Here is a 56,563-nt window from a genome sequence, read left to right on the forward strand (position 1 = left end):
AACAGCGCCGCGCATCACCTGGGTGCCACGGTTCAGACCCTGTCCCAGGCGCTGCATCGGCTGGGCACCGGGCAGAGCATGAACCTGATTCTGGGGCTGGCGCTCAAGCGCAGTGCACGGCTTAGCGATCCGTTGTTGGCGGACTATGCCGAGCGTTATTGGGAGCTGTCGCTGCACACCGCCGAATATGCCCGGACACTGGCGCGCTTGCTCGATCTGGATCAGGAGCGGTGCTATTGCGCAGGGATGTTGCATCGCCTGGGTGATCTGGCGTTGCTGCGCTGTTTGCAGGAATGGAAACAGGCCGGTGGTGAGCTGGATGAATGGGAAGAGGTGGGTGATGCCCTCGCCGAATTCGGCGCGGCGTACGGTTCCGCGCTGCGCACACGCTGGCGCTTGCCCCTGGAGCTGCGAGAGCTGATCGCGGCGGTGTACCAGCTCGGTGGTGGAGTTTACTCCCGCGAGGCGCTGGTGATGAACATGGCGGCGCAGATGGCTCGTCTGACCGAGCATGAGGGCATTGAGGTGCTGGCCAAGAGCCGGACGGCGCGGTTGCTCAAGATCGGGTTGCCGGAATTGATGCGACTGCGCAAAAAATAAGCCTATCCCTTGTAGGAGCGGGCTTGTGTGGCGAGGGAGCTTGCTCCCGCTGGATTGCGCAGCAGTCCTGTTTTTTAGGGCCGCTTCGCGACCCAGCGGGAGCAAGCTCCCTCGCCACACAAGCCCGCTTCCACAGGGAATTGGTGTTGGGGCTATCAGCCGGAGATGATCCGGTTCTTGCCCTGACGCTTCGCTTCATACATCGCCGCGTCCGCCCGGGCAAACAGGCTCTCGACGCTTTCATCCTCGACGGTCAGGCTGGTCAAGCCCTGGCTGACGGTGATGCCGAACGTCTGGCGGTCATGGGTGAAGCTCAATCGCTGAATCTCCAGTTGCAGACGCTCGGCCACTTGCATGGCCATATCTGGCGCACAGCCGGGAAACACCGCGGCGAATTCCTCGCCACCGATCCGTCCGAACACATCGCCGCGACGCAACGCCCCGCGACCGGTCTCGGCGATGTGTTGCAGTACGTTGTCGCCTTCCGGATGACCGTAGGTGTCGTTGATCACCTTGAAGTCATCGATGTCCAGCAGCAGAAACGCCAGCGGCGCGCCTTGTTGGCGAGCCAGTTCGAATTCACGATGGGCGCAGTCGAAGAAATGCCGGCGATTGCTGCTCTGGGTCAGGACGTCGGTGGTGGCCAGGCGATGCAGCTCGCTTTCCATCTGCTTCTTTTCGGTGATGTCTTCGGCAATGCCGACAATGATCACCGGCTGGCCCGGTTCGGCCTGACGGTTGATGAAGCACTTGTCACTGAGCCAACGCACTTGGCCGTCGGCGGCGATGATGCGGTACTCGCGGTCTTCGACGGCGCCTTTTTCCAGCACTTCGGCGAGGCTGCGCTCGGCGTACTCCAGATCGTCTGGGTAAATGCTGTCGCGCCACTGGTTGGAGTCGGACAGCAACAGACCTGCGGAACGGCCGAAGATTCGTTCATAGGCGGGGCTCACGTAGAGCACCTGACGGGTTTCCCAGTTGAATGCCCAAAGCACCGCGTTAACGCTTACCAGCAGGGAGCTGAACAACTGTTCGCGTTCGCTCAGGCGCGCGACTTCGCCTTGGGCATGCATCAATGCCATCAGGGTTTGCGCGGCCTCGGGCCGCTGGAGTAGGGATGAGTCTTGGAGGTTCTTGGTGACCATCGACACAAATCTCAAAGGGCGTGCCGCGTATTCGACAGCGGTCGCAACAAAGCCCGCCGTAGTGGCGAAGTGTCTTTGAGATAGGGGATTTGGAGCTAAGTTCCCGTCCTTTGTGGCGAGGAGGCTTGCTCCCGCCGGGCGGTACTGGCGACGCGTTTTTTCAGTTGAAACGCGTCGTCAGGTTTTGCGTCTGCTGCGCAGCCGAGCGGGGCGATGCGGCGTTCCGATAAATCCCCTCGCCACAATAAATCCCCTGGTCACAGTCAGGCGGTGGCGGCAGGGCGCAGGGAGTAGGTCTTCAACTGATCGGCGAAGTCGCGCAGGGATTGAATCCCGCTGGCTTCGGCTTCGTGTACCCAATCCTTGATGGCGGCCAGCATGTCGTGACCATTTGAGCTGGTCTTGACCCAGATCTGCTGCAAGGCCAGTCGTTTCTCGTAAATTACCTTCAGCGCCTGGCTGTGCTCGAGCATGGTCTGGATGCGTACGTGGTGTTTGTCATCGAGCAGGCTGGTTTCCCGGGAGAGCAGGCGTTTGGCTCGGTGGAACTGGTGACGGACCGAGTGATCGACCTTTTCCAGTTCCTGTTTGACCAGCGGCGCGATCACCAATTTGCGGTACTGGGCCATGATCTGGAAACGGTTGTTGAGGATGGCCATGGCGGTGTCCATGTCCAGGCTTCCTTTACCTTCGACCCGGTGGGCGATCGGCGCAACCCGCTGAACCTTGGCCAGACGCAGGAAACTGAAGACCTGGATCCAGGCCCAGCCGAGGTCGAACTCCCACTTCTTCACCGACAGTTTTGCCGAATTAGGGTAGGTGTGATGGTTGTTATGCAGTTCTTCGCCGCCAATCAGGATGCCCCAGGGCACCAGGTTGGTCGCCGCATCGCGGCATTCGAAGTTGCGGTAGCCGACGGCATGGCCCAGGCCATTGACCACGCCGGCGGCCCAGACCGGGATCCACATCATCTGGATGGCCCAGATGGTGATACCGATGGTGCCGAACAGCAGCAGGTCGATGACGGCCATGATTGCAACGCCCAGCAGCGGGAAACGGCTGTAGAGGTTGCGTTCGATCCAGTCTTCGGGGCAGTTCTTGCCGTAGATGCGCAGGGTCTCCGGGTTTTCCGCTTCGGCGCGGTACAACTCGGCACCTTTGCGCAGAACGGTAGACAAGCCCTTGATGACCGGGCTGTGCGGGTCATCGACGGTTTCGCATTTGGCGTGATGCTTGCGGTGGATGGCGGTCCACTCGCGGGTGTTCTGCGCCGTGGTCAGCCACAGCCAGAAGCGGAAGAAATGTTTCAGGCCGGCATTGAGCTCAAGCGAGCGATGGGCTGAATAACGATGCAGATAGACCGTGACGCCGATAATCGTAACGTGGGTCATCAGCAGGGTGACTGCCACCAGTGACCAGGGCGACAAGCCGAGAAAACCTTCGTACCACATAGGCTATAGGGCCCTCGAAAAAGAAAAAAACAGCCGTTGCATTATCACTAAGCCCACAGATAAAACCAGTCGCCCTTTCAGATAAGAGTGGCTGGATGTTTCTTTAACCTATAATTCCAACCCTTTTGTAGGGACATGGACGACCGAATGTCTGCCACCTATCGCGACGCTTTGCGTGCAGCGCTGCTTTATCTGTTGCTATCTGTAGTCTGGCTGCAGTTCAGCGGTTATTTATTGAACAGTTTCTTCGATAGCTCCGACGAGCTTCTGCGTTGGCAACTGATCAACGGTTACGCCTGGGTCTTGCTGAGCGCCGGGTTGATCTTTATTGCTCGAGCGCGATTGCTCCGTTGCCTGGGCATCGGCGCCACATTGCGTGAGCGCCAAGAAGATCGCGAGCGTTTGCGTCAGGCGGCCGCCGTGTTCGACTGCACCCGCGAAGGCGTGCTGGTCACCAATAGCAAGGGGGTGATCGTCCACGTGAACCGGGCGTTCATGGAAATCACCGGTTACCCACGTGAAGAAGTTCTGGGTCAGCAACCCAGCCTGTTCAAGTCCGGCCATCACCCGGCAGCGTTCTACCAGGCGATGTTCGCGACTCTGAACAGTTGCGGTGAGTGGAGCGGGGAAATCTGGAACCGGCGCAAGAGCGGCGAAATCTACCCGCAATGGCAGACGATCCGCCTGATTCACGACGATCAGGGCCAGCTCAGTCACTACGTCGCGGTGTTCTCCGACATCAGCGCGATCAAGGATTCCGAGCACGAACTCAAATACCTGGCTCACCACGATCCGCTGACCGATCTGCCCAACCGCCTGCTGTTCACCGACCGTGCCGGGCAGGCATTGGCGTCGGCGCAGATCCACAAGCGCGGCTGTGCGTTGCTGATGATCGATCTGGATCACTTCAAGATGATCAACGACAGCCTCGGGCACACGATTGGTGACCAGCTGCTCAAGGCCGTGGCCGAGCGCTTGAAGGCCATGTTCGGCCCGGGCATCACGTTGGCGCGGCTGGGCGGCGACGAGTTCGCTGTATTGGCTGAAAGTTGCCCGCAGTTGGTGCATGCCGCGGCACTGGCTCAGCGGATCGTCGACGGACTCAAGGAGCCGTTCCACATTGATGGCCATCAACTGTTCATCAACGCCAGCATCGGCATCAGTCTGTTCCCCGGCGATGCCTTGAGCGCTGAACAACTGCTGCGCAACGCCGACTCGGCCTTGTTCAAGGCCAAAAGCGCTGGCCGCGATGGCTACGCTCTCTACACCGAAGAATTGACCGCTCATGCCCAGCAACGGGTCGAGACCGCGTTCGAACTGCGCCGTGCGCTGGAGCAGCAGGAGTTGCGGGTGTATTACCAGCCGGTTCACGACCTCATGACCCGTCGCCTGGTGGGTGTCGAGGCGCTGGTGCGCTGGGAGCACCCGCAACGGGGGCTGGTGTCGCCAGCGGAGTTCATCCCCATTGCCGAACGCACCGGGTTGATCGCCGAGATCGATGCCTGGGTCATGCGCCAGGCGTGTCAGCAGATGTGCCAGTGGCAACAGGCCGGGGTCGCGTTGTCGTTTGTCGCGGTGAATGTTTCGTCGCGATTGTTTGCTCGCCGTGAGCTGTATCAGCAGGTGGCGCAGGTGCTGCGTGAAACCGGTCTGGTTCCGGCGTTTCTGGAGCTGGAAGTGACCGAAAGCGCGGTGATGGACGATCCGGAAGTAGCGCTGGAGCAGATGCATCGCTTGCGCGAGCTCGGCGTACGGCTGGCCATCGATGACTTTGGTACCGGGTATTCGTCGTTGTTGCGACTCAAGCGTTTGCCGGTACAGAAGCTCAAGATCGATCAGGGCTTCGTGGCCGGGTTGCCGTGGGATGAGGATGATGGGGCCATCGTGCGCGTGATCATCGCCCTGGCGCAGAGCATGGGGATGCAAGTGCATGCCGAAGGGATCGAGCAGGTCGAGCAGGCGGGTTTCCTGCTCGAGCAGGGCTGTGATCTGGGGCAGGGGTATTGGTTCGGGCGGCCGGTGCCGGCTGATCTGCTGGACTGGATGCACGCCCCCGAAATTCACTGACCATGCAAAAATTACCGCCACACACAGATCCCCTGGAGCATGGCTTGCCAGCGAAGGCGACCTCGATATCTACATGAATTTCAAGGTCCTCTTCGCTGGCAAGCCATGCTCCTACAAGGACCGCGTACGGACAAAAGATGGTTGCGATTTTTAAATCTTTGATGCGTCACGCACACGTAAATCCTCGCCGCGACAAACATTTTATTTTGGTTATATAAACATTCTTAAATAGTCTTTTTAAGAATATCCGCACCTATCTACTATTGGCCTCACGCCGCAAGCAGTGCCGGACACTGCCAGGCAACCTCTCAGTCGAAGGAGCAGCACCATGAGCGCATCCCTACGTAGCGTTGACGGTCAAGACGAAGCCACCATCTTGCGCGAGATCCAGAGCGCCTTGCGCGACCTGCGGTTCGGCGCCGTGGAAATCACCGTGCACAACGCTCAGGTGGTCCAGATCGAACGCAAGGAAAAATTCCGTTTGCAGAACCCAAGCAACAAACCGAGCTAAACAACCGGCAACCCGATTCCCGCAACCATAAAAAAAGCCAACACACCAAGAATTCCAGGAGCTTTCACCATGTCGTCGATTCGTCATTTCGCTTTGGCCGCCCTGGCCAGTGCCCTTTTTGCGGGTTCCGCGGTTGCAAAGGATTACGAGCTGCTCAATGTGTCGTACGACCCGACTCGCGAGCTGTATCAGGATTACAACGCTGAGTTCGTGAAGTTCTGGCAGAAAGATCACGCTGGCGACAACGTGAAGATCCAGCAATCCCACGGTGGTTCGGGCAAGCAGGGCCGTGCGGTGATCGACGGTCTGCGCGCCGACGTGGTAACCCTGGCCCTGGCCGGTGACATCGACGAAATCGCCAAGCTCGGTAAAACCCTGCCGGCGGACTGGCAGAAGCGTCTGCCGGAAGCGAGCACGCCGTACACCTCGACCATCGTGTTCCTGGTGCGCAAGGGCAACCCTAAAGGCATCAAGGACTGGGGCGACCTGGTCAAGAACGACGTGTCGGTCATCACCCCCAACCCGAAAACCTCCGGCGGTGCACGCTGGAACTTCCTCGCGGCCTGGGCCTATGGCCTGAAAGCCAACGGCGGCGACGAGGCCAAAGCCAAAGAATACGTACAAACCCTGTTCAAGCACGTGCCAGTGCTGGACACCGGTGCTCGCGGTTCGACCATCACCTTCGTCAACAACGGTCAGGGTGACGTGTTGCTGGCCTGGGAAAACGAAGCCTTCCTGGCCCTGAAAGAAGACGGCGGCGCCGACAAGTTCGAAATCGTCGTGCCTTCGCTGTCGATCCTCGCTGAGCCGCCAGTCGCCGTCGTCGACAAAAACGCCGAGAAGAAAGGCAACGAACAGATCGCCGAAGCGTACCTCAAGCACCTGTACAGCCCGGCCGGCCAGGAAATCGCGGCGAAAAACTTCTATCGTCCACGTGACAAGGATGTCGCCGCGAAGTACGCCCAGCAGTTCCCGAAACTGGACCTGGTGACCATCGACAAGGACTTCGGCGGCTGGAAAACCGCGCAGCCGAAATTCTTCAATGACGGTGGCGTGTTCGACCAGATCTACTCGGCGCAGTAATCTGCTGTAGGTCATAAACGAGCCCCGATTTAACCGTCGGGGCTTTGCGCGTTCTCAACCAAGGACTTTTATGTCGCGTCGTATCTCCCCCGTCATACCCGGCTTCGGGCTGACGCTGGGCTACACCTTGGTGTACCTCAGCCTGATTGTGCTCATTCCACTGGCGGCGATGTTCGTGCATGCCGCCCAACTCACCTGGGATCAGTTCTGGGCGATCATCTCGGCGCCTCGCGTGCTGGCGGCGTTGAAGCTGAGCTTCGGCACCGCGCTCTATGCCGCGATCATCAACGGCATCATCGGCACGCTGCTGGCCTGGGTGCTGGTGCGCTACACCTTCCCGGGTCGCAAAATCATCGATGCGATGATCGATCTGCCCTTCGCATTGCCCACGGCCGTGGCCGGTATCGCGCTGACCGCGTTGTACACCCCGACCGGGCTGGTGGGTCAGTTCGCGGCGGATCTTGGCTTCAAGATCGCGTATACCCCCCTCGGCATCACGCTGGCGCTGACTTTTGTAACGCTTCCATTCGTAGTACGTACGGTACAGCCAGTATTGGCCGATATCCCCCGTGAAGTGGAAGAGGCGGCGGCGTGCCTTGGTGCAAAACCGTTGCAGGTTTTCCGCCATATTCTGGTGCCCGCGCTGCTGCCCGCCTGGTTGACCGGTTTCGCGCTGGCCTTTGCCCGCGGGGTCGGCGAGTACGGCTCGGTGATTTTCATCGCCGGCAACATGCCGATGAAAACCGAGATCCTGCCGCTGCTGATCATGGTCAAACTCGACCAATACGATTACACCGGCGCTACCTCCATTGGTGTACTGATGCTGGTGGTTTCCTTCGTCCTGTTGCTGCTGATCAACTTGCTGCAACGCCGCATCGAAACCCCATAAGGAGGCGCGAACCATGTCCCAATCGTCTATTGCGGCCGCCTCTTCGGCCAACGCTGCCCGCCGTGGCAGTGCCACGTCGCGGCGAATCCTGATCGGCCTGTGCTGGCTGGTCTTCATCCTGTTTTTGGTGTTGCCGTTGTTTATCGTCGTGTCCCAGGGTCTGAAAAACGGCTTGGGCGCGTTCTTCACCGCGATCTTCGAACCGGACGCCTTGTCCGCATTGAAGCTCACGGTGATCGCCGTGCTGATTTCGGTGCCGCTGAACCTGGTGTTCGGTGTCAGCGCCGCGTGGTGCGTGAGCAAGTACTCGTTCCGTGGCAAGAGCATGCTGGTGACCCTGATCGACCTGCCGTTTTCGGTGTCGCCGGTGATCGCCGGTCTGGTCTACGTGCTGATGTTCGGCGCCCAGGGTTTGTTCGGCCCGTGGTTGCAGGATCACGACATTCAGATCGTCTTCGCCCTGCCGGGCATCGTGCTGGCGACGATTTTCGTCACCGTGCCATTCGTGGCGCGCGAGCTGATCCCGTTGATGCAGGAGCAGGGCACTCAGGAAGAAGAGGCCGCGCGTCTGCTCGGCGCCAATGGCTGGCAGATGTTCTGGCACGTCACCGTTCCCAATATCAAATGGGGCCTGATCTACGGCGTGGTGCTGTGCACGGCGCGGGCGATGGGTGAGTTCGGTGCGGTGTCGGTGGTTTCCGGGCACATTCGCGGGGTGACCAACACCTTGCCGCTGCACGTCGAGATTCTCTACAACGAATACAACCACGTGGCCGCGTTCGCCGTGGCGAGCCTGTTGCTGATCCTGGCGCTCTTCATCCTGCTGCTCAAGCAGTGGAGCGAAAACCGTATTAACCGCCTGCGCGCCAGCGCCGCGGAGGAATAATTCATGTCGATCGAAGTGCGTAACGTCAGCAAGAATTTCAATGCGTTCAAGGCGCTCAATGACATCAGCCTGGACATTCAGAGCGGCGAACTCGTGGCGCTGCTCGGCCCGTCGGGTTGCGGCAAGACCACGCTGCTGCGGATCATCGCCGGTCTGGAAACTCCGGATAAGGGCAGCATCGTGTTCCACGGTGAAGACGTTTCCGGCCATGACGTGCGTGATCGCAACGTCGGTTTCGTGTTCCAGCACTATGCGTTGTTCCGCCACATGACGGTGTTCGACAACGTCGCGTTCGGCCTGCGCATGAAACCGAAAAACCAGCGCCCGAGCGAAAGCCAGATCGCGGTGAAAGTCCATGAGTTGCTGAACATGGTGCAACTGGACTGGTTGTCGGATCGCTACCCGGAGCAACTCTCCGGTGGTCAACGTCAGCGTATCGCGTTGGCCCGTGCCCTGGCGGTAGAACCGAAAGTCCTGCTGCTCGACGAACCTTTCGGCGCACTCGACGCCAAGGTCCGTAAAGAGCTGCGTCGCTGGCTGGCGCGGTTGCACGAAGATATCAACCTGACTTCCGTGTTCGTGACCCACGACCAGGAAGAGGCGATGGAAGTCGCCGATCGCATCGTGGTGATGAACAAGGGCGTGATCGAGCAGATCGGTTCACCGGGCGACGTTTACGAAAACCCGGCCAGCGATTTCGTTTATCACTTCCTCGGCGATTCGAACCGTCTGCATTTGGGCGAGGACAATCACGTGCTGTTCCGTCCGCACGAAGTGTCGCTGTCGCGGCATGAACTGGACGACCACCACGCGGCCGAGGTGCGCGATATTCGTCCGCTGGGCGCGACGACCCGGGTGACGTTGAAGGTCGAAGGCCAGAGCGAACTGATCGAAGCTGAAGTGGTGAAGGATCACGACAGCCTGATCGGGTTGGCGAAGGGCGAAACCTTGTTCTTCAAGCCGAAGGTCTGGCAGAAAGTCGCCAACATCTAAAGCAAAAGCTTCGCGGGCAAGCCTCGCTCCTACGGATCACCTAGACCTGTAGGAGCGAGGCAAAGCGATCTACGCAGCGGCGCGATTCGGATTGACCCGAACACCCCCAACCCGCGCCTCGATCTGCTCTTTCAAATCCCGCCGCATCCCCAGCAAAAACGCCAGCTCAACCACCACAAACAACGGCCCGACAATCAGCCCCGTCACATCATCGACAAACGCCGGCTTGCGTCCTTCATAGTGATGCCCGACAAACTGAATCGCCCAGCCGATCACAAACATCCCGATTCCGCTTGCCAGCCACACCAGCGTGCTTTGCTGTGCCAGCACTTGACCCGCCCAAATGCACAGACCGAGCAACACCGTCATCAATACCCCGAGGCGCAATTCCAGGCGCAGGTAGAACCAGGCCGAGGCCAGCGCCACCAGCACCGCCGGCGAAAGCCAGCCTGCGGCCCATTGCGGACGGGACAGCAACACCGCCACCGCCACGACAATCAGCGGAATGCCGATAAAGTGGCTGGCAATATTGCGCGGGTCACGGTGGTAAGCGGCGTATTGACTGAGATGGTCAACGAGGCTTTTCATTGTTATTCCTCCTGTAGGGTGATTGATCATGCCCCGGGTTCACCTCTCGCTCTGTCAGCCAGGCGACAATCTCCAGGAGTTTTGATGGACATGCAGGTTTGGCGTACGCGTCTGATGACGGGGCAATGGTTCAGCCATTTACCTGCACCCTTACAGAATAGTCTGCTGGCCGCGGCCAAGGTGCGGCGCCTGTCATCGGGGCAGCGGCTGTTCAAACGCGGTGATCCGCCGTGCGGCCTGTACGCCGTGATCGAAGGTGCGGTGCGCATTGGCGCAGTGAGCGAGCAGGGCAAGGAGGCGCTGCTGAGCCTGGTGGAATCGCCGCACTGGTTCGGTGAAATCTGTCTGTTCGACGGTCAGCCGCGCACCCACGATGCGTTCGGTCTGGGTCAGTGCATCCTGTTGCACATCCCGCAAACGGCGTTGTTGGCCATGCTGGATGAGCAACCGGTGTACTGGCGGCAACTGGCATTGCTGATGAGTCAGAAGCTGCGCCTGACCTTCATCAATCTCGAACAGCTGAGCCTGATGCCGGCGCCGGCACGGTTGGCGCATCGCTTGCTGATGATCGCCAAGGGTTACGGCGAAATCGACCCGCCGCGACGGGTGTTGCAACTGCCGCAGGAACAACTGGCTTCAATGTTGTCGCTGTCACGCCAGACCACCAATCAGCTCCTAAAGGATTTGCAGGGTCAGGGGATTCTGAATCTGAAGTACGGCGAGATCGAAATTCTGGATGCCGAGCGGTTGCGGGCGTTGGCGATTTTTTGAAATACGGCGTTATTGGTGGGCTTTGTACGCGAACGCGCCTAGCCTGTGATGACGATAATCGAGGTGTGCCATGCGTGTGCTGTTAGTGGAAGACGAACCGGAGACCGCCAAACTCCTGGCCAAGGGCCTGAGCGAGGCGAGTTACACGGTGGATGTGGCGCTCAACGGTATGGACGGCCGCCGCTTCATTGAGTCCGGCGAATATGAACTGATCATTCTTGACGTCATGCTGCCGGGGTTGAACGGCTGGCAGTTGCAGCAACAGATCCGCAAGCTCGGTGAGACGCCAGTGCTGTTCCTCACCACCAAGGATGGTATCGAGGATCGCTTGCGCGGGTTGGAGTTGCATGAGGACGATTATTTGCTCAAGCCGTTTGCCGTGAGCGAGCTGGTGGCGCGGGTGCGCAAGTTGTTGCGGCGGGATCGGGGGCGCTGAGAACTGGAGTCTGGTTAAAAAATGAACTGGACTTCGTGTTAAACCTGCACTAAATACAATGCATAACTACATTCTTATGAATTTTGCACGGTATACGATGCAGGTGGCTCAATGGAAAACCTTGGTGAACTGATCCGCTTGCTACGCAAAGAGCACAAGCTTTCTCAGCAGGCACTGGCAAAACAGTACGGTATGAGCCGCTCCACCATTTCAGGTATCGAGAACAATACCCTCTCCGAAATCGGTCTGCGTAAGGTCGAGGCGATCCTGAATGGCTTCGGTTATGAACTCACCGCCGTGCCCCGTCAGTCGAAGCGCCCGACTCTCGACTCTCTGAAAAAGGTCAATTTCCATGGGTGAACCTCAGGAAAAGGACCGGCTGAACATCCGCGTCTCTGCAAGCGCAGTCGGCACGCTCGGCCGTGGTCAGTCCCGCAGCGATTCAGTCTTTACGTACACCGCAGACGCACCTGAAGAAAGCGCCGTTTCGCTGACGATGCCGGTGCGCCTGGAAAGCTACACGTGGGAGCGAGGTGTACCGCCAATTTTTGAAATGAACCTGCCGGAGGGTTCTCTGCGCGATGAATTGGTTCGTCGTTTCAGCAAAGCGGTTCGGGGGTTCGATGACTTTGCGATGCTGGCGATCGTTGGCCCGTACCAGCTTGGACGAGTAGGCATTGCAAATGCGCAAGATGCGAGCGACCGGCCACCTGAAACCAGCCTGGCCGACCTTCTTGTTCATGACGGTGCACAAGGTCTTTTCGAGGATCTGTTGCATACCTATGGCCAATATTCGGGAGTTTCCGGCGTGCAGCCCAAGGTACTGGTCCGTGACAGTGCGACAACCATCGACCGGCTGACCCACCGAGGCGCAACGCATCTGGTCAAGTCCTTTCGCCCGGAGGAATACCCCGAACTCGCGGCCAACGAGTATTTTTGCATGCGGGCTGCACTGCATTCGGGCCTTGAGGTGCCGAAGTTTGAACTCAGCGAGCACGGCAAATTTCTGGTCGTCGAACGCTTCGATCTGAATGAAAAAGGGTATTTGGGGTTCGAAGATTTTTGCGTGCTCAATGCGTGGCCGTCGAAAGCCAAATACGATGGCTCATATGAAGGTGCCGCAAGGCAGATCAAAGAGTTTGTTTCTCCGCCGTTGCTTAATCAGGCGCTGGAGTCGTTTTTTAGAATTGTTGCGTTGTCGTCCGCTCTCAAGAACGGTGATGCTCACCTCAAGAATTTCGGTGTGCTCTACGAACACTGCGGGGTTGATGCGCCAATCAGGCTGGCTCCGACGTACGACATCGTCACGACTTCGGTTTACATCAAGTCGGACAGCATGGCGTTGCTGTTAGGCGGATCAAAAGCATGGCCGAAGTACAAAATGCTGATGCGTTTTGGTCGTTCGGCCTGCAATTTGACCGAGGGACGCTGCAATGAACTGCTGCAGCAAGTCGCCCATGGGGTGGATGTAGCGATGGTGGAGATGGCTGATTACATCAAGGCAAACGGCGTTTTTACCGAGATCGGTAACGCGATGATGGAGCAGTGGGAATCAGGTGTTGCCCGCAGTTTGACCAAAAGCTGATCACCGCAACCCATCCCGAAACTGCCCCGGCGTCATCCCCGTCCAGCGCTTGAACGCGCGGCTGAAGCTGCTCGTATCGGCAAACCCCAACAAATAACTGATCTCGCTCAACGAGCATTGCGGGTCGCGCAGGTGCAGCAATGCCAGGTTTTCGCGGCTTTCATTGAGCAGCGTATCGAACCGGCAACCCTCATCCGCCAGATGCCGTTGCAGGCTGCGCAAACTCAGGTGCAGGGCCTGGGCGATGTGCTCGGCGCTGGGTTCGCCTTCGGGCAATTGCTCTTCGATGGCGTCGCGAACCTTGCGTTCCCAGGTCAGGGGCTTGAGTTGCGCCAGCGTGCGTTTGAGCACGGTTTCGTTGTGTTCCGCCAGTTCCGGATTGGCGTCGTCCAGGTGACTGTCGAAATCCATCAGGGAAAACTCCAGCCGGTCTTCGTCGGCCGAAAAGTACACCGGGGCGCGGAAGACTTTGTGCCATTGATGCGCGTCGGCCGGTTCCGGACGGCGCAGGTATACCGCCAGTGGCGCATAGTCGCGGCCAAGTCGATTGCGGCAGGTGCGCACGTAAATGGCGGCGAAGGCGTCGATGGCTTCGAACGCCGGCGCCGGGTTGCCTGGCGGGATTTTCAGGCGGAAGTGGTAGCGATCTTCGGCGCGGCTCAATTCAAGCTCCAGGGCATCGCTGACCACCTGGTGATACCGCACGATGCGCTCGAACACTTCCCGCAAACTGCCGCTGGCCACCAGGGCATAACCGAGCGCGTGAAACGTGGTCGGGCTGACGAACCGCGACACGCGCAAGCCGATCGCCGGATCGCCACTGACCTGCACGGCGATTTCCCACAGGCGCGTGGTGCCGGACAACGGGTAACGGGCGTTCGGGTCGTCCATCAATTGCGGGTCTAGCCCCGCCTGGTGACACAGGGCGGTGCTGTCGAGGCCCAGCGCATCGAGTTGCTTGCGCAGGGCGCGGGTCCAGCTGGCGAGGGAGGTCGGTTCAGTCATGCTGATTGGCGCTTCCGGTCAACAGGTTGGCGTCCACGGCTACCGCGTTGTGAGGGTTCACAAGGCAGGATGCGAACATCAATAACCAGAGGATGGAAGCATGGAAGGTACTTCTGCAAGTCCCCAGCGACTGAATGCAGCCCAGCGATCTGCGCATATTCGCGAAGTGGTGCTGGCCAGAGGGGTCGAACTGCGCAAACGTTACCCGATTCTCAACCATCAGGACGCCTTGGGTGCGGGCATTCTGGCCTTCGCCCTGGCCGGAATGGTCGGCTCTGCGGCGCTCTACCTCACCGGGCATATGGCCTGGTGGGTGTGCCTGCTGCTCAACGCGTTCTTTGCCTCATTGACCCACGAGTTGGAACACGACCTGATTCATAGCATGTACTTTCGTAAACAGCGGGTGCCGCACAACCTGATGATGGGCCTGGTCTGGCTGGCGCGGCCGAGCACGATCAACCCGTGGATTCGTCGGCATCTGCACCTCAACCACCACAAGGTCTCCGGCACGGAAACCGACATGGAAGAACGGGCGATCACCAACGGCGAGCCCTGGGGTTTTGCACGGCTGTTGATGGTCGGCGACAACGTGATGTCGGCGTTCATCCGCATGCTGCGGGCCCAGACGTGGGAGCACAAGTTCAGCATCATCAAGCGCGCATTGAAGGTTTATGCGCCACTCGCGCTGGTGCATTGGGGCGCGTGGTACGTGTTCCTCGGCTTCCACGCCGCCAACGGCATTGCGCATCTACTGGGGGCACCGATCGAATGGTCGGCGACCACGCTCTCGGTGATGCAGGTGATCGACATCGCGGTGGTGGTGATCATCGGCCCGAACGTGTTGCGCACGTTCTGCCTGCACTTTGTCAGCTCCAACATGCACTACTACGGTGATGTGGAGCCGGGCAACGTCATGCAACAGACGCAAGTGTTGAACGCATGGTGGCTGTGGCCGTTGCAGGCGTTCTGCTTCAACTTCGGCAGCACTCACGGCATTCATCACTTTGTGGTGAAGGAGCCGTTCTACATCCGCCAGATGACGGCATCGGTGGCGCATAAGGTGATGTGCGAGATGGGCGTGCGCTTCAATGATATCGGTACGTTTGCGCGGGCAAACCGCTTTGTTCGCAAGGAAACCGTCGAGCCGCAGGAAGTGCATACGGCTCGGGCTTGATTGATACATCCGGAAACTCAAACGCTGGTCATCAATTTGACCCAAAGGGACGCTAAGTTATGACCTATGGAGTGATTGGCATATGCGATTAAGGCCTAACAAAGTAATTAAATATTCCTTTATTAGATAACCGTTTCCGCCAATCATCTCGCTACAGATTTTGAGTTTCCGGGGCCGTCTCCTTGGCAGGGTGCGGCCCCTTTTTTATTCCTCAGGAAAAACACAAATCCCTTGTGGGAGCTAGCCTGCTAGCGAATGCGGCGGATCAGACGGCATTGATGCTGACTGACAGTCCGCTTTCGCTAGCAGGCTAGCTCCCACAGGAAAGCAAGATATATTCGATATTGATCTTAATAAATAGCTTCTTATTCCTTAACGAATATAACTCTCCTCCCTATACTCGACCGGGAACAGACACGCAGCAGGAGAGTTCCCCATGCGCAACGAATCAATTCGCTACCTGATTGTGCCGGGCTGGCAAGGATCGCCAGAAGATCATTGGCAAAGCCACTGGCAGAACAGCCTGCCGAACAGCGCGCGGGTGGAGCAGGCCGACTGGCTGACACCACGTCGTGAAGACTGGGTCGCGGCGCTGGCCGAGGCGATTGCCGCCGACAGCACGCCGGTGATTTTGATTGCCCACAGCCTGGGTTGCATCACGGTCGCGCATTGGGCGGCCACTGCACCGCTGAATTTTTTGCGTCAGGTGCGCGGCGCCCTGCTGGTCGCGCCGGCGGACGTCGAGCGCCCGGCCTGCGCGCCGGCGTTGCGCAACTTCGCACCGATTCCGACCCACCTTTTGCCGTTTCCGAGCCAGGTCGTCAGCTCCGACAACGACAATGCCGTCAGCGCACCGCGTGCCCTGGAACTGGCGCGTAACTGGGGCGCCGAGGCGGGGATTCTGTCGTGTGCCGGGCACATCAACGTGAAGTCCGGTCACCAGCGTTGGGAGCAGGGTTTTGCTTACCTGTATCGCCTGCAAAACCGCATGGAACACCACGCCCTGCGCCGCGCTTGAGCATTTTCTTTTTTTAAAAACGGCCCCCGCCTCCCGGCGGTTTTGGCCGGGAGCCTGCCATGAGTTTTGAAGCCTTCGGTCAGCCGCTGCTGACCTTTCCCGACGCAGAAAAAAGTCCACTGAGCATCCGCGCCAAGGCGCTGGTGTTCGTTGATCCGCGCTCGCGTCAATTGCGCGAGGAGCTGGAGCAACTGGCGCCGCGTTCGATTTCCGTATTGATCCGTGGTGAAACCGGTAGCGGTAAAGAGCTGTTGGCGCGGCACATCCATCGCGCCAGTGATCGCGGTGGGTTATTCGTCTCGGTCAATTGCGGCGCGATCAGCCCGACCTACGCCGACGCCGAATTGTTCGGCTATGCGGCCGGCAGTTACAGCGGCTCGGCAAGCAGTCGCGCCGGTTGGTTCGGTTCGGCCAATGGCGGCACGCTGTATCTGGACGAGATCGGCGACTTGCCGCTGCCGATCCAGATCAAGTTGCTCGCCGCATTGGAAAACCATGAAGTCACCCGTGTCGGTGCGCCTCAACCGAGCCCGGTGGACGTGCGTCTCGTGGCCGCCACCAGCATTGATCTGGCGCAAGCCGTGGCTGCCGGTAAATTCCATGAGCGGCTTTATCACTACCTCAGTGAAGGTCAGCTCGAACTGCCGGCGCTGCGCGAGCGGGTCGGCGACATTCTGTCGTTGTCCGAATATTTCCTCGGTATCTACAGTCAGCGCCTGGACTTGCCGGTGCCGCTGATCAGCGAAGCCGCCCAGCAGTTGCTGGAACAGCACAGCTGGCCGGGCAATACCCGGGAGCTGGAAAACGTCATTCACTTTGCGTTGCTGGTCAGTACGGGTGACGAGATTTTGCCCGAGCACCTGAACCTGCCCGAGGTGCCTGCGCCGTTGACGCAGATTGAGCAACACCTCAAGCACATCCTCGCCAGAGGCACCGCCACCGAGCAGGCAGCCCTGAAGCAACTCCTGAATCAAACCGGACTCCTGTAGGAGCGAGCTTGCTCGCGATGGACGTCAACGATAACGCGGGCATGCTGAAAGCACGCGGTGTGCTTGCGTTCATCGCGAGCAAGCTCGCTCCTACAGTTGAATGCGGCGAGTGCGGTGAATGCGGTGAATGTGCGAGCTAGAGCTGTATGAACAAAATGGAATATGAAAGTGAATAAAAGATATTGTTCGGGAATAAAAAATCCCGGTATTGTCCGCCTCACGCCAGCGATAGCACTTCACTGGCACTCGTACTAAACAAGCCGTCGTCGATGACGACCGTGATTTTCGATAAGGACACTGCATGAAAAAGGTTCTGTTGTTCACCGCATTGGCGGCAGCCCTGACCGCGGGCCTGGCCCAGGCTGGCGAGAAACTGGTGGTCGCGGCGACCCCGGTCCCACACGCCGAGATTCTGGAACTGATCAAGCCAACCCTCGCCAAAGAAGGCGTGGACCTGGAAATCAAAGTCTTCACCGACTACGTTCAGCCGAACGTGCAAGTTGACCAGAAGCGTCTGGACGCCAACTACTTCCAGACCCTGCCGTACCTGAAAAACTTCAACGAAGGTAAAGGCACCAACCTGGTGACCGTGATCGGCGTTCACGTTGAACCGTTCGGTGGCTACTCGAAGAAGTACAAAAAACTGGCTGATCTGCCAAACGGCGCGACCATCGCTCTGCCGAACGAAGGCAGCAACAGCGGCCGTGCCCTGCTCCTGCTGCAGAAGGCTGGCCTGATCGAGTTGAAAGACCCGAAAAACGCCCTGGCTACCCCGAAAGACATCGCCAAGAACCCGCACAACTTCAAGTTCAAGGAACTGGAATCGGCCATGCTGCCGCGCGTTCTGGACCAGGTTGACCTGGACCTGATCAACACCAACTACGCGCTGGAAGCCGGTCTGAACCCGGCCAAAGACGCGCTGTTGATCGAAGGTGCGGATTCGCCTTACGTTAACTTCCTGGTGGCTCGTCCGGACAACAAGGACAGCGTAGCCATCCAGAAACTGGCCAAGGCATTGACCAGCCCTGAAGTGAAAGCCTTCATCGCCAAGAAGTACAGTGGCGCGGTACTGCCGGCGTTCTGATTCGACGCAGCATCGAACCCCTTCAGGTTTCAAACGCCGACGGCTGATACAGCGTCGGCGTTTTTTATTGGGCGTGCGATATACCTGTGGCGAGGGAGCTTTTGTGGCGAGGGGGTTTATCGGAACGACGCACCGCCCCGTTCGGCTGCGAAGCAGTCGCAGACCAGCCAACACAATATGCCTGACGAAACGCGGTGACAGGTTTTGGGGCCGCTTCGCAGCCCAACGGGGGCAAGCCCCCTCGCCACAAAAGCACCAGCCACAGGAACCTGTTCACCCCACGAGCGCTCAGGCCACCCTCGCCTTCAACGCCCTGCGCAACGCCACCAGCCACTTCAAAAGGTCCTGCGGATTCAATCGTTGCGGTACTTTTACGTCAGCCATGTTCTCTTCCTTGTGATGGTTCGGCCAGGAGTCTGGCCAAAAGCTGTGCGTCCTTGGAGGGCTATTTCAAAAAAAAGATCCTTCCTACAGCGAAAAGGAAAATAGTCGTCTTCCTCCTTCGCAGCAAATCCGCAGGATAGTTTTTTGCGTGATATCAATATGCTTTAACGGTATTTAAATTCTTCTTTTTATACCTTTAAAGTTGGTTCCTGCCGGGTGGTTATCCACCGCCCATGGACCGCACCACCGTCGCTTACCGAGCGGCGTCCAGGATGTTCAATGAACTTCGATTACGCTTTTATCCTCAGCACCCTGCCGGCGTTTCTCAAGGCCGTGGGCGTGACGCTGCAGGTCGGCTTCATCGCCATTGGTACGTCGTTGCTGGTGGCGCTGCTCAACGCGACGATCCTGGTGTTCCGCACGCCGTACCTGCAACGCCTGGTCGGGCTGTACGTGGAGCTGGCGCGCAACACGCCGCTGCTTATCCAGCTGTTCTTCGTTTATTTCGCATTGCCGGCGCTGGGCATCAAGGTCTCGGGTTTTGCGGCAGCGATCATCACCATGACGTTCCTGGGTGGTGCCTACCTCACAGAAGTGTTGCGAGCCGGTGTGGACGCAGTACCTCAGGCGCAGCTGGAATCCGGCCGCTCCATCGGTTTGTCCCACGGGCAATTGCTGCGCTACGTGATCCTGCCGCAAGCCGGCATCCTCAGCCTGCCGTCGCTGTTCGCCAACTTCATTTTCCTGCTGAAAGAGACCACCGTGGTCTCGGCCGTGGCGGTGCCGGAGATTCTCTACACCACCAAAAGCTACATCGCGCTCTACTACAAAACCTACGAAATGCTCGCCGTGCTGACGCTGATTTGCGTGTTGCTGTTTTTACCGCTGTCGCTGCTGCTCAGCCGACTGGAAAGGAGGCTCCAGCATGGCCAGTTCGGGTCTTGAGTTGTTGTGGGTGTCGTTGCCGCAACTGGGCAAGGGCGCTGCGCAAACCCTGTCGATTTCTTTCCTGAGCATCGCCATCAGCACCGTCGGCGGTGTGCTTTACGGCGTATTGCGTACGCTGAATTCGAAGTGGCTGAATGCGATTTTGCGGGTGTATCTGGAGCTGTTCCGGGCGATCCCGGTGCTGGTCTGGTTGTACTTGCTGTTCTTCGGTTTGCCGATCTTCTTCGGTTTGAGCATTCCGAGCTTCTGGTGCGCGGTGCTGGTGCTGTCGCTGTGGGGCGCCAGCGAGGTCGGCGAAGTGGTGCGCGGCGCGTTGCATTCGTTGCCCCGCGGTCAGCGTGAGGCGGGGTTGTCGATTGGCCTGAACGGCCCGCAACTCTACGGCTACGTGCTCCTGCCCCAGGCGCTGAAACGCATGACCCCGCCGACCATCAACGTCTACACGCGCATCATCAAGACCAGCTCACTGGCGGTGCTGATCGGTGTGGTGGACGTGATCAAGGTCGGTCAGCAGATCATCGAACGCACCTACGAATCCGTGCTGATCTACGGCGCGCTGTTCCTGTTTTTCTTTTTCATCTGCTACCCGCTCTCGGCCGCCTCGCGCGTGCTGGAGCGGCGCTGGACGCAAGCATGAGCGCATTGATCGAGTTCGAAGGTTTCAACAAGTTTTTCGGCGAACAGCAGGTGCTGAACGGTATCGACCTGCAAGTGAAGTCCGGCGAAGTGATCGTCATCCTCGGCCCCAGCGGCTGCGGCAAAAGCACGTTGCTGCGTTGCCTCAACGGGCTGGAAGTTGCCCACGGCGGCAGCCTGAAACTGGCCGGCCGCGAGCTGCTGGACAAGGGCACCGACTGGCGCGAAGTGCGGCAGCAGATCGGCATGGTGTTCCAGAGTTATCACCTGTTCCCGCACATGAGCGTGCTCGACAACCTGCTGCTCGGCCCGGTCAAGGCGCAGAAACGCGAACGCCGCGAAGCCCGGGCCCAAGCCGAGGCTTTGCTGGAACGCGTGGGCCTTTCGGACAAGCGCGATGCCTTTCCGCGCCAGCTCTCCGGCGGCCAGCAGCAACGCATCGCCATCGTCCGTTCGCTGTGCATGAACCCCAAGGTCATGTTGTTCGATGAAGTCACCGCCGCCCTCGACCCGGAAATGGTCAAGGAAGTGCTGGAAGTCATCCAGGGCCTGGCCCGCGAAGGGATGACGCTGCTGATCGTCACTCACGAAATGGCGTTTGCCCGCGCCGTGGCTGACCGAATCGTGTTCATGGATGCCGGACGAATCCTTGAACAAAACCCTCCCGAGATTTTCTTTACGAACCCGCAAACCGCACGAGCGCAGCAGTTCCTGGAGAAGTTCTCCTACGTCGCCGCACTACCCAAAACGACTCAAACAAAGGAACTGGAACTGCCATGAAAACTGCCAAGTCTTCTCTGCTGCTACTCCCGCTGCTCGGCCTCGCGTTGCTGGCCGGCTGCAACAAAACCGAAGAACCAGCGAAGCCGAAAGTCGCGAGCGAAAGCACCGCGCCCGCCAGCTACCTGGACAAAATCAAGGCGCGGGACAAGTTGATCGTCGGCGTCTTCACCGACAAGCCACCGTTTGGTTTCGTAAATGAAGCCGGGCGTTACGTCGGTTTCGATACCGACATCGGCCGCCAATTCGCCAAGGACCTGCTGGGCGATGAAAACAAGGTCGAGTTCGTTGCCGTGGAGCCGGCGAGCCGGATTCCGTTTCTGCAAAGTGACAAGGTCGACCTGATCCTGGCCAACATGACCGTGACCCCGGAGCGCAAGGAAGCGGTGGAATTCACCAACCCGAACCTGAAAGTCGCGGTGCAGGCGCTGGTGCCCCAGGCCAGCGACGTGAAAAACCTCGATGACCTGGCGACCCGCACCACCATCGTCACCACCGGCACTACGGCGGACATCTGGCTGACTAAAAACCATCCGGACTGGAAACTTCTCAAGTTCGAGAAAAACTCCGAGTCCCTGCAAGCGTTGGCCAATGGACGTGGCGATGCGTACGCGCAAGACAATCTGGTGCTGTTCAGCTGGGCCAAGCAGAACCCCGGCTATCGCGTGCTGAGCCAGACGCTGGGCGCCGAAGCGCCGATTGCGCCGGCGGTGAAGAAGGGCAATATCGAACTGCGTGACTGGGTGAACGCCGAGTTGGCGAAGCTGGGTGAAGAGAAGTATTTGCTCAAGCTGTACGACCAGTACGTGCGCAAGGAATTGAGCGATGACACCAAGCCTGAGAGCGTGATTGTCGAGGGGGGGAAGTGGCAGGGGTGATTCTTTAGCCTTTGCGGCGGTCTCACCGCCGCCATCGCGAGCAGGCTCGCTCCCACAGTTGACCGAGTTGTCCCGGCGGACGCGGTCCAATGTGGGAGCGAGCCTGCTCGCGATGGCGGTTTATCAAGCGCTGACTAATCCGGCCAGTACCACGCCGGCTCGTCCAGCATCCGCTGCCCGACAATCCCGGTCTGCCCGAGATTTTTCTCCAGCACAATGCAGTTGCATTCCGGGTCTTCCTGCAACGCCGAGATCAACCGCCGCGCATGGGACACCACCCACACCTGACACTGCTCCGACGCCCGGATAATCAAGCGCGCCAACGCCGGCAGCAGGTCCGGATGCAGGCTGGTTTCCGGTTCGTTCAACACCATCAACGTCGGCGGACGCGGCGTCAACAGCGCTGCCACCAACAGCAAATACCGTAACGTCCCGTCGGATAACTCCGCCGCCGATAACGGTCGCAACAACCCTTCCTGATAAAACTCGATGGCGAACCGGCCGCCGGCCAGCGGCTCGATATGCAGCCGTGCACCGGGAAACGCATCGCTGATGGCGTTGCGCAAAGCTTCGGGGTCGCCAATTTCGATAATGGTCTGCAACGCCGCCGCCAGATCCCTGCCGTCGTGGTGCAGCACCGGGGTGCGGGTGCCCAGTTGTGGCTGACGCACCGGTGCGTCGGCGTCGCTGCGAAAGTGATCGTAGAAGCGCCAGCGGCGGATGAACTCACGCATCTCCAGAACCTCCGGCGAGGTACGCAGACTGCCGACCTGATCGAACAGGCTATCGAAAGTCGGCGTGTGGTGAGCCAGCACGTCCCAGCTGCGGTTGGCTCGGGTGCGGATCATCGGGCCGTCGCGATCCACCAGCAGGCTCGCTGGACGATAGAACGCCCCGGCCCACAGGCATTCGCGCTTGATTTGCGGGTCGAGGCTGAACCGTGACGGAATGGGTGAACTGTGCCCGGGTAACATGAAATGACCGTTGGATTCGGGGAGCCCCAGGCTGATCGAGTAACCGAAATCTTCGCCGGCAAACCCCAGGCGCAGGCGTTTGACGCCGTGACGCACGGTCGCCTCGATCGGCACTTCACCGTTACGCATGCGCCGGGTGATGTTTTCCGGTCCGGCCCAGAACGTTGAATCCAGCCCACCCTCGCGGGCCAATGCATTGACCACGCCGCCCTGGGCGGTTTCCGCCAGCAGGCGTAACGCGCGGTAGAGGTTGGATTTGCCGCTGCCGTTCGGCCCGGTGATCAGGTTCAAACGACCCAGCGGGATCACCAGTTTATTGATCGAGCGGTAATTGGCCACCGCGAGGGTTTTGAGCATGGGAAGCTTCCTGCTGCATGGTCCGCCAGTTTGCCCTATTGTCGAAAACACTGTGCCCCCTGTGGCGAGCGAGCTTGCTCGCGCTGGGCTGCGAAGCAGACCCAAAGCATTCCATGAGGTGTGTCAGGCAAAACGCGATTGCAGGGTTTGCGAGCGCTACGCACTCGAGCGGGAGCGAGCTCCCTCGCCACAGGGCTCGTCGTAATCCTGTGCACCTGTTGAACCCTGTTCTAAGCTCACAGTCGTATCGCCATTGGCACGTTCGTACGACGCAAAGGAGTCTGCATGGCTGGTCCCGGATTGAAAAGAGCGGTTGGCCTGAGCCTCCTTGTCCTGTTGAGCGCCTGCGGCGAAAAACCACAGGTTGAAAAGGACCGTCCGCGGGTCTTCGTGCAGGCCGTCAAATCGGCGGATTACGCCGCGTCCGTGACACTCACCGGCGATGTTCAGGCGCGCGTCCAGACTGAGCTGTCGTTTCGTGTCGGCGGCAAGATCATTCAGCGCATGGTCGATGTCGGTGACCGGGTGTCGGCCAAACAAGTGCTCGCCAAACTCGATCCGAAAGACCTGCAGACCAATGTCGACTCGGCCCAGGCGCAGGTCGTCGCCGAACAGGCACGGGTCAAACAGACCGCCGCCGCCTTCGTTCGCCAGCAAAAACTCCTGCCCAAGGGCTACACCAGTCAAAGCGAGTTCGACTCCGCCCAGGCCGCATTGCGCAGCAGCCAGAGCGCGCTGACGGCCGCCCAGGCGCAACTGGCCAACGCCCGTGAGCAACTGAGTTACACCGCGCTGATCGCCGACGCACCGGGGGTCATTACGGCCCGTCAGGCCGAAGTCGGCCAGGTGGTGCAGGCGACGATGCCGATTTTCAGCCTGGCGCGTGACGGTGAGCGCGACGCGGTGTTCAACGTCTACGAATCGCTGCTGGGGAAGGCGCCCGAAGAAAAAGCGATTGTGGTCAGCCTGCTCGGCAACCCGTCTATCAAGACCACGGGCACGGTTCGGGAGGTCACCCCGGCGGTATCCGCGCAGACCGGCACGGTGCAGGTCAAAGTTACCCTGAACGGTTTGCCGGAAGGCATGCAGCTCGGCTCGGTGGTCAGTGCCACGGCGAAGATACCGGGCAAATCAGCAGTCGAACTGCCGTGGTCGGCCCTGACCAAAAACCTCAGCGACCCGGCCGTTTGGCTGGTGGACGACGAAGGCAAGGCGCAGTTGCATACGGTCACGGTCGGTCGTTACCTGACCGGTAAAGTCATCATCAGCGACGGCCTGAAGGGCGGCGAAAAAGTCATCATCGCTGGCGGCCAGTTGCTGCACCCCGGCGTGAAGGTGGAAATCGCCGAAAACACCTATAAAGACCTGGCCGAAGGAGCCCAGCCATGAAGCGCCTGTTGCTGGTGTTCGCCGGTGTGATGCTGGTGGCCTGTTCGGAAAAAGAGCCGCCGCCGGAGCCGGTCCGCCCGGTGCTGTCGATCGAGGTCCAGGCGCTGGACGAGGAAAATCTCGGCCGCTTCGCCGGCAGCATCCAGGCCCGTTACGAAACCAATGTCGGTTTCCGCGTGCCGGGGCGTATCGCCAGCCGTAACGTCGATGTCGGTGCCGAAGTGGCGAAGGGCGCCTTGCTCGCCACGCTCGATCCCACGGATCAGCAAAACCAGCTGCGCTCGGCCGAGGGCGATCTGGCCCGCGTTCAGGCGCTGCTCATCAACGCCCAGGCCAACGCCCGGCGACAGCAGGAACTGTTCGATCGCGGGGTCGGTGCGCAAGCCCAATTGGACATCGCCCAGACGGATCTGAAAACCACTCAGGCTTCCCTCGATCAAGCCAAGGCAGCGGTCGATCAGGCCAAGGACCAACTCAGTTACGTCGAACTGCGCACCGACCACAAAGCCATCGTCACCGCCTGGAATGCCGAAGCCGGGCAAGTGGTGACCGCCGGCCAGCAAGTGGTGACCCTGGCGCAGCCGGACATCAAGGAAGCGGTGATCGACCTGCCCGACACGCTGGTCGATCAGTTGCCGGCGGACGTGGTGTTTCAGGTCGCCGTGCAACTGGACCCGAGCATCACCACCACCGCCATCGTTCGAGAAATCGAACCCCAGGCTCAAAGCGCCACCCGCACCCGTCGCGCCCGCCTGACCCTGACCGATACACCCGCCGGTTTCCGGCTGGGCACCGCCATCAGCGTGACCCTCAGCTCCGCGATCAAGCCACGTATTGTGTTGCCCTTGACCGCGCTGCAAGAGGTCGATGGAAAATCGCGAATCTGGGTCATCGACCCGCAGACCCAAACCGTTTCCCCGCGTGACATCAGCCTGATCAGCCGAACTGACTCGACGATGGTCCTGGCCAGCGGCGTGAAATCCGGCGAGCGCGTCGTCAGTGCCGGTGTGAACAGCCTGAAACCGGGGCAGAAAGTGAAAATCGACGAGGACAACCCACAATGAAAGGGAGTTTCAATTTATCCGAATGGGCCCTCAAGCATCAGTCGTTTGTCTGGTATCTGATGTTCGTTGCGCTGCTGATGGGTGTGTTCTCGTACATGAACCTCGGCCGCGAAGAAGACCCCTCGTTCACCATCAAGACCATGGTGATCCAGACGCGCTGGCCGGGCGCGACCCAGGAAGAAACCCTCAAACAGGTCACTGACCGCATCGAGAAAAAACTCGAAGAGCTCGACTCCCTCGACTATGTGAAAAGCTACACCCGTCCCGGCGAATCGACGGTGTTCGTCAACCTGCGCGACACCACCAGTGCCAAGGACATTCCGGAAATCTGGTACCAGGTGCGCAAGAAGATCAACGACATTCGCGGCGACTTCCCCAAAGGCCTGCAAGGGCCAGGGTTCAACGATGAATTCGGTGATGTGTTCGGTTCGGTGTACGCCTTTACCGCTGACGGCTTGTCGATGCGCCAGTTGCGCGATTACGTCGAGCAGGTCCGCGCCGAGATCCGTGAGGTGCCGGGTCTGGGCAAGGTCGAGATGGTCGGCGAGCAGGATGAGGTGCTCTACCTGAACTTCTCCACTCGCAAACTGGCAGCGCTGGGCATTGATCAGCGTCAGGTCGTGGAGAGCCTGCAATCGCAAAACGCGGTGACGCCGGCCGGGGTGATCGAGGCCGGGCCGGAGCGGATTTCCGTGCGCACCACAGGGCAGTTCGCTTCCGAGAAAGACCTGGAAAACGTCAACCTGCGGCTCAACGACCGCTTCTATCGCCTGGCCGACATCGCTGAAATCAGCCGTGGCTATGTCGACCCGGCAACGCCGGAGTTCCGCTTTAACGGCAAACCGGCCATCGGCCTGGCCATTGCCATGCAGAAGGGCGGCAACATTCAGGTGTTCGGCAAGGCGCTGCACCAGCGCATGACCGACCTGACCGCCGACCTGCCGGTAGGCGTCGGCGTGTACAACGTCTCCGATCAGGCCGAAGTGGTGGAAGAAGCCGTCGGCGGTTTCACCAGCGCGCTGTTCGAAGCGGTGGTGATCGTGCTGATCGTCAGTTTCGTCAGCCTCGGCGTGCGCGCCGGATTGGTGGTGGCGTGCTCGATTCCGCTGGTGCTGGCGATGGTCTTCGTCTTCATGGAGTACAGCGGCATCACCATGCAGCGGATTTCCCTCGGCGCATTGATCATCGCCCTCGGCCTGTTGGTGGACGACGCGATGATCACGGTGGAGATGATGGTCACCCGGCTGGAGATGGGCGAAACCAAGGAGCAGGCGGCCACCTTCGCCTACACCTCGACCGCGTTCCCGATGCTCACCGGTACGCTGGTGACGGTGGCCGGTTTTGTGCCGATCGGCCTGAACGCCAGTTCGGCGGGCGAGTATACCTTTTCGCTTTTCGCGGTGATTGCAGTGGCGATGCTGGTGTCGTGGATCGTCGCGGTGTTGTTCGCGCCGGTGATCGGCGTGCACATCCTCAGCGCCAACGTGAAAGCCCATGACACCGAGCCTGGGCGCATTGGCCGTGCCTTCAATTACAGCATGCTCTGGGCCATGCGCAATCGCTGGTGGGCCATCGGCATCACCATTGCCTTGTTCGTGGGATCGGTGTTTTCCATGCAGTTCGTGCAGAACCAGTTCTTCCCGTCCTCCGACCGCCCGGAAATCCTCGTCGACCTGAACCTGCCGCAAAACGCCTCGATTGCCGAAACCCGCAAGGTGGTGGACAAGCTCGAAGCCACGTTCAAGGACGACCCGGACATCGTGCGCTGGAGCACCTACATCGGCGAGGGGGCGATCCGTTTCTACCTGCCGCTCGACCAGCAATTGCAGAATCCGTACTACGCGCAATTGGTCATCGTCAGCAAGGGCCCGGAATCGCGAGAAGCCCTGAGTCAGCGTTTGCGCGAGCGCTTGCGCAAGGATTTCGTCGGCATCGGCAGCTACGTCCAGGCGCTGGAAGTGGGCCCGCCTGTCGGGCGGCCGATTCAGTACCGGGTCAGCGGCAAGGACATCGACCAGGTGCGTAAACATGCCATCGCCCTGGCCACCGAGCTGGATAAGAACTCGCACATCGGCGAGATCATTTACGACTGGAACGAGCCGGGCAAAGTCCTGCGCATCGACATCGCCCAGGACAAGGTGCGGCAACTGGGGCTGTCGTCGGAAGACGTGGCCAACCTGATGAACAGTATTGTGGTCGGTGCGCCGGTGACGCAGGTCGATGACGATATCTATCTGATCAACGTCGTCGGCCGCGCGGTGGACGCGGAGCGCGGTACGCCGGAAACCTTGCAGAACCTGCAGATCGTCACGCCGAGCGGCACTTCGATTCCGCTACTGGCCTTCGCCACTGTGCGCTATGAACTTGAGCAGCCACTGGTGTGGCGTCGCGACCGCAAGCCGACGATCACCATCAAGGCGGCGGTGCGCGACGAGATTCAGCCGACCGATCTGGTCAAGCAACTGAAACCGGCCATCGACACGTTCGCCGCCGGTTTGCCGGTGGGTTACACGGTCGCCACCGGTGGTACGGTTGAGCAAAGCGCCAAGTCCCAGGGACCGATTGCCAAGGTTGTGCCGTTGATGCTGTTCTTGATGGCGACCTTCCTGATGATCCAGCTGCACAGCGTGCAGAAGCTGTTCCTGGTGGCCAGCGTCGCGCCGCTCGGCCTGATCGGCGTGGTGCTGGCGTTGATCCCGACAGGTACGCCAATGGGCTTCGTGGCGATCCTCGGGATTCTGGCGCTGATCGGCATCATCATCCGCAACTCGGTGATTCTGGTGACGCAGATCGAAGAGTTGGAGAAAGAGGGACTGGCCCCGTGGGATGCGGTGGCGCAAGCCACCGAACACCGTCGCCGGCCGATTCTGTTGACGGCCGCGGCGGCGAGTCTGGGGATGTTCCCGATTGCCCGGGAAGTGTTCTGGGGGCCGATGGCGTACGCGATGATCGGCGGGATTATTATTGCGACGCTGCTGACGCTGCTGTTTTTGCCGGCGCTGTATGTGGCTTGGTACAAGATTCGCGAGCCGAAAAAAGAGGTGCGGTAAGGCGAGCGCTGCGCGCTCATCGCGGGCAAGCCATGCTCCCACAGGTTTTGTGTCGATCCCGGATGTTGTGATCGTCGCAAAACCTGTGGGAGCGTGGCTTGCCCGCGATGGCGTCAGTTCAGGCACCACAAACCTGAGGTTTACGCTTTACGCCAGACACTCGCCAACCAAGGCTGCTGCTCCCGCGGCAGCCCCGCTGGGCGGTAGTAATGCTCAAGCTCCGCAAACCCCGCCTCGGTCAGCAAATCCTTCCACGCCTGAAGATCGTGATATGCCCCGTACCGCGGCCCATTCCAGCCTTCCTGATTCTCACCACGCGGATTGGAGCTGAACAACACACCGCCCGGTTTCAGCGCCCCGCGCAACTCCTTCAACACCCGAGGCAATTCCTGACGCGGAATGTGGAACAGCACCGCATTGGCGAAGATCCCGTCGAAGCGTTCAGCCGGCAGATCGAGTTTCAAAAAATCCTGCTGCCAGACCTCACAACCACTGTCTTCGCGTGCCATCTGCGCAAATTTCTCCGAGCCATCAAGCCCGACAGCGGTGTGGCCCATGCGCGTGAACGTCTGCAAATCACGACCCGGCCCGCAGCCAAAGTCGAGAATGTCGAATGGCGCCTCGCCCTGAATATGCCGCAACAGCGCATCGATGTTCTGGCTGACATCGTGATCACGCGTGCCTTCGCGAAACCCTTCGGCCACCGAGTTGTAATGACCCAGGGTGGTGGAGGTGATCTGCTCGAGGTCGGCGGGAGTTTGTTTCATGGGTCGGCTGCACAGGCAATTGGGGTTTGCCGAATATACGCCATGACCTCGGTGGCTGCATCGCAGCCATTCGCGGGCAAGCCTCGCTCCTACGGTAGTTGCATCGTCTAAACGATCACAAAACCCTGTAGGAGCAAGGCTTGCCCGCGAAAGCGGCATCACTGTCGATCAAAGACTTCAGCCGGACTCAACGCTTGTTGAGACCCCGCGCCAACCGATCCCCACCTAACTGAATCACCGCCACCAACACCACCAGCAACACAATCACCGTCAACATGATCTGGCTATCAAACCGCTGATAACCATACCGATAAGCAATGTCCCCCAACCCACCGGCACCAATCGCCCCGGCCATGGCCGATGAGTTGATCATCGTCACCAGCGTAATGGTGAAACCACCCACAATCCCCGGCAACGCCTCAGGCAACAACACATGCCAAACGATATGCCAACGCCGGCACCCCATCGCTTGCGCCGCCTCGATCAACCCGTAATCAACTTCACGCAAACTGACTTCCGCGATACGCGCAAAGAATGGCGTGGCCGCAATCGTCAGCGGCACTACAGCAGCCCAGACACCGTAAGTGGTGCCCACGATCAACCGCGTGAACGGAATCAACGCCACCATCAAAATCAAAAACGGAATCGAGCGGAACAGGTTCACGAACGCGCCCAATGCGCGGTTCAGTGCCGGTGCTTCGTAGATCCCGCCCTTGGAGCTGGTGACCAGGATCACCGCCAGCGGAATGCCCGCCAGCAGCGCGATCAATGACGACACGCCGACCATCAAAAACGTGTCGAAGAAACCTTGCAGCAAGCGATCAAACCACATAACCCAGCACCTCCACCTGTTGTGCCCAGTGACCGGCGCGCTGACGCAGTTCTTCGGCACCCAGCGACGAGCCGGCCACCGCCAACAGCAATTGCCCCAGTGCATGGCCCTGAATCCGTTCCACGCCGCCTTGCAGCAAACGCACACGGCCGCCGAGTGCGGCGAACAGCGCCGCCAGATCCGGTTCGTCCGTGGCGCTGCCGGTGAATTGCAAACGCAGGACCACGGCAGCGTCCGACGACTGTGGTTGAGCCTGAAGGCGACTTTGCAGCTCTTGCGGCAACGCGTGTTGCAACGGTGCGAGCAAGGTTTTGCTGACCTCATGCTGCGGGTTGCCGAAGACCTCCCAGACCGGCCCTTGCTCGACGATCCGCCCGTGTTCCAGTACCACGACCCGATCGCAGATATCGCGGATCACCGCCATCTCGTGGGTGATCAGTACGATGGTCAAACCCAGGCGCTGATTGATCTCGCGCAGCAGGCCGAGGATCGATTGCGTGGTCTCCGGGTCCAGTGCCGAAGTGGCTTCGTCGCACAGCAGAATCGCCGGGTCATGCACCAGGGCGCGGGCGATGCCGACGCGCTGTTTCTGCCCGCCGGAAAGCTGCGCCGGGTAGGCCTTGTGTTTCTCTTGCAGGCCGACCAGCTCAAGCAGTTCACGAACCTTCCGCTCGCGTTTTTCCTTGGGCACGCCGGCGACTTTCAGCGGCAACTCGACGTTCTGCCAAACGGTCTTGGCCGACATCAGGTTGAAGTGCTGGAAGATCATGCCGATGCGCCGACGCAGCTTTACCAGGCGGTCTTCATCGAACTCGCCGATGTCCACTTGATCGATCAGCACGCGCCCGGTGCTCGGTTGTTCGAGACGGTTGATGGTACGGATCAGCGACGACTTGCCGGCGCCGCTGCGGCCGATGATGCCGAACACTTCGCCGCGCTGGATCGCCAGGTCGATACCATGCAGCGCGGCCACCGGACCTTGCTGGCCGTTGTAGGTTTTGCCCAGACCGATGAAGCGCACGTGAGCGCGGTTCAGGTCCGGGTGCAGTTCCGTCTGTGCGGCTTTATGTGGCTCTGGAATATCCAGTCGCCGTTGGATTGCGGCCGTCATTCTCAGCTTTCCCAACCGGCTTGATAGAGCTTGCCGTGCGTCTTGTCGAGGGCTGCGCGAACGACTGGCGAATGCTGGTAGATGTCGACGAATTTGATCAGGCGCGGGTCGGCTTTGTTTTTCGGCTGGATCACGAACTGGATCACGTATTCCTTGTGATCCAGGCCGTCGAACAGCAGTGCAGAACCGGCATCGAAGGTCTTCGCCAGTCGGATGTACGCCGGGTAGCCCTGAACCAGATCGGCATCATCGTAGGCACGCACCAGTTGTACGGCTTCGACCTGCAAAATTTTGATTTTCTTCGGATTGGCGATGATGTCTTCTTCGGTGGCCTTGTAGCCGACACCCGGTTTGAGTGTGATCAACCCGGCCTTGGCCAGCAGTTGCAAGCCACGACCGCTGTTGATCGGGTCGTTGGCGATGGCCACGCTGGCGCCTTCCGGCAGCTCGTCGAAGCTTTTGTATTTCTTCGAGTAGAGGCCGACGTTGTTGATGATCCCCGGCGCGAACGGCACCAGGTCAAAACCGGAGGCGGCCTTGGCGTTTTCCAGGAACGGGACGTGCTGGAAGTAGTTCACGTCGATGTCGCCAGCCGCGAGGCTGACGTTGGGGGCGATCCAGTCGGTGAACTCGACGAGTTCGACTTTCAGGCCTTGTTTGTTGGCTTCTTCGACGGCGGCCTCCAGGGGGATGGCGAACGCGGCGGTGGTACCGACTTTCAGCGGTGCGTCGGCGGCGAAGGTGATGGAGCTGAAGAGGCCGAGGGCCAGGGCCAGTGCTTTGACTGGGTGAGAGAGGTATTGCTTGGTCATGAGGGTTATTCCAGTCAATTAACAAATGTGTGAACGCATTTGTGGCGAGGGAGCTTGCTCCCGCTGGGCTGTGGAGCAGCCCCAAAGCCATTCGATGAGGTGTGTCAGGTACAACTCGATTGCAGGTTTTGCGACTGCTGCGCAGCCGAGCGGGAGCAAGCTCCCTCGCCACAGGGATTAGTGTCGGTAGTGAGATCCGGTATGTTGCTCAGGCAAATGCGCTTCACCGTGAAACAGTTTTTCTCGCAGGCTGCCGCTGTCGTAAGCCGTCTTGTACGACCCGCGCCGTTGCAACTCCGGAATCACCAGTTCAATGAAATCCACATAGCTTTCCGGCGTGACAATCCGCGTCAGGTTGAAGCCATCCAGCCCGGTTTCGGCAATCCACGACTCCAGCTCATCCGCCACTTGCTCCGGCGAACCCACCACGGTGATGTAGCGACCGCCGAGGGCGTGTTGCTCGAGCAATTTGCGCCGCGTCCAGTCGTTGTTTTGCAGGTTTTTGGTGGCCGACTGAATCGCGTTGCTCTTCACGTACTGGATCGGTTCGTCGATGGCGTACTCGGAAAAATCGATCCCGGTCGACGCCGAGAAATGCGCCACACCGGCTTCGGCACTGGCGTAGCTCAAGTACTCGGCATGCTTGGCCCAGGCCAGCTCTTCGGTGGCGCCGACAATCACGTTCAGCCCCATGAACACCTTGATGTCCTCAGGATTGCGCCCGGCCGCAACGGCGCTGGCGCGCACCTTGTCCACTTGAACCTTGGTTGATGGCTTGTTCTGCCCGCTGATGAACACGCACTCGGCATGGCGCCCGGCAAACAGTAAACCGCGATCCGAACTGCCGGCCTGGAACAGCACCGGCGTACGCTGCGGCGACGGTTCGCAGAGGTGATAACCCTCGACCTGATAGAACTCGCCCTTGTGCTCGACCTTGTGCACTTTGTCCGGCTGCGCGTAGATCCGTTGCTGTGGATCGTTGAGCACCGCGCCGTTTTCCCAACTGCCTTCCCAAAGTTTGTAGAGCACTTCGAGGTATTCGTCGGCCTGGTCGTAACGACGGTCGTGTTCCACCTGCTCGCTCAAGCCCATGGCTTTGGCGGCGCTGTCGAGGTAACCGGTGACGATGTTCCAGCCGACCCGACCGCGACTCAGATGATCGAGCGTCGACATGCGTCGGGCGAACAGATAGGGCGGCTCGTACGTCAGGTTGGCAGTGAGGCCGAAACCAAGATTTTTGGTGACGGCAGCCATGGCCGAGACCAGCAGCAGCGGATCGTTGACCGGTAACTGGATTGACTCTTTCAGCGGCACGTCCACCGAGTTTTGGTAGACGTCGTACACGCCGACGATGTCGGCGATGAACAAACCATCGAACAACCCGCGCTCCAGCAGTTGAGCCAGCTCGGTCCAATACTCGATTGTCTTGTATTGAGTGGAGGTGTCCCGTGGGTGCGTCCACAAGCCATGGTTGATGTGCCCGATGCAGTTCATGTTGAACGCGTTGAGCAGGATCTTCTTCTTGCTCATCAGATGGTCCCCCGCAACGGCGGGTTTTCATCGTTGAGGTAGTAGTTGCCCACGGCGTGGTACTTCCAGCGCACCGGGTCGTGCAACGTGTGCACCCGAGCATTGCGCCAGTGGCGGTCGAGGCCGTGCTCGATCAGGGTCGCCTGGCTGCCGGCCAGTTCGAACAGCGTGCTGCCTGCGGTGAGGGAGATTTCGGTGCTGATGGCGCGGGCTTCGGCGACGGCGATCGATGCGGCGGCAACGGTCTCTGCGTTGGTCTCGGCCTGGGCCTTGTCGAGGAATTCGCCGGAGCGCTCCAGCAGGGCTTCGGCGGCATGCAGGCGGATGCTCAGATGGCCGAAACTCTTGATGGTCAGTGGGTCGTCGATGGCTTTTTCGTGCGTGGCGTCGATCCATGGCCGGGTTTTGGTCCGCACGAAATGCAGCGCATCTTCATAGGCTGCGCGGGCGATGCCGGTGTCGATGGCGGCGTGAAGAATCTGCGCCAACGGGCCGACGGTCGTCGGGCGTTCGAAAGCGCTTTGAAACGGGATCACGTCTTCGGCGGCGACGTAGACGTCTTCGAACACCACCGAACCGCTGCCGGTGGTGCGCTGGCCGAAACCGCTCCAGTCGTCGATGACGGTCAGGCCTTTGCTGTCGCGCGGGACGAACGCCAGTTGCTGCACGCCGTTTTCATCCACCACCGACGTCGGGATACGTTGTGCGTAGATCGCGCCTGTAGCGTAGAACTTGCGGCCGTTGATGCGATAGCCGTCACCGTCGCTTGTCAGGCTGGTGACGCGGTCGTGGGCGGTTTTGGTGCCGAGTTCGGCGAGCGCATTGCCGAAGCGCTGACCGGCCAGCACTTCAGCGTAAAGGCGTTTTTTCTGCTCGGCACTGCCGTTCACACGCAGCACTTCGAGGGCATAAAAATGGTTCTGCGGAATTTGTCCGAGGGAACCGTCAGCCTGGGCGATCAAGGCAATCACCTTGGCCAGCGTGACGTTGGAAACGCCAGCGCCGCCATACCCCTTCGGCACGCTGATGCCCCACAGGCCCGATCGGGAAAACACTTCCAGTTCCGGGTGCGGCAAACGGCGTTCGCGGTCGCGCAAGGCGCTGTCGCGTTTGAAATCTTCAGCCAGATCAGTGGCGACGATCAGGGCTTGCTCATCGCTGGTGATAACCGCGACGTGGTGAGAAAGAGTCATGTGTTTCTCCAGAGCTCTGGTTAAAAGTGTTCTGGTCGTTAAATCCAGGAATGACGAGCCGGCAAAGTACCGTTCAGGTGATACGCGCCGACCGCGTGATACTTCCAGCGCACCGGGTCGTGCAGTGTGTGCACGCGGGCGTTGCGCCAGTGGCGGTCGAGGTTGAATTCGGCGAGGGTGGCGCGGCTGCCGGCCAGTTCGAAAAGCTTTTCGCTGGCCAGCAGCGAGATCTCGGTGGTCAGCACCTTGGCTTCCGCCACGGCAATCGAAGCGCGCGCGGCGGACTCGGCCGTGAGCGGCGCGGCATTGACCTGATCAAGCACTTGCCCGGCCTTGCGCAGCAGCGCTTCGGCGGCGTGCAGCTCGATTTTCAGTTTGCCGATGTCGGCGATCACGTACAGGTCATCGCTGGCGCGTTCGACCTTGGCGTCGATCCATGGCCGTGCGCGGGTTTTCACGAATTCGATGGCGTCGTCGATGGCGCCGCGAGCAATACCGGCGTCGATGGCCGCTTGAATCAATTGCGACACGGCGCCCTGAATGTTCGGCTTGTCGTTGATCTTCCAGTTATCCACCACCAGCTCGGCGTCGACCCGCACGTTGTTGAGCAAAATGGTGCCGCTGGCGGTGGTGCGCTGGCCGAAACCGGACCAGTCATCGACGATGCGCAGGCCCGGTGTGCCGCGACGGACAAAGGCCAGCACTTGCTTGCCGTCGTCATTCAACGCCTTGACCGCGACCCAGTGGGCGAAGAGGGCGCCGGTGGAGTAGAACTTCTGTCCACTGATGACAAAACAGTCGCCGTCGGCGGTGATCCGTGCCTTGAGTTCCAGGGTGTTCTTGGTGCCGCGTTCAGGCCCGGCATTGCCGATGCGCCAACCTTCCAGCACGCTTTTGAACAGCTGCTTTTTCTGCGCCTCGGTCGCGCTGCCGAGCACCAGGTTGAGAATGCCGAACTGGTTCTGCGGGATCTGTCCCAATGCCGGGTCGGCCGCGGAAATGATCGCGAACACCTCGGCCAGTGTGACGAACGAAACCTGCGGGCCACCGTACTCGCGCGGAATGGCAATGCTACCCAGGCCGCTGCGGGTGAACTGTTCGATTTCCGACCATGGCAACTTGCGCTGCTGGTCGCGTCTGGCCGCTTGCAGGCGGGCGACGTGCGCCAGCTCATGGGCGGCCTTGATGGCTTGAGCGTCGTTGCGCAAGACCTGCGCGGGCAACAACAATGGGGCGACGTCCAGATCACTCTGGATGGTTGCTTCTGCCAGACTGGACATCAGTGCCGCTCCTTGGCTGCACGCAATGCCCTGGCGATCTGCACTGGGGTGATTGTGTTCCGGACCATACCTACCTCACATCTCATGGAACGCCGCGAGGGTTGCGGCGAAGTAAAAACAAGAATGTCCGGTGGTCCGGTACATATACCCTAAGCGTGTATAAAAAATTAATAAACTAACTTTTAGGAATATGGATAGAAGTGTCTCGGGGGCAACTGTCTGCAGGGCAACACTTTGTTTTTGTAGCAACAGACACAGCTCGCGTTCGGATTTTGTAGGAGCGAGCTTGCTCGCGAAAAACGTGCAGGCAACGCGTTCATTCAGGTAGCCAGCGTCATCGTTGACGTCCATCGTCGGAACGCCGCCCGGAGCAAGCTCGCTCCTACAGTTAGAACGGCGGCCTTGGCTTTCCTTCAACAGCCATGAGCCATTCCTTTCGGCGGCACCTTGAGGTACGGATTGGCACACCCAATCTTCAACGTCCGTGCCGGTGCCCAGCGCGAGTTGTTACCCACCCGGTCGAGGATGCAGTAGGTCACTTCCAGCCGCAGGTCTTCGCCTGCTTCGAGAATGATCGCTGGCGGCACCCAGACCTGAATCGGCTCGCCCACGTCGCTCGCCTTGAGCCGTGGCAGGTCCATGCGCGCATCGCCCCAGCGCAAGGTGATTTCATCGTCGGCGGCCATGTTCAAGTACGGCTCGATGGTCAGGGGAACGCCGCGCTTGATCTGGTTCGGGTTGACGCCCTGACGGCGGATTGTTTCGGGAATGCTCACCGGTGCCAGACACTGGTTTTCGTCACCACACAGTGCGGATGGCTGGCCACCCGGGCAGTCGAGCTTGACCTGTACACGTGTTGCCGGCGACAGCGCAGGCCCATGGCCGACCTGCATGAGCCGATAGTGAATGCGTGAGGAGCCATTGGCGATGAAGCTTTCCGGCACTCGCAGACTGATCGCTTTACCGACGTCATGGGTATTCAGCACCCTGGAGGCCACGTAGCAGTTGTCCCAGAACAGCTCGATCAAGTCGCCTTCATCCATGCCGGGGTAAGGCGCGACGTCGATCTGCAGATGAGCTGCCGAGGTGATATTGATGCCGCTCTTGTGTGATTGCGCCACGGTCGGCGCCGCAAGTTCGGGTTTGTTCGAAGTGTTTTTCATGGGTTTCTCCTTGAAGTCTTGCAGCGAAGTCCGTTTCTGAAAGAGCTGAATTGCCGAGCAACAAACGGCTCATTACTTTCGTATGAGAACAATGATTGATCGTGAATGCTTACATCGGCTGGAGACTAGATAAGAGTGCGCATGAATAACTGTCAATAGAATGAGTTAGTTGAGTAGTGAATCGGGTGTTATTCAGAAAGCTCCTACGTTTTCAGGTTAAGAAGCCGCATCGTGCTGTCGAACATGACCACTGAATCAGCGGTTTTTGCAAAGTGTACATGCAGACCACGCGCACACTGAGGGTGAGGAGCTTCGAGGATTTTAGGCGAGGTTTATCTGTAGCAGGACATAGATATGTACCGCACACAATATTGAAAGAAAGATAAATTATTCGAGTGTGCGTGAGGAGGATTACGACCGTGCAATGTTACTTCCGTCCGTGGAAGTTAACACTTTGTCATTACAGCTCAGTTGTGAGCATTGTTCAGAAACTTGCTGAGAAACTGCTTTGTGCGTTCTTCTTTAGGATTGGCAAACAGCGCCTTGGCTTCGCCTTGCTCGACGATCACACCCTTGTCGAAAAACACCACGCGGTTGGCCACGTCACGGGCAAAACCCATTTCGTGAGTAACGATGACCATGGTGCGCTTCTCCTCGGCCAGGCTGCGGATGGTCGCCAGCACTTCACCCACCAGCTCCGGATCGAGCGCTGAGGTGGGTTCATCGAACAGGATCACTTCCGGCTCCATCGCCAGCGCCCGGGCAATCGCCACACGCTGTTGCTGCCCACCGGAGAGGCGTCGCGGGTAAGCGTCTTCCTTGCCCGCCAGGCCAACCCTGGCCAACAGCTTTTTACCCAGGGCAACGGCTTCGGCGTGCGGGATCTTCTTCACGATGATCGGGCCTTCGATGACGTTTTCCAGGGCGGTGCGATGGGGGAACAGGTTGAAGCTCTGGAACACGAAGCCAACGTGCTGACGCAAGCGCCGCACCAGGCTCTGCTGCTGGTTCAGCGGGCGGCTGCCATCGATTTCGATGTCACCGACCTTGATCCGGCCGCTGGTGGGTTCTTCCAGGAAGTTCAGGCAACGCAGGAACGTGGTTTTCCCCGAGCCACTCGGCCCGATGATCGCGACGACCTCGCCTTCCTTCACCTGCAGATCGATGCCGTTGAGCACGACTTGACCCTTGAACTGCTTTGTCAGTTTTTCCACGACAATCATTGGGTCAGGACTCCAGGTCGTGCCGATTGACCCGTGCTTCCAACTGGTTCTGCAGGTGCGAAAGCACCGTAGCCAGAATCCAGTAGATCAGCGCGGCGGCAAGGTACATGGTGAAAATTTCAAAGGTACGGGCGGTAATCAGCTGCGCCTGACGGAACAGTTCCGGCACCTGAATGGTGGCGGCCAGCGCCGTGTCCTTGACCAGCGAGATGAAGCTGTTGCCCAGCGGTGGCAGGGCCGTGCGCATCGCCTGCGGCAGAATGGCCCGGCGCAGGGTTTGCGCGCGGGTCATGCCGATACTGGCTGCGGCTTCCCACTGGCCACGCTCGATGGAGCTGATCGCGGCACGGAGGATTTCGCAGGCGTAGGCGGCCATGTTCAGCGAGAAGCCGATCAGGGCCGCCGGCAGTGGGTCAAGTTCGATGCCCAGTTGCGGCAAGCCGTAATAGATCACGAACAGTTGCACCAGCAACGGCGTGCCGCGAAAGAACGACACGTAGATGCGGGCAATCCAGCTCACCAGCTTGAAGCGCGACAGACGCATCAACGCCAGGCCGAAACCCATCACCAGACCGAAGAACATCCCGCCCAGACTGAGGATTACCGTGTAGTACGCGCCCTTGAGCAGAAAGGGCGCGGAGTCCAGCGCAAGTTGGAAAGCTTCTTCCATTATTGAGTGACGTCAGCGCTGAAGTATTTTTCCGAAAGCTTTTTCAGCGTACCGTCGGCACGCAGCTTGTCGATGGCCTTGTTCACCGCGGCCAGCAGTTCAGGCTCGCCTTTGCGCAGGGCAATACCGGCTTCCTGACGGGAGAACGCTTCGCCGGCGGCGGAAGTATCCTTGGCTTTCTTGGCGTATTCCAGCGCGGCGAGGCGGTCGATCAGAATGGCGTCGATGCGGCCGACGCGCAGGTCCTGGAACTTGGTCGGATCATCTTCGTAAGTGCGGATGTCTGCCTTAGGCACATTCTCTTTCACCCACTGCTCGTAGTTGGTGCCCAGACCGACGCCTACTTTCTTGCCGGCCAGATCGGCGGCAGTCTTGATGGTGTCTTTGTTCTTGGTCAGGGTCAGCGCCTGAATCCCGGAAACGGTGTACGGCTTGGAGAAGTCATACTTCTTCTTGCGTTCTTCGGAGATGGTCACCTGGTTGATCACAGCGTCCAGACGCTTGGATTCCAGCGCCGCGAGGATGCCGTCCCATTTGGTCGGCTGCAGTTTGACCTTCACGCCCAGCTCTTTGGCCAGGGCTTCGGAAAATTCGACTTCGAAGCCGGCCAGTTTGCCGTCGGCATCGACGAAACTGAACGGTGGGTAGGTGCCTTCCAGACCGACGTTGATCACGCCCGCGTCCTTGATTTTTTGCAGCTGCTCACCGGCAACCGCTTGCCCCAGCAGGCCGGCGCTCAGCGCCAGGCCCAGCGAACCTACCAGCAGATTTCGACGTAGTGCGGAAAAATTCATGACAAGCCCCTGTGTTTTCTTATGAAGACGCTTTTAGGAATGTTGGCAAAATCGGGATTTGGACGACTGCAATATCCTGCCCTAAAGCAGCGTATGCGTCTCGCTGCAAATTCGCCTGCGGCGTGACTATATGACGCCGCTTTTAGATAGGAAAATAATAAATATTCTTTTTGTTATTCTTAAATTGCATATATGGCCGACTCGATCCCCTGTGGCGAGGGAGCTTGCTCCCGCTCGGCTGCGCAGCAGTCGTAACCCAGTCACCGCGATTCAACTGAAACACCGCGGCGCAAATTTTGGGGGCGCTCCGCGCCCCAGCGGGAGCAAGCTCCCTCGCCACAGGATGTTTTAGCCAGTTAGCGAATCTTTATAGGCAAACAACGCCGGCGCCCCGCCGGTGTGCAGGAAGATGATCGGCCCTTCATCAAAACGCTGACGACCAATCCCGTCGAGCAAACCGGCCATGGCCTTGCCGGTGTACACCGGGTCCAGCAGCAAACCTTCCTGACTCGCCACCAGCTTCACCGCCGACAGCGTCCCGGCATTCGGCTCGCCATAGCGCGGAGCAAAATATTCGTCCCACAACTCGACCTTGAAACTGGCCGGCAGGCGCACGTCCAACAGCGCCGCGGTACGCTCGGCGAGGCACTGGACCTTGGGCCGTTGATCTTCATCGCTACGGGAAACCGTCACACCAATCACTGGCAAATCCGGCAGTACTTCGCTCAACGCGAGTGCCAGACCGCTGTGAGTGCCGGCGCTGCCCGAGGCCAACACCACCGCAGCGAAAGTCAGGCCGGTGTCCTTGATCTGCTCGGCCAGTTCCAGCCCGGCGCGCACATAACCCAAAGCGCCCAACGCGTTCGAGCCACCGATCGGCACCAGATACGGTTTTTTGCCGTTGCTGCGCAGGCGTGCGGCCAAGGCTTCCAGTTGCTCGTCAGCGTTATCGAGGTTTTCCACCAACTCAACCTTGGTATCGAACAGATCGAGCAACAGCCGATTGCCGTTGCCGACATAGTTGGCGTCGTCGGTGCCCAAAGGATTTTCCAGCAGTGCTACGCATCCCAGGCCCAGTTTCGCTGCAAGAGCAGCTGTCTGGCGCACGTGGTTGGATTGCAGCGCGCCAGCGGTGATCAGCGTGTCCGCGCCTTGGGCCAGCGCATCGGCGGCCAGGTATTCGAGCTTGCGCAGCTTGTTGCCGCCCATCGCCAGCGGCGTCAGATCATCGCGTTTGACGTACACGTCGCGGCCGAGCCAGGCCGACAGGCGTTCGAGTTTTTCCAGAGGGGTCGGGTGGCCGAGTAGATCGAGGCGGTCAAAACGGGCGAGCTGTTGTTTGATCATGGGTCCGTACTGGCGGTGGGAGATGTCAGGACTATAGGCACGGCTATAAGTGTGGGCAACCGGCAAGGTGACTTATAGCCAAACGTGCTGAGCACAGCACAATCGGTTCTTAATTCGGCTTCCAGACCTTGCCGTAAAGTAATCGCCGTCAGTGCGGCCAGACAGTCCGGCCGCCCGTGTGGAGTTTTTACCGTGAGCGAGCGTTCCAGCCATTGGCAATTGCAGACCATCGTCAGCCAGCTGCGCACGGCGCGCGATCAGTGGCGTGCCCAGAACGGCCGCGCCAGCGGCGAGCAGGGCGGTCGCGAGTTGCCCTCCCGAGCGGCCATGGCGGAGATTCTTGAAGCGCTGTGCGGTGCGTTGTTCCCGATGCGCCTGGGGCCAGTGGACTTGCGCGAAGAGAGTGAAGACTTCTATGTAGGCCACACGCTGGACGTCGCGTTGAATGCGTTGCTGGGGCAGGCACGACTTGAACTGCGTTACGCCGCCCGCCACAGCGCCGAGGCCGATACCGAAGTCGAAGCCAAAACGATCCAGATCATTCAGGACTTCGCACTGGCCCTGCCGGGGCTGCGCAGTCTGCTGGACACTGATGTGCTGGCGGCCTATCACGGTGACCCGGCGGCTCGCAGCGTCGATGAAGTATTGCTGTGCTATCCGGGGATTCTGGCGGTGATTCACCATCGCCTCGCGCACCATTTATACCGCGCCGGACTGCCGCTGCTGGCGCGGATCAGCGCAGAAATCGCGCACTCGGCGACCGGTATCGACATCCACCCTGGCGCGCAGATCGGCCGCAGCTTCTTCATCGATCACGGGACGGGTGTGGTGATCGGCGAGACCGCGATCATCGGCGAGCGCGTGCGGATTTATCAGGCGGTGACCCTGGGCGCCAAGCGCTTCCCGTCGGAGGAAGACGGCCAGTTGCAGAAGGGCCATCTGCGGCATCCGATTGTCGAGGATGATGTGGTGATCTATGCCGGCGCGACGATTCTGGGGCGGATCACCATCGGAAAGGGCTCGACCATTGGCGGCAATGTCTGGCTGACGCGCAGTGTGCCGGCGGGGTGCAACCTGACGCAGGCGAATCTGCAGCATGATGATGGGACGCAGAAGTAAGTCCGGAAATCTCGGCTGAATTGGCTGGCCTCTTCGCGGGCAAGCCTTGCTCCTACAGGTTATGTGTCGAACAGTAGATCTATGAACGACACAAAACCTGTAGGAGCAAGGCTTGCCCGCGAATGGTTTCAAGCCGAGCCAAGATAATGGCCTTTAGCTAATTTCCCTCTGAACGAATCCTCCAAATCCCACGTCATACCCATCCTTGAGCTAGCGTACACAAACAAGCTTTTGTGGCGAGGGAGCTTGCTCCCGCTCGGTTGCAAGGCAGCCGCATTCCTGGCTAAAACCTGGGTGCCGCTTCGCGACACAGCGGGAGCAAGCTCCCTCGCCACACCGTACCGCCGAGCCCTGCGATTAGTCCTTAGCACCCTATTCATGTTTAACTTGAACGCTCATTCAAGTTAAACCGTCGGTTTGCTGCCCGCTCACAACAGGAGGCTTGCCCTTGCCGAGTCCGTTACTGATTGCCCGGTTTCACCCCCTTGAGGCGCACCTTTCATGAGTGCACCGTCCACCCCCGCCAGCGGCCAGGTCCGCATGAATCCGCCGGTGTTCTACTTCGCGGCGACCTTCATTCTGCTGTTCGGCATTGTCGTCATTGCCATGCCTGAACAGGCCGGCGCCTGGCTTCTGCAAGCGCAAAACTGGGCGGCCAATACGGTCGGCTGGTATTACATGCTCGCGATGACCCTGTATCTGGTCTTCGTGGTGGTCACCGCCTTGTCCGGCTACGGCAAGATCAAGCTCGGTGCCGACCACGACGAGCCCGAATTCAGTTACCTGTCCTGGGCCGGCATGCTGTTCGCCGCCGGGATCAGCATCACGCTGTTCTTCTTTTGCGTGTCCGAACCGCTGACCCACTTGTCGCAACCGCCGCAAGGCGAGGCCGGCACGGCGGACGCGGCGCGCCAGGCGATGCAGATTCTGTTTCTGCACTGGGGCCTGCACGGCTGGGGCGTGTTTGCCTTCGTCGGCATGGCGCTGGCCTATTTCGCCTACCGCCACAATCTGCCGTTGGCCTTGCGTTCGGCGCTGTATCCGCTGATCGGCAAACGCATCAACGGCCCGATCGGATACGCCGTGGACGGCTTCGGCATCATCGCCACGGTGTTCGGCCTCGGTGCCGACATGGGCTTCGGCGTGTTGCACCTCAATTCGGGTCTGGACTACCTGTTCGGCATCGCTCACACCCAGTGGATTCAGGTCGGCCTGATCACGCTGATGATGGGCGCGGCGATCATCGTCGCGGTGTCCGGCGTCGATAAAGGCGTGCGGGTCATGTCCGACATCAACATGCTGCTGGCCTGTGCGCTGCTGCTGTTCGTGTTGTTCGCCGGGCCGACGCAGCACCTGCTAAACACTTTGATCCAGAACATCGGCGACTACCTCGGCGCGTTGCCGATGAAGAGTTTCGATCTTTACGCCTACGACAAACCCAGTGACTGGCTGGGCGGCTGGACGGTGTTCTACTGGGCCTGGTGGATCGCATGGTCGCCGTTCGTGGGCCTGTTCATCGCGCGGATTTCCCGTGGCCGCACCATCCGCGAATTCGTCTTCGGCGTGCTGTTGATCCCGCTTGGTTTCACCCTGGCGTGGATGTCGATCTTCGGCAACAGCGCCATCGACCAGGTGCTCAACCACGGCATGAGCGCCCTAGGCATGTCGGCCATCGACAACCCGTCGATGACGTTGTACTTGCTGCTGGAAACCTATCCATGGAGCAAAACCGTCATTGCGGTCACAGTGTTCATCAGCTTCGTGTTCTTCGTCACCTCGGCCGATTCCGGCACCGTGGTGCTGTCGACGCTCTCGGCCAAGGGCGGCAACCCGGATGAAGACGGGCCGAAATGGCTGCGGGTGTTCTGGGGCGCGATGACGGCGCTGGTAACCAGTGCGCTACTGTTCTCCGGCAGCATCGACGCGCTGAAGTCGGCGGTGGTGCTGACCTCATTGCCGTTCTCGATGATTTTGTTGTTGATGATGTGGGGGCTGCACAAGGCGTTTTATCTGGAGTCGCAGAAGCAGATCGCGCAGTTGCATTCCCTGGCACCGGTGTCCGGTTCCCGGCGTGGTGGATGGCGTCAGCGCTTGAGTCAGGCGGTGCATTTCCCGTCGCGGGATGAGGTCTATCGCTTCCTCGATACGACGGTGCGCCCGGCGATTGAAGAAGTGACGGCGGTGTTCGTCGAAAAGGGTTTGAATGTGGTCACGCAGCCCGACCCGGCGAACGACAGCGTCAGCCTCGAAATCGGTCACGGCGAGCAGCATCCGTTCATCTATCAGGTGCAGATGCGTGGCTACTTCACGCCGTCCTTCGCCCGTGGCGGCATGGGTTCCAAGGAGCTCAACAATCGTCGTTATTATCGGGCCGAAGTGCATTTGAGCGAGGGCAGTCAGGACTACGATCTGGTGGGGTACACCAAGGAGCAGGTCATCAACGACATCCTCGATCAGTACGAGCGGCACATGCAGTTCTTGCATTTGGTGCGTTGAAGTCAGGTCTCGCTGCTCAACGCCATGAACAGCACCAGCGCCGCCACCGGCACGCCAAACACCACACTGCCGACCACCAGCTCCGTCGTCAGGGACTGGCCGGCAGTGACCACGCCGATGGCGCCGTTGATCATCGTCAGGGCCAGCCACAGGACAATGAAGCTGTAGGTCAGGGTCTGCCGGCCGAAGCCGATTTTCTCGCCGATGAAGAGCATCAGCGCCAGGAGGACCAGGCCGAAGAAGATGATGATGGTGGTGTGCATGGTGTGTTCCTCCCTTCAGATGTGTGTTGCTTTTGGGGCCGCTTTCGCGGGCAAGCCTCGCTCCTACGGATTCGTGTCGATCACGGGATTGCCGTCTGACACAAATCTGTAGGAGCGAGGCTTGCCCGCGAAGGCGTCCTTACAGACTCACACTAAGCAAGTCTTCAATACCAATCCGCTTCGCAAAGTCGATCCGAACCCGCTCCGAAACCTCCAGCACTTGCGCCGCGCCATCCCCGACGAAATCAATCACTGAACGCGCTGGCCGGGAGCCCTGCGGCAAACCGACGATCCGCACGATGTCATCGGCCACTGCCTGTGGGTCAGCATCCTGCGGCGTCAGCGCACTCAGGCGCTCGCCGACTTTATCCATTACGCCATCGTATCGAGCATAGGCCTCGCTGCGCGCTACGTCCGCCGGTTTTCCTGCGCTCGGGAAATGATCGGTGCCGCGAGTGAACGCACCGGGCACCACGATCGAAGTCTCGATACCAAACCGCGTCAGTTCATAAGACATGCTCACCGCCAGAGAATCCGTTGCCGCTTTCGCCGCCGCGTAAGGCCCCATGAACGGTGGAAAACCGCCTTTGGTCGTGGTGCTGCTGATCCACAACACCAACCCTGAAGCCTGAGCACGCATCTGTGGCAACACCGCGCGACTGACCCGCTGGGCACCGTAAAAATTGGTGTCGAAGACTTTCATGATTTCTTCGGCGGTGAAGGCTTCCGTCGGGCCGATCACCAGATGCCCGGCGTTTTGCATCACCACGTCCAGGCGCCCTTGTTCGGCCACGATGGTCGCGACCGCTGCGTCTGCCGAATCTTGCGACAACACGTCCAGCTCCAGCGGATGCAACTCAACCTTTTGCTCTCTGGCCCAGAGCCTAATGCTCTCGGCCCGTGCGGCGTTGCGACCGTTCACGTCACGCATGCTGGCGTAAACAATGTGCCCGGCTTGCGCTAGGGATTCTGCGGCGAGTTTGCCGATACCGGTACCGGCGCCAGTGATGAGAATGACTGATTTCATGACGTTAACCTCTTGAGCAATTCGATAGATTTCGGCTTCAGGCGCGACGAGGAAGACGTTGTTGCACGACGTGGGACAACCAGCCAGCGAAGGAGCCTAGGGTGCCGGCACCGCCCAGTTCAGCGAAGCTTTCAAGGGAGGGTTCCAGGTGCGCGGCGAACCAGGCGATCAGGCCGAGGAAGTAAGCGACGACGTTGTTCATCGTCCGGGTAGCCCGCAGCGACACGACGACCATTGCCACGACAAACACCACGACTGGTAGGGCAAACAACCCGAGCGTGGGCGCCAGGGCGCCGATGCTCAGCGCCGCACCCATGCCGAAGGCAAGGCCCATCAGCACACAGCAGAGGTTTACCAGGCCGTCGCGCAAGGTCAGGCCGCGGCTGAAAAACGCTACCCAACCGACAAACATTGCCCAGACCGGCAGGGTCAACAACAGGCTGGAGCCTGCGGCCAGTGCGGCGGTGGCAGCCGCCACTGCGGTGAACAGCGTAAACATCAGTTTCGATTGCCCGGTGTGGGCGGTGTTGGTTGGATGACTCATGATTTTCTTCTCCTTGACCCAGGTGAGGCGCCTCAGACGAGGCCGCCGTTGACGCGCAGGATTTGCCCATTGACCCAGGCCGAATCAGGGCTAACCAGGAAGGACACGACGCGGGAAATGTCTTCGGGCTGAGCCAGACGCTCCAGCGGGGCCATCTTGGCGAAGGTCTGGATCTGTTCTTCACTCTTGCCGTGCAGGAACAGGTCAGTCGCGACCGGGCCCGGTGCCACGGCGTTGACGGTGATGTTGCGACCGCGCATTTCCTTGGCAAACACCTGAGTCAGGGATTCCACCGCCGCTTTGCTGGCGATGTACACGGCATAGCCCGGCAGGTTCATGCCGACGGTGCTGCTGGAAAAATTGACGATCCTCCCGCCGCTGTTCAGGCGAGTGGCCGCTTCGCGCAGGGTGTTGAAAGTGCCGCGAGCGTGGATGTTGAAGTTCTGGTCGAACAGTTCGTCCGTGTGTTGCGCCAGCGGCATCACTTTGAGAATGCCGGCGTTGTTGATCAACACATCGACTTTGCCCAGTTGTGTTTCGGTTTCATCGAACATCCGGCGCACGTCGTCGGCATTGGCCACATCAGCCTTGATCGCTATGGCTTGATGGCCGGCCTGACGCAACTCGACAACCAGAGCCGACGCTTCAGTGGCGCTGCTGGCGTAGTTGATGGCGACGGCGAAACCTTCGCTGGCCAGTTGTTTGGCGATGACGGCGCCGATGCCGCGAGAGGCGCCGGTCACGATGGCAACTTTCGAAGTTTGAGTAGTCATGGCGGTGATTCCTTTGAAGGTGTTTGCTGGGGGTGAAGCCAGACTCACATGTTTACGCAGGCCGATAAATGCACGAGAGTTGCCTTGACTGTTCAATAATCACCAACAATCGAAGGCCAGGAGCGCAGCGTGGATCAAGTCAAGGCAATGAAGGTTTTCGTGCGGATCTACGAGCGCAGCAGCTTCACCCTGGCCGCCGAAGACCTGAACCTGCCGAGGGCAACCCTGACCCACACGCTGAATCAGTTCGAAGCCTGGCTTGGCACGCGCTTACTGGAGCGCAGCACGCGCAAGGTGCGTCCGACGCTGGACGGCGAGGCTTACTACCTGCGTTGTGTGCAGTTGCTGGCAGAGCTGGAAGAAGCCGAACTGGCCTTTCGCAGCGTGGCGCCGAAGGGGCGATTGCGCGTGGATTTGCATGGCACCTTGGCCAAGCACTTCGTGATCCCTGCGTTGCCGCAGTTCATGGCCCGTTACCCGGATATAGAACTGTCCATCAGCGAGGCGGACCGCTTTGTCGACCTGATTGCCGAAGGCGTCGACTGCGTACTGCGCGCCGGCACCCTCGGCGATTCGGCGCTGATCGGCAAACGTGTCGCCAACCTGCGTCAGATCACCTGCGCCAGCCCTGCGTATCTGCGCAAATACGGCGAACCGAAAACCCTCGAAGACCTGAAACACCATCGCGCGGTGAACTACGTCTCACGCACCACCGCCAAGTTGTTTCCATTCGAATTCATGGTCGATGGCGAGCTGAAGGAAGTGGCCATTGATGGCGCAATTTCGGTATTCGGCGCGGAAATATATGCCGCGTCGGCCATTGCCGGACTGGGTTTGATCCAGTGCCCGCATTATCGAATGGAAGCGCAGATCACCCAGGGGCTGATACAGGAAGTCCTGATCGAAACGCCGCCACCACCGATGCCGGTTTCAGTGCTGTATCCGCACAACCGACACATGTCGCCTCGGGTTCGGGTGTTTGTGGATTGGTTGGGGGAGGTGTTTGCGCAGGCGCGGTAACCGCTGGTCTTCAGGCAAGTCGGGCGCCCTTGCACTGGGCTAATATTTATCAGAGTGTGTATCGTGTGTATTAAGCCTGCTTTCATCGCGTAATGTGCTCGGCAGGTTGCTGCCCACAAGGACGAAGGTGATGCGAAGTCGGGAAATGATCAGGATGATCGAGGAGGATGGTTGGTATCTGGTCGCCGTGAAAGGTAGCCACCATCAGTACAAGCATTCGTTCAAGGCAGGCCGGGTGACGATTAAGCACCCTGATTCGGATCTTCCGAAAGGAACGATCAACAGCATTTTGAAACAGGCGGGCCTGAAATGAGCCCCGACATTGGAAACGAGAGCCTCGAAGGGGCCACATCACAGGAAGGACTCACCGAAATGAAATTCCCGGTCGTTCTGCACAAGGATGCCGACTCAGAATACGGAGTGATTATCCCGGACGTGCCGGGTTGTTTCTCTGCGGGCGCTACGGTGGCGCAGGCATTCGAAAACGTGAAGGAAGCGCTCTCCTTGCACTATGAGGGGTTGGTCGCCGATGGTGATCCACTGCCGCAAGTGCGTGAGATTGACGCTCATATTGATAACCCTGATTACGCAGGTGGTGTATGGGGTGTGGTCGACTTCGATATCACGCCTTACTTCGGCAAGTCAGTGCGCTTCAACGCCACTCTGCCTGAGCAGTTGCTTGAGCGTATCGACCAAACAGTCAGGCGGGATCAGCGATACAGCTCAAGATCCGGTTTTTTGGCTGCCGCCGCACTGCGTGAGCTGTCGGCATAAACGCCATGCGGATTTTGGCTCTAGAGTCTATCCGATCGAAAATCTCTGAAACGTTTCAGCATTTCCTCAAGTCCGAGGTTTATCGGCGTTTGTCTGGGCGTATGCTGGGCAACTTGCGAAGCAGTCGATGCCAACTTCAAGACAGACAAGAGAGGATTCGATGACCTACACCGCTGCCGAAAACCGCTATGACTCCATCCCTTACCGCCGCGTCGGTCGCAGCGGTCTGGTGTTGCCGGCGTTGTCCCTGGGCCTGTGGCACAACTTCGGCGACAGCACGCCGATCGACACCCAGCGTTCGTTACTGCGCACGGCGTTCGATCTGGGGATCAACCACTTCGACCTGGCCAACAACTACGGCCCGCCATACGGCAGCGCCGAAATCAATTTCGGCCGTTTGCTGCGCGAAGACTTCAAGCAGTATCGCGACGAGCTGATCATTTCCAGCAAGGCCGGTTGGGATATGTGGCCCGGTCCTTACGGTCAGGGCGGCGGCTCGCGCAAATACGTGCTGGCCAGTCTTGATCAGAGCCTGCAGCGCCTGGGCCTGGATTATGTGGATATTTTCTATTCGCACCGTTTCGATCCGGATACTCCGCTGGAGGAAACCGCCAGCGCATTGGCTACCGCGGTACAGCAGGGCAAGGCGCTGTACATCGGCATATCGTCGTATTCCGGGGTGAAAACCCGTGAGATGGCGGCGCTGTTGAAAGAGTGGAAAGTGCCGTTGCTGATTCACCAGCCGGCCTACAACCTGCTCAATCGCTGGGTGGAAAAGGACCTGCTGGAGGTAACTGACGAACTGGGCACCGGTGTGATTGCGTTCACGCCGTTGGCGCAGGGCCTGTTGACCGACAAATACCTCAATGGCATTCCTAAGGATGCGCGGGTGAATCGTCCGGGGGGTGGTTCTTTGCAGTCCTCGCACCTGTCGGAGGCCAACATCGCCCATGTGCGTGGACTCAACGAAATCGCCAAGCGTCGCGGTCAGAGCCTCGCGCAACTGGCGTTGGCCTGGACGCTGCGAGATCCTCGTGTGACCTCGGCGCTGATCGGTGCGAGCCGGCCGGAGCAGATCATTGAGAACGTCGGGGCGTTGAAGAATCTGAGCTTCAGTGTGGAAGAGCTGGCGGAGATTGACCGGTTTGCCCAGGAGGGCGGGATCAATCTTTGGGAGAAGCCTTCGACGGCTGAGTAAGTGTTCGGCGCCGGAACCTCTGGCGCCTGTGACATCGCTATCGCGAGCAGGCTCACTCCCACAGTGGTTGGGTGTTGACCACAAAATGTGTGGCCAACCGATAACTCTGTGGGAGCGAGCCTGCTCGCGATGGGGCCAGAACAGTCAATGGAAAAATCAGGGTCTACCTGAAAAACGGCACATCCCCCAACACCGTCGCCCGCTGCATCACCCGCCGCGCCGGTCGGTAATCATCCACCGCGTAATGCTGTGTCACGCGGTTATCCCAGAACGCCACATCATCCTTCTGCCAGCGCCAGCGAATGGTGAATTCCGGCCGCGTGGCATGGGCGAACAGAAACTTCAGAATCGCCTCGCTCTCGGTTTCCGACAGCTCATTGATCTTCGAAGTAAACCCTTCATTGACGAACAACGAACGGCGCCCGCTCACCGGGTGCGTGCGGATTACCGGGTGCGACAGTGGTGGATTTTTCCGGCGTGCTTCTTCCCACTGGACCAGCGCCTCAGGCGTATTGCCGTAGCGTTCCAGCGGAAACGAACGGGTGAAATCGTGAGTCGCCGTCAGCCCTTCAAGCAAGGTTTTCATCGGTGCCGACAACGCCTCATAAGCCGCAATGCCACTGGCCCACAACGTGTCGCCCCCAAACTCCGGCAGCAATTTTGCGCTGAGCACCGCGCCCAGCGCCGGGGTCGGCAGGAAGGTCACGTCGGTGTGCCAGATGGCGTTGTCGCGCACGTCGGTGACAGCGGTGTCGAGGATCAGCACTTCCGGCTGTTCCGGCACATTCGGGTAGATCGGGTGAATGTGCAGGTCGCCGAAATTGGCGGCGAAACGCGCCTGTTGCTGCGGCGTGATCGGCTGGTCGCGGAAGAACAGCACCTGATGCTTGAGCAGTGCCTGCTCGATGGCATCGCGCTGTTCCAGATTCAGCGGCTGACTGATGTCGATGCCGCTGATTTGCGCGCCGAGCGCGGAGCTGAGGGGGACGATTGTCAGGTGGCTCATGGTCTTTCTCTTCAATCCGGGGTGCCAAGCTGTTGGCATGGTCAATAACAAGTTTTTAGTGAGCCTGGCCGTGCCACGGCACCAGTTTGCGTTGCAGGGCGCGCAGGCCCATCTCCATGGCAAAGGCGATCAGCGCAATCACCAGAATCCCCAGCACCACCACATCGGTGACCAGGAACTGCGCGGCCGACTGGACCATGAAGCCCAAACCGCTGGTGGCGGCGATCAGCTCGGCGGCGACCAGCGTCGACCAGCCCACACCCAGACCAATCCGTACGCCAGTCAAAATGTCCGGCAAGGCGCTCGGCAAAATCACATGGCGAATCAACTGTGCCCGGGTAGCGCCCAACGACTGCGCCGCGCGCAACTTGGCCGGGTCGACGGTGCGCACGCCGGTGGCGGTCGCGATGGCAATCGGGGCGAAAATCGCCAGGTAGATCAGCAAGACTTTCGACAACTCACCAATGCCACACCAGATCACGATCAGCGGCAGATAGGCCAGCGGCGGAATCGGGCGGTAGAACTCGATCAGCGGATCGAGAATGCCGCGCGCGATACGGTTGGCACCGATCGCAATGCCGACCGGCACGGCGGTCAGCACGGCAAAGCCGAGGCCCAGACCGATGCGGCCGAGGCTCGCGCCCAAGTGCTGCCACAACGTCGAATCCATGTAGCCGGTGGTCACCAGCAGCCAGCCTTTTTGCAACACGGCAGACGGTGGTGGCAGAAAAAGAGGCTCGATCATCCCCGTAGCGGTAACGGCCCACCAAATGGCAACCAGCGCGACCAGCGTCAGCACACTGATCCAGCGCGTGCTCAAACTGCGACGAACAGGAATGACCGTCGAACCCGGTTTCACCGTCACGGCCGGAATTTCATAGCTGCTCATGCGCGCTCCTGCCGCGTGGCGGCGCTGCGTTGGGAGAACACTTTGGCGAGTACGTGTTCGCGGGTTTCGATAAAACGCGGGTCGGATTTGATCGACCGTGCGGATTCACCGGCGGCGTAACGCTGACCAAAATCCAGGCTCAGACGCTCGACGATTTGCCCCGGGTTCGGCGCCAGCAGAATCAGATCCGTGGCGAGAAACACGGCTTCTTCGATGTCGTGGGTAATCAGGAATACGGGTTTTGCAGTTCGCTTCCAGACTTGCAACAGCAGCTCCTGCATCTGTTCGCGGGTGAAGGCGTCGAGGGCGCCGAAGGGTTCGTCCATCAGCAACACGCGAGGATCGGCGGCGAGCGCACGGGCCAGGCCGACACGCTGCTTCTGGCCACCAGACAGCTGCCAGATACGGCGATTTTCGAAACCGGAAAGGTCCACTAGCGCGAGCATTTCCCGAGCGCGGATTTCACGTTTGTCCCGGGAAACACCGGCCAGTTCCAGACCGAAACCAACATTGGCCAGCACGTCCTGCCACGGCAACAAGGCATCGTCCTGGAACACCACGCCACGTTCGGCGCTCGGGCCTTTGACCGGTACGCCATCGAGGGAGATGCGCCCGGCGCTGGGCTCGACGAAACCGGCAATCAGGTTCAACAGCGAAGTCTTGCCACTGCCGGAAGGGCCGAGGGCTACCAGCAATTGCTGGGGCCCGAGGCTCAGGGAAATATCCGCCAGCACCGGTTCCGGACTACCGGGGTACTGTGCGCTGATGCGCTCCAGCTGTAGCAAAGCCATCGCAATTAACTCCGGATCAGTTGGTGATGAACTTGGCGCTGACGTACGGCGCGTAGTCCGGCAGCACGGCCTCGACCTTGCCTTGTTCCTTGAGAAACACGGCGGTGTCGGTGATGGCTTTGGTGGTCGGCGCGCCGAGGGTGATGACTTGATCAGCCGCCAGCGGGTAGACGTTGCCTTGCAGCAGCAGCGGAATGTCGCTGGCCTTGGCACCGGACAGCTTCACCAGTTTGTCGACGTTGGATTGATTGGCGAGCCAAGCTTTCGGGTCTTTACGGTAATCGGCGTAAGCGTCGAGGGTGACTTTGGCGAACGCGGTGACGATTTCCGGGTGTTTCTCGGCGAAGTCTTTACGCACGATCCACGCATCAAAGGTCGGCGCGCCGAACTTGGCCAGTTCGCCGGAGGTGATCAGCACTTTGCCGTTTTCCTTGGCCACACCGAGTGCCGGATCCCAGACATAAGTGGCGTCGATATCACCGCGTTTCCACGCAGCGATGATCGCCGGCGGGGCGAGGTTGAGGACGGTGACTTTCGACGGGTCGATGTTCCAGTGCTTCAGCGCAGCCAGCAGGCTGTAGTGACCGGTGGAAACGAACGGCACGGCGATTTTCTTGCCGATCAGGTCTTGCGGGGTCTTGATGCCGGAACCGTCGCGAGCGACCAAGGCTTCAGCGGCGCCGATCTGCGTGGCAATGAGGAAGGTTTCTACGGGAACTTTGCGGGTGATTGCAGCCGTCAGGGGGCTGGAACCGAGGTAGCCGATCTGCACGTCGCCGGACGCGATGGCGGCGATGATGTCGGCACCGTTGTCGAATTTGCGCCAGTCGATCTTGGCGTTGGTGGCTTTTTCGTACGCGCCGTCGGCCTGCGCAACTTTTGCCGGGTCAACGGTGGTCTGGTAGGCGACGGTCACGTCAGCCGCCTGGGCAAAGAAACTCGCTGCGGCCAAAGACGCGACCGCCAGGAGGCGGAGAGGGAAATTCAGTTTCATTGAGAAGCTCCTTGTCAGGCGGACCGAGAGTCGGCGTGAAAAGGAGACTAAATGATATAAGAATCCGAAAATAAATAACTTTTTAGAATGAGCTTATGAGCGGAAAATTCTAAGAGAGGGTAGTCGTAGATCGCTTTTGTGGCGAGGGAGCTTGCTCCCGCTCGGCTGCGCAGCAGCCGCAAAATCAGCGACCGTGTTCATGCTGACACACCTCCATCGCTGCTTTGGGAGTCCTTCGGCCTCCAGCGGGAGCAAGCTCCCTCGCCACAGAAGTTTGTGTTTAGTTGCTGATCGCCAGAATGCTCGCCTGATACGACCCGACAAACACATCGAAATCACCGACTTCGTTCTGTTCCAGCTCCACTTGCTCCGCCAGCGACGAACGCGCCCGCGCTTCAAACGTCGCTTGGTCTTCGCCACTCAACGGCTCGCTGCGGAAAAATTCCGCGTGGGCCTGGCTCTGGCGCAGGGAGAACTGGCTGAAGCTTTCCTTGTGCTCGGCCATCGCCGCCAGCACCTGGGCCGATGGCGTCAGGGAAGGATCCTTGACCTTGGCCAATTGCGCGAACAGCGCCTTGCTGTGCGCATCGCCGCCATGGCTCTGGTCTAGCAACGCTGCCAGTGGCGCAATTTTCTCCAGCAACTCGCTGGCCCACTCTTTCAGGTCAACCGGCTGGCCGTCGCGCTGCAGTTGCAGGCCTGGACGACGACCTTCCTTGACCACGCTGAGGAAGTTCGAGGTCGCGTTGCCGCATGAAGTATTGGTCAGCAGCGGGCTGTCGTTCAGTGCGCAGTACAGCAGGAATGCGTCGAGGAAGCGCGACTCGGGGAGGTCTATGCCCATTGGCAGGAACGGGTTGATGTCCAGGCAACGCACTTCAACGTACTGAATGCCACGGGCCACCAGCGCCTGGATCGGCCGTTCGCCGGTGTAGGTCACGCGTTTCGGGCGGATGTTGGAGTAGTACTCGTTTTCGATCTGCAGGATGTTGGTGTTGAGCTGTACCCACTCACCGTCCTGATGCGTACCGATTTCAACGTACGGCGCATACGGCGTGGCGACTGCCTTGCGCAAGCTGTCGGTGTAGCTCGCTAAGTCGTTGTAGCACGGCGTCAGACCGGCCTGGGCGTTGCTCTGGTAACCCAGATCGCTCATGCGCAGGCTGGTGGCGTACGGCAGGTACAAGGTGCCCGGATCCAGTTGTTCCAACTGATGCGAGCGGCCACGCAGGAAACCGGCATCCAGCGCCGGCGATGCGCCGAACAGGTACATCAGCAGCCAGCTGTAGCGGCGGAAGTTACGGATCAGCGCGATGTAGGCCGACGACTGATAGTCGCGGTCAGTGCCGACAAAGCCTTCCGCTTCCTTGAGCAGCGGCCAGAGTTTTTCCGGCAGGGAAAAGTTGTAGTGAATCCCGGCGATGCACTGCATGGTCTTGCCGTAGCGCAGGGCCAGGCCCTTGCGGTAGACATACTTGAGCTTGCCGATGTTGGACGTGCCGTAATAGGCGATCGGGATGTCTTCCTCGGCCGGCAACGGGCACGGCATCGACGGACTCCACAGGTACTCGTTGCCGAGTTTGCTGTAGGCAAAACGGTGAATCTTGTCCAGGCTCGCCAGGGTGTCAGCCGGGTCGGGCAGGGCGGGCGTGATGAACTCCAGCAGCGACTCGGAATAGTCGGTGGTGATTTGTTCATTGGTCAGCGCGGAACCCAATTCTTCCGGGTGCGGCGTTTGCGCCAGGCGACCTTCGCCGGTCACGCGCAGGCATTCACGTTCGATGCCGTGAAGGCACTGTTCGAGCAGAGAGAGGTTAGCGCGCTCGCCGAGCAGAGCCAGGCGGCGGTTGAGAAGTTCGCTCAAGTTGGATTCCTTCACGCGTCAGTCGCCCCAATATGGGGGTGGGCAGGACGGTCTACAAGGGTGAAGTTGAAACTGGCGTTTTCGCCTGGTTTTCGGGCCGCACAGGACTGGGTAACCAGCCAGGAGAGTGATCGCCGCAATCCCTGTGGGAGCGACCTGTGGCGAGGGGGCTTGCCCCGTTGGGCTGCGAAGCAGCCCCAAAATCTCTGAATTTCCAAGATCTTGTGAGTGCTACGCACTCAAACGGGGGCAATCCCCCTCGCCACAGGCGCTCCCACAGGAAATTTCGGCGCTGCGGTCACAGCGCCGAAATTAACTCAAATCGATGACGTCTAGCTACAGGACAGC

Annotated in this window: 55 protein-coding genes (2 of these 55 running past the window's edge); 28 read left to right on the forward strand and 27 right to left on the reverse strand. The window is 59.7% G+C overall.

The genetic code is table 11. The features are described 5' to 3' along the window. On the forward strand, window positions 1-600 hold the end of the coding sequence (locus tag ACA066_RS00840) for an HDOD domain-containing protein (RefSeq protein ID WP_497697748.1). 615 nt of this gene lie to the left of the window's left edge; the window shows 600 of its 1,215 coding nt (coding positions 616-1,215); its start codon lies beyond the left edge, outside the window; the stop codon is at window positions 598-600. 155 nt (window positions 601-755) lie between these two features. Here the strand turns inward: ACA066_RS00840 and ACA066_RS00845 are convergent, their stop codons facing one another. Next, window positions 756-1,745, reverse strand: coding sequence for a GGDEF domain-containing protein (locus ACA066_RS00845; RefSeq protein ID WP_497697749.1), 990 nt, complete (start codon window positions 1,743-1,745; stop codon window positions 756-758). Window positions 1,746-2,008: 263 nt separating this feature from the next. Then, window positions 2,009-3,196 (reverse strand): delta-9 fatty acid desaturase DesA, encoded by a 1,188-nt coding sequence (gene desA, locus ACA066_RS00850; RefSeq protein ID WP_497697750.1) that lies wholly within the window; start codon window positions 3,194-3,196, stop codon window positions 2,009-2,011. A 147-nt stretch (window positions 3,197-3,343) separates the two neighbouring features. On the opposite strand from desA, the gene dibA reads away from it, so the two are divergent. From dibA to ACA066_RS00880, 6 genes are all read left to right on the forward strand, one after another. Continuing rightward, the gene (dibA, locus tag ACA066_RS00855; RefSeq protein ID WP_497697751.1) at window positions 3,344-5,263 is read left to right on the forward strand and encodes a phosphodiesterase DibA; all 1,920 of its coding nucleotides are present in this window, start codon (window positions 3,344-3,346) and stop codon (window positions 5,261-5,263) included. A gap of 328 nt (window positions 5,264-5,591) precedes the next feature. Then, window positions 5,592-5,774 (forward strand): sulfur starvation response protein OscA, encoded by a 183-nt coding sequence (gene oscA, locus ACA066_RS00860; RefSeq protein ID WP_007945260.1) that lies wholly within the window; start codon window positions 5,592-5,594, stop codon window positions 5,772-5,774. 69 nt (window positions 5,775-5,843) lie between these two features. Next, a complete protein-coding gene (locus ACA066_RS00865; protein WP_253434687.1) occupies window positions 5,844-6,857 on the forward strand; it encodes a sulfate ABC transporter substrate-binding protein in 1,014 nt (337 codons plus the stop codon). Between the two features lie 70 nt (window positions 6,858-6,927). Then, a complete protein-coding gene (gene cysT / locus ACA066_RS00870; protein ID WP_030131597.1) occupies window positions 6,928-7,746 on the forward strand; it encodes a sulfate ABC transporter permease subunit CysT in 819 nt (272 codons plus the stop codon). Between the two features lie 13 nt (window positions 7,747-7,759). Further along, window positions 7,760-8,632 carry a sulfate ABC transporter permease subunit CysW gene (cysW, locus tag ACA066_RS00875; protein ID WP_214380132.1) on the forward strand — a complete coding sequence of 291 codons (873 nt, stop codon included), beginning with the start codon at window positions 7,760-7,762 and terminating at the stop codon, window positions 8,630-8,632. Between the two features lie 3 nt (window positions 8,633-8,635). Continuing rightward, a complete protein-coding gene (locus tag ACA066_RS00880; RefSeq protein ID WP_214380133.1) occupies window positions 8,636-9,625 on the forward strand; it encodes a sulfate/molybdate ABC transporter ATP-binding protein in 990 nt (329 codons plus the stop codon). A 69-nt stretch (window positions 9,626-9,694) separates the two neighbouring features. On the opposite strand, the gene ACA066_RS00885 is transcribed toward ACA066_RS00880, so the two are convergent. Continuing rightward, the gene (locus tag ACA066_RS00885) at window positions 9,695-10,213 is read right to left on the reverse strand and encodes an Mpo1 family 2-hydroxy fatty acid dioxygenase (RefSeq protein ID WP_497697752.1); all 519 of its coding nucleotides are present in this window, start codon (window positions 10,211-10,213) and stop codon (window positions 9,695-9,697) included. Between the two features lie 84 nt (window positions 10,214-10,297). Between ACA066_RS00885 and ACA066_RS00890 the strand changes: the two genes are divergently transcribed. The 4 genes from ACA066_RS00890 (at window position 10,298) to ACA066_RS00905 (ending at window position 13,005) form a co-directional block, all read left to right on the forward strand. Next, the gene (locus ACA066_RS00890; protein WP_497697753.1) at window positions 10,298-10,984 is read left to right on the forward strand and encodes a Crp/Fnr family transcriptional regulator; all 687 of its coding nucleotides are present in this window, start codon (window positions 10,298-10,300) and stop codon (window positions 10,982-10,984) included. Window positions 10,985-11,054: 70 nt separating this feature from the next. Continuing rightward, entirely contained in the window at window positions 11,055-11,420 is a 366-nt protein-coding gene (locus ACA066_RS00895) for a response regulator (protein ID WP_497697754.1), read from the forward strand. Between the two features lie 111 nt (window positions 11,421-11,531). Next, window positions 11,532-11,780 carry a helix-turn-helix domain-containing protein gene (locus ACA066_RS00900; RefSeq protein WP_497697755.1) on the forward strand — a complete coding sequence of 83 codons (249 nt, stop codon included), beginning with the start codon at window positions 11,532-11,534 and terminating at the stop codon, window positions 11,778-11,780. Continuing rightward, entirely contained in the window at window positions 11,773-13,005 is a 1,233-nt protein-coding gene (locus tag ACA066_RS00905; RefSeq protein WP_497697756.1) for a type II toxin-antitoxin system HipA family toxin, read from the forward strand. Before ACA066_RS00900 ends, ACA066_RS00905 begins: the two co-directional genes overlap by 8 nt. On the opposite strand, the gene ACA066_RS00910 is transcribed toward ACA066_RS00905, so the two are convergent. Continuing rightward, complete coding sequence (locus ACA066_RS00910) at window positions 13,006-14,010, reverse strand: AraC family transcriptional regulator (RefSeq protein ID WP_497697757.1); 1,005 nt, start codon at window positions 14,008-14,010, stop codon at window positions 13,006-13,008. Window positions 14,011-14,110: 100 nt separating this feature from the next. On the opposite strand from ACA066_RS00910, the gene ACA066_RS00915 reads away from it, so the two are divergent. From ACA066_RS00915 to ACA066_RS00950, 8 genes are all read left to right on the forward strand, one after another. After that, window positions 14,111-15,184, forward strand: a complete 1,074-nt coding sequence (locus ACA066_RS00915) for a fatty acid desaturase (RefSeq protein ID WP_497697758.1) — start codon at window positions 14,111-14,113, stop codon at window positions 15,182-15,184. A gap of 436 nt (window positions 15,185-15,620) precedes the next feature. Beyond that, a complete protein-coding gene (locus ACA066_RS00920; RefSeq protein WP_497697759.1) occupies window positions 15,621-16,202 on the forward strand; it encodes an alpha/beta hydrolase in 582 nt (193 codons plus the stop codon). Between the two features lie 59 nt (window positions 16,203-16,261). Further along, on the forward strand, window positions 16,262-17,191 hold the full coding sequence (locus tag ACA066_RS00925; protein WP_497697760.1) for a sigma 54-interacting transcriptional regulator: 930 nt from the start codon (window positions 16,262-16,264) through the stop codon (window positions 17,189-17,191). Between the two features lie 301 nt (window positions 17,192-17,492). Then, entirely contained in the window at window positions 17,493-18,275 is a 783-nt protein-coding gene (locus ACA066_RS00930) for a MetQ/NlpA family ABC transporter substrate-binding protein (RefSeq protein ID WP_497697761.1), read from the forward strand. A 663-nt stretch (window positions 18,276-18,938) separates the two neighbouring features. Beyond that, window positions 18,939-19,604, forward strand: a complete 666-nt coding sequence (locus ACA066_RS00935) for an amino acid ABC transporter permease (RefSeq protein ID WP_497697762.1) — start codon at window positions 18,939-18,941, stop codon at window positions 19,602-19,604. Further along, window positions 19,585-20,244, forward strand: coding sequence for an amino acid ABC transporter permease (locus tag ACA066_RS00940; protein WP_223415282.1), 660 nt, complete (start codon window positions 19,585-19,587; stop codon window positions 20,242-20,244). The genes ACA066_RS00935 and ACA066_RS00940 overlap by 20 nt, the downstream gene beginning before the upstream one ends. Continuing rightward, window positions 20,241-21,023 (forward strand): amino acid ABC transporter ATP-binding protein, encoded by a 783-nt coding sequence (locus ACA066_RS00945; RefSeq protein WP_497697763.1) that lies wholly within the window; start codon window positions 20,241-20,243, stop codon window positions 21,021-21,023. The genes ACA066_RS00940 and ACA066_RS00945 overlap by 4 nt, the downstream gene beginning before the upstream one ends. Beyond that, window positions 21,020-21,901: a transporter substrate-binding domain-containing protein gene (locus ACA066_RS00950; RefSeq protein ID WP_497697764.1), complete on the forward strand. Its 882-nt coding sequence runs from the start codon at window positions 21,020-21,022 to the stop codon at window positions 21,899-21,901. The genes ACA066_RS00945 and ACA066_RS00950 overlap by 4 nt, the downstream gene beginning before the upstream one ends. A 134-nt stretch (window positions 21,902-22,035) precedes the next feature. On the opposite strand, the gene ACA066_RS00955 is transcribed toward ACA066_RS00950, so the two are convergent. Next, entirely contained in the window at window positions 22,036-23,232 is a 1,197-nt protein-coding gene (locus tag ACA066_RS00955) for an AAA family ATPase (protein ID WP_497697765.1), read from the reverse strand. 285 nt (window positions 23,233-23,517) lie between these two features. Between ACA066_RS00955 and ACA066_RS00960 the strand changes: the two genes are divergently transcribed. Genes ACA066_RS00960 through ACA066_RS00970 form a run of 3 tightly spaced genes read left to right on the forward strand, consistent with a single transcriptional unit; the run spans window position 23,518 to window position 28,735 of the window. Beyond that, on the forward strand, window positions 23,518-24,621 hold the full coding sequence (locus tag ACA066_RS00960) for an efflux RND transporter periplasmic adaptor subunit (protein WP_497697766.1): 1,104 nt from the start codon (window positions 23,518-23,520) through the stop codon (window positions 24,619-24,621). Then, window positions 24,618-25,685 (forward strand): efflux RND transporter periplasmic adaptor subunit, encoded by a 1,068-nt coding sequence (locus ACA066_RS00965; RefSeq protein WP_497697767.1) that lies wholly within the window; start codon window positions 24,618-24,620, stop codon window positions 25,683-25,685. The genes ACA066_RS00960 and ACA066_RS00965 overlap by 4 nt, the downstream gene beginning before the upstream one ends. After that, window positions 25,682-28,735, forward strand: a complete 3,054-nt coding sequence (locus tag ACA066_RS00970; RefSeq protein WP_497697768.1) for an efflux RND transporter permease subunit — start codon at window positions 25,682-25,684, stop codon at window positions 28,733-28,735. The genes ACA066_RS00965 and ACA066_RS00970 overlap by 4 nt, the downstream gene beginning before the upstream one ends. 140 nt (window positions 28,736-28,875) lie before the next feature. Here ACA066_RS00970 and ACA066_RS00975 read toward each other — a convergent pair whose 3' ends face one another. The 12 genes from ACA066_RS00975 to ACA066_RS01030 all read right to left on the reverse strand — a co-directional run bounded on the left by ACA066_RS00975 (window position 28,876) and on the right by ACA066_RS01030 (window position 41,457). Then, window positions 28,876-29,502, reverse strand: a complete 627-nt coding sequence (locus ACA066_RS00975; protein WP_497697769.1) for a class I SAM-dependent methyltransferase — start codon at window positions 29,500-29,502, stop codon at window positions 28,876-28,878. A 187-nt stretch (window positions 29,503-29,689) separates the two neighbouring features. Beyond that, window positions 29,690-30,334, reverse strand: a complete 645-nt coding sequence (locus ACA066_RS00980) for a methionine ABC transporter permease (protein ID WP_497400997.1) — start codon at window positions 30,332-30,334, stop codon at window positions 29,690-29,692. Next, window positions 30,324-31,445: a methionine ABC transporter ATP-binding protein gene (locus ACA066_RS00985; RefSeq protein ID WP_497400999.1), complete on the reverse strand. Its 1,122-nt coding sequence runs from the start codon at window positions 31,443-31,445 to the stop codon at window positions 30,324-30,326. The genes ACA066_RS00980 and ACA066_RS00985 overlap by 11 nt, the downstream gene beginning before the upstream one ends. A gap of 2 nt (window positions 31,446-31,447) precedes the next feature. Continuing rightward, window positions 31,448-32,257 (reverse strand): MetQ/NlpA family ABC transporter substrate-binding protein, encoded by an 810-nt coding sequence (locus tag ACA066_RS00990; RefSeq protein ID WP_497697770.1) that lies wholly within the window; start codon window positions 32,255-32,257, stop codon window positions 31,448-31,450. A gap of 177 nt (window positions 32,258-32,434) precedes the next feature. After that, window positions 32,435-33,787, reverse strand: a complete 1,353-nt coding sequence (locus tag ACA066_RS00995; RefSeq protein ID WP_497697771.1) for an LLM class flavin-dependent oxidoreductase — start codon at window positions 33,785-33,787, stop codon at window positions 32,435-32,437. Beyond that, a complete protein-coding gene (locus ACA066_RS01000) occupies window positions 33,787-34,980 on the reverse strand; it encodes an SfnB family sulfur acquisition oxidoreductase (RefSeq protein ID WP_497697772.1) in 1,194 nt (397 codons plus the stop codon). The genes ACA066_RS00995 and ACA066_RS01000 overlap by 1 nt, the downstream gene beginning before the upstream one ends. A 38-nt stretch (window positions 34,981-35,018) precedes the next feature. Beyond that, entirely contained in the window at window positions 35,019-36,260 is a 1,242-nt protein-coding gene (locus tag ACA066_RS01005; RefSeq protein WP_497697773.1) for an SfnB family sulfur acquisition oxidoreductase, read from the reverse strand. A 413-nt stretch (window positions 36,261-36,673) separates the two neighbouring features. Then, the gene (locus ACA066_RS01010; protein ID WP_497697774.1) at window positions 36,674-37,423 is read right to left on the reverse strand and encodes a hypothetical protein; all 750 of its coding nucleotides are present in this window, start codon (window positions 37,421-37,423) and stop codon (window positions 36,674-36,676) included. A gap of 467 nt (window positions 37,424-37,890) precedes the next feature. Next, a complete protein-coding gene (gene tcyN, locus ACA066_RS01015) occupies window positions 37,891-38,646 on the reverse strand; it encodes an L-cystine ABC transporter ATP-binding protein TcyN (protein ID WP_497697775.1) in 756 nt (251 codons plus the stop codon). 4 nt (window positions 38,647-38,650) lie between these two features. Beyond that, the gene (tcyL, locus tag ACA066_RS01020) at window positions 38,651-39,316 is read right to left on the reverse strand and encodes a cystine ABC transporter permease (RefSeq protein WP_033058489.1); all 666 of its coding nucleotides are present in this window, start codon (window positions 39,314-39,316) and stop codon (window positions 38,651-38,653) included. Then, window positions 39,316-40,110, reverse strand: coding sequence for a cystine ABC transporter substrate-binding protein (tcyJ, locus tag ACA066_RS01025; RefSeq protein ID WP_497697776.1), 795 nt, complete (start codon window positions 40,108-40,110; stop codon window positions 39,316-39,318). The genes tcyL and tcyJ overlap by 1 nt, the downstream gene beginning before the upstream one ends. A gap of 348 nt (window positions 40,111-40,458) precedes the next feature. Continuing rightward, on the reverse strand, window positions 40,459-41,457 hold the full coding sequence (locus tag ACA066_RS01030) for a D-cysteine desulfhydrase (RefSeq protein ID WP_497697777.1): 999 nt from the start codon (window positions 41,455-41,457) through the stop codon (window positions 40,459-40,461). A gap of 192 nt (window positions 41,458-41,649) precedes the next feature. Here ACA066_RS01030 and epsC point away from each other — a divergent pair, with 192 nt between their 5' ends. Together epsC and betT are read left to right on the forward strand one after the other, a co-directional pair. Continuing rightward, window positions 41,650-42,576 (forward strand): serine O-acetyltransferase EpsC, encoded by a 927-nt coding sequence (epsC, locus tag ACA066_RS01035; RefSeq protein ID WP_497697778.1) that lies wholly within the window; start codon window positions 41,650-41,652, stop codon window positions 42,574-42,576. Window positions 42,577-43,116: 540 nt separating this feature from the next. Continuing rightward, window positions 43,117-45,072, forward strand: coding sequence for a choline transporter BetT (betT, locus tag ACA066_RS01040; RefSeq protein ID WP_497699791.1), 1,956 nt, complete (start codon window positions 43,117-43,119; stop codon window positions 45,070-45,072). Window positions 45,073-45,074: 2 nt separating this feature from the next. Here the strand turns inward: betT and ACA066_RS01045 are convergent, their stop codons facing one another. From ACA066_RS01045 to ACA066_RS01060, 4 genes are all read right to left on the reverse strand, one after another. Further along, window positions 45,075-45,335: a hypothetical protein gene (locus tag ACA066_RS01045; RefSeq protein ID WP_214380162.1), complete on the reverse strand. Its 261-nt coding sequence runs from the start codon at window positions 45,333-45,335 to the stop codon at window positions 45,075-45,077. Window positions 45,336-45,474: 139 nt separating this feature from the next. After that, window positions 45,475-46,362 (reverse strand): SDR family oxidoreductase, encoded by an 888-nt coding sequence (locus ACA066_RS01050; protein WP_497697779.1) that lies wholly within the window; start codon window positions 46,360-46,362, stop codon window positions 45,475-45,477. 37 nt (window positions 46,363-46,399) lie between these two features. Beyond that, entirely contained in the window at window positions 46,400-46,906 is a 507-nt protein-coding gene (locus tag ACA066_RS01055; RefSeq protein WP_497697780.1) for a DUF1097 domain-containing protein, read from the reverse strand. Window positions 46,907-46,938: 32 nt separating this feature from the next. After that, window positions 46,939-47,679 carry an SDR family oxidoreductase gene (locus ACA066_RS01060; protein ID WP_497697781.1) on the reverse strand — a complete coding sequence of 247 codons (741 nt, stop codon included), beginning with the start codon at window positions 47,677-47,679 and terminating at the stop codon, window positions 46,939-46,941. Window positions 47,680-47,808: 129 nt separating this feature from the next. Here ACA066_RS01060 and ACA066_RS01065 point away from each other — a divergent pair, with 129 nt between their 5' ends. The 4 genes from ACA066_RS01065 to mgrA all read left to right on the forward strand — a co-directional run bounded on the left by ACA066_RS01065 (window position 47,809) and on the right by mgrA (window position 50,671). Continuing rightward, window positions 47,809-48,699: a LysR family transcriptional regulator gene (locus tag ACA066_RS01065; protein ID WP_497697782.1), complete on the forward strand. Its 891-nt coding sequence runs from the start codon at window positions 47,809-47,811 to the stop codon at window positions 48,697-48,699. Between the two features lie 130 nt (window positions 48,700-48,829). Beyond that, window positions 48,830-49,012, forward strand: coding sequence for a type II toxin-antitoxin system HicA family toxin (locus ACA066_RS01070; RefSeq protein WP_497697783.1), 183 nt, complete (start codon window positions 48,830-48,832; stop codon window positions 49,010-49,012). Next, window positions 49,009-49,473 carry a type II toxin-antitoxin system HicB family antitoxin gene (locus tag ACA066_RS01075; RefSeq protein WP_497697784.1) on the forward strand — a complete coding sequence of 155 codons (465 nt, stop codon included), beginning with the start codon at window positions 49,009-49,011 and terminating at the stop codon, window positions 49,471-49,473. Before ACA066_RS01070 ends, ACA066_RS01075 begins: the two co-directional genes overlap by 4 nt. A gap of 160 nt (window positions 49,474-49,633) precedes the next feature. Beyond that, window positions 49,634-50,671 (forward strand): L-glyceraldehyde 3-phosphate reductase, encoded by a 1,038-nt coding sequence (gene mgrA / locus ACA066_RS01080; protein ID WP_084318295.1) that lies wholly within the window; start codon window positions 49,634-49,636, stop codon window positions 50,669-50,671. A gap of 163 nt (window positions 50,672-50,834) precedes the next feature. Here the strand turns inward: mgrA and tauD are convergent, their stop codons facing one another. From tauD to ACA066_RS01110, 6 genes are all read right to left on the reverse strand, one after another. Beyond that, window positions 50,835-51,677, reverse strand: coding sequence for a taurine dioxygenase (gene tauD / locus ACA066_RS01085; RefSeq protein ID WP_497697785.1), 843 nt, complete (start codon window positions 51,675-51,677; stop codon window positions 50,835-50,837). Between the two features lie 55 nt (window positions 51,678-51,732). Continuing rightward, the gene (gene tauC, locus ACA066_RS01090; RefSeq protein ID WP_214380169.1) at window positions 51,733-52,566 is read right to left on the reverse strand and encodes a taurine ABC transporter permease TauC; all 834 of its coding nucleotides are present in this window, start codon (window positions 52,564-52,566) and stop codon (window positions 51,733-51,735) included. Continuing rightward, complete coding sequence (gene tauB, locus ACA066_RS01095; RefSeq protein WP_497697786.1) at window positions 52,563-53,357, reverse strand: taurine ABC transporter ATP-binding subunit; 795 nt, start codon at window positions 53,355-53,357, stop codon at window positions 52,563-52,565. Before tauB ends, tauC begins: the two co-directional genes overlap by 4 nt. Window positions 53,358-53,373: 16 nt before the next feature. Next, on the reverse strand, window positions 53,374-54,351 hold the full coding sequence (tauA, locus tag ACA066_RS01100) for a taurine ABC transporter substrate-binding protein (protein ID WP_497697787.1): 978 nt from the start codon (window positions 54,349-54,351) through the stop codon (window positions 53,374-53,376). A 280-nt stretch (window positions 54,352-54,631) separates the two neighbouring features. Next, window positions 54,632-56,215, reverse strand: coding sequence for a glutamate--cysteine ligase (gene gshA, locus ACA066_RS01105; RefSeq protein ID WP_497697788.1), 1,584 nt, complete (start codon window positions 56,213-56,215; stop codon window positions 54,632-54,634). A gap of 336 nt (window positions 56,216-56,551) precedes the next feature. Continuing rightward, a protein-coding gene (locus ACA066_RS01110; protein ID WP_497697789.1) for a PaaI family thioesterase crosses the window boundary here: on the reverse strand, window positions 56,552-56,563 show its 3' end. Its footprint extends 372 nt past the window's final position; 12 of the gene's 384 nt are visible here — the last part of the coding sequence; its start codon lies off the right edge, out of view; the stop codon is at window positions 56,552-56,554.

This window comes from Pseudomonas sp. LBUM1651, from assembly GCF_059716135.1.

Coding starts and splice junctions, on each gene's coding strand:
- ACA066_RS00900 (WP_497697755.1), top strand. CDS start 11,532: ATGGAAAACCTTGGTGAACTGATCCGCTTGCTACGCAAAGAGCACAAG.
- ACA066_RS00930 (WP_497697761.1), top strand. CDS start 17,493: ATGAAAAAGGTTCTGTTGTTCACCGCATTGGCGGCAGCCCTGACCGCG.
- ACA066_RS00950 (WP_497697764.1), top strand. CDS start 21,020: ATGAAAACTGCCAAGTCTTCTCTGCTGCTACTCCCGCTGCTCGGCCTC.
- ACA066_RS00995 (WP_497697771.1), bottom strand. CDS start 33,787: ATGAGCAAGAAGAAGATCCTGCTCAACGCGTTCAACATGAACTGCATC.
- ACA066_RS01050 (WP_497697779.1), bottom strand. CDS start 46,362: ATGAAATCAGTCATTCTCATCACTGGCGCCGGTACCGGTATCGGCAAA.
- tauA (WP_497697787.1), bottom strand. CDS start 54,351: ATGAAACTGAATTTCCCTCTCCGCCTCCTGGCGGTCGCGTCTTTGGCC.
- ACA066_RS00935 (WP_497697762.1), top strand. CDS start 18,939: ATGAACTTCGATTACGCTTTTATCCTCAGCACCCTGCCGGCGTTTCTC.
- ACA066_RS01005 (WP_497697773.1), bottom strand. CDS start 36,260: ATGTCCAGTCTGGCAGAAGCAACCATCCAGAGTGATCTGGACGTCGCC.
- tcyL (WP_033058489.1), bottom strand. CDS start 39,316: ATGGAAGAAGCTTTCCAACTTGCGCTGGACTCCGCGCCCTTTCTGCTC.
- cysW (WP_214380132.1), top strand. CDS start 7,760: ATGTCCCAATCGTCTATTGCGGCCGCCTCTTCGGCCAACGCTGCCCGC.
- ACA066_RS00980 (WP_497400997.1), bottom strand. CDS start 30,334: ATGTGGTTTGATCGCTTGCTGCAAGGTTTCTTCGACACGTTTTTGATG.
- dibA (WP_497697751.1), top strand. CDS start 3,344: ATGTCTGCCACCTATCGCGACGCTTTGCGTGCAGCGCTGCTTTATCTG.
- tcyN (WP_497697775.1), bottom strand. CDS start 38,646: ATGATTGTCGTGGAAAAACTGACAAAGCAGTTCAAGGGTCAAGTCGTG.
- ACA066_RS01060 (WP_497697781.1), bottom strand. CDS start 47,679: ATGACTACTCAAACTTCGAAAGTTGCCATCGTGACCGGCGCCTCTCGC.
- tauD (WP_497697785.1), bottom strand. CDS start 51,677: ATGAGCCACCTGACAATCGTCCCCCTCAGCTCCGCGCTCGGCGCGCAA.
- ACA066_RS00920 (WP_497697759.1), top strand. CDS start 15,621: ATGCGCAACGAATCAATTCGCTACCTGATTGTGCCGGGCTGGCAAGGA.
- ACA066_RS00865 (WP_253434687.1), top strand. CDS start 5,844: ATGTCGTCGATTCGTCATTTCGCTTTGGCCGCCCTGGCCAGTGCCCTT.
- ACA066_RS00945 (WP_497697763.1), top strand. CDS start 20,241: ATGAGCGCATTGATCGAGTTCGAAGGTTTCAACAAGTTTTTCGGCGAA.
- ACA066_RS01030 (WP_497697777.1), bottom strand. CDS start 41,457: ATGATCAAACAACAGCTCGCCCGTTTTGACCGCCTCGATCTACTCGGC.
- ACA066_RS00890 (WP_497697753.1), top strand. CDS start 10,298: ATGGACATGCAGGTTTGGCGTACGCGTCTGATGACGGGGCAATGGTTC.
- betT (WP_497699791.1), top strand. CDS start 43,117: ATGAATCCGCCGGTGTTCTACTTCGCGGCGACCTTCATTCTGCTGTTC.
- cysT (WP_030131597.1), top strand. CDS start 6,928: ATGTCGCGTCGTATCTCCCCCGTCATACCCGGCTTCGGGCTGACGCTG.
- desA (WP_497697750.1), bottom strand. CDS start 3,196: ATGTGGTACGAAGGTTTTCTCGGCTTGTCGCCCTGGTCACTGGTGGCA.
- ACA066_RS01070 (WP_497697783.1), top strand. CDS start 48,830: ATGCGAAGTCGGGAAATGATCAGGATGATCGAGGAGGATGGTTGGTAT.
- mgrA (WP_084318295.1), top strand. CDS start 49,634: ATGACCTACACCGCTGCCGAAAACCGCTATGACTCCATCCCTTACCGC.
- ACA066_RS00915 (WP_497697758.1), top strand. CDS start 14,111: ATGGAAGGTACTTCTGCAAGTCCCCAGCGACTGAATGCAGCCCAGCGA.
- ACA066_RS00885 (WP_497697752.1), bottom strand. CDS start 10,213: ATGAAAAGCCTCGTTGACCATCTCAGTCAATACGCCGCTTACCACCGT.
- ACA066_RS01045 (WP_214380162.1), bottom strand. CDS start 45,335: ATGCACACCACCATCATCATCTTCTTCGGCCTGGTCCTCCTGGCGCTG.
- tcyJ (WP_497697776.1), bottom strand. CDS start 40,110: ATGAATTTTTCCGCACTACGTCGAAATCTGCTGGTAGGTTCGCTGGGC.
- ACA066_RS00960 (WP_497697766.1), top strand. CDS start 23,518: ATGGCTGGTCCCGGATTGAAAAGAGCGGTTGGCCTGAGCCTCCTTGTC.
- ACA066_RS01075 (WP_497697784.1), top strand. CDS start 49,009: ATGAGCCCCGACATTGGAAACGAGAGCCTCGAAGGGGCCACATCACAG.
- ACA066_RS00940 (WP_223415282.1), top strand. CDS start 19,585: ATGGCCAGTTCGGGTCTTGAGTTGTTGTGGGTGTCGTTGCCGCAACTG.
- tauB (WP_497697786.1), bottom strand. CDS start 53,357: ATGGCTTTGCTACAGCTGGAGCGCATCAGCGCACAGTACCCCGGTAGT.
- ACA066_RS00925 (WP_497697760.1), top strand. CDS start 16,262: ATGAGTTTTGAAGCCTTCGGTCAGCCGCTGCTGACCTTTCCCGACGCA.
- ACA066_RS00895 (WP_497697754.1), top strand. CDS start 11,055: ATGCGTGTGCTGTTAGTGGAAGACGAACCGGAGACCGCCAAACTCCTG.
- ACA066_RS01000 (WP_497697772.1), bottom strand. CDS start 34,980: ATGACTCTTTCTCACCACGTCGCGGTTATCACCAGCGATGAGCAAGCC.
- ACA066_RS00985 (WP_497400999.1), bottom strand. CDS start 31,445: ATGACGGCCGCAATCCAACGGCGACTGGATATTCCAGAGCCACATAAA.
- ACA066_RS00970 (WP_497697768.1), top strand. CDS start 25,682: ATGAAAGGGAGTTTCAATTTATCCGAATGGGCCCTCAAGCATCAGTCG.
- ACA066_RS00845 (WP_497697749.1), bottom strand. CDS start 1,745: ATGGTCACCAAGAACCTCCAAGACTCATCCCTACTCCAGCGGCCCGAG.
- ACA066_RS00880 (WP_214380133.1), top strand. CDS start 8,636: ATGTCGATCGAAGTGCGTAACGTCAGCAAGAATTTCAATGCGTTCAAG.
- oscA (WP_007945260.1), top strand. CDS start 5,592: ATGAGCGCATCCCTACGTAGCGTTGACGGTCAAGACGAAGCCACCATC.
- ACA066_RS00955 (WP_497697765.1), bottom strand. CDS start 23,232: ATGCTCAAAACCCTCGCGGTGGCCAATTACCGCTCGATCAATAAACTG.
- tauC (WP_214380169.1), bottom strand. CDS start 52,566: ATGAGCAGCTATGAAATTCCGGCCGTGACGGTGAAACCGGGTTCGACG.
- ACA066_RS00965 (WP_497697767.1), top strand. CDS start 24,618: ATGAAGCGCCTGTTGCTGGTGTTCGCCGGTGTGATGCTGGTGGCCTGT.
- ACA066_RS01010 (WP_497697774.1), bottom strand. CDS start 37,423: ATGAAAAACACTTCGAACAAACCCGAACTTGCGGCGCCGACCGTGGCG.
- ACA066_RS00905 (WP_497697756.1), top strand. CDS start 11,773: ATGGGTGAACCTCAGGAAAAGGACCGGCTGAACATCCGCGTCTCTGCA.
- ACA066_RS00975 (WP_497697769.1), bottom strand. CDS start 29,502: ATGAAACAAACTCCCGCCGACCTCGAGCAGATCACCTCCACCACCCTG.
- ACA066_RS00990 (WP_497697770.1), bottom strand. CDS start 32,257: ATGACCAAGCAATACCTCTCTCACCCAGTCAAAGCACTGGCCCTGGCC.
- ACA066_RS01055 (WP_497697780.1), bottom strand. CDS start 46,906: ATGAGTCATCCAACCAACACCGCCCACACCGGGCAATCGAAACTGATG.
- ACA066_RS00910 (WP_497697757.1), bottom strand. CDS start 14,010: ATGACTGAACCGACCTCCCTCGCCAGCTGGACCCGCGCCCTGCGCAAG.